This is a genomic window from Acidiphilium cryptum JF-5, from assembly GCF_000016725.1.
Taxonomy (GTDB): domain Bacteria; phylum Pseudomonadota; class Alphaproteobacteria; order Acetobacterales; family Acetobacteraceae; genus Acidiphilium; species Acidiphilium multivorum.
Genome location: NC_009484.1, coordinates 3,204,925 through 3,262,595, shown reverse-complemented (window position 1 = coordinate 3,262,595; position 57,671 = coordinate 3,204,925). Strand labels below are relative to the sequence as shown.

Genomic DNA, 57,671 nt, shown 5'->3' with positions numbered 1-57,671 from the left:
CGGATGGCGATCTACACGTTCGACATCGGGCTGAACACGATCGGCAACCTCACCTCCGACCTTTCCCAGGCCCAGACCGAGGCGGGCAACATCCAGCTGCTGGAAGTCTACTCCAACAACTGGCTGACCCAGAACGACTACAATGACGACGAGGACACCAATTACGACACCGCCCTGAACGGCATCAACGCGATCATGCCCAACCCGGGAAACGGCACCGGTGCCGCCGGCGACACGCCGCAGGAAGTGCTCTTCTTCGTGACGGACGGCGTCGAGGACGAGGACGTCAACGGCAACCGCCAGCAATCCCTCCTCAACACCGACCTCTGCACCGCCATCAAGAACCGGGGGATCAGGATCGCGGTCCTCTACACCGAGTACCTGCCGCTGCCGACCAACAGCTGGTACAACACCTACATCGCGCCGTTCCAGAACAGCATCGCGCCAACCCTTCAGCAATGCGCCTCGCCCGGCCTCTATTTCGAGGTGAAATCCGGCGGCGACATTTCGGCCGCGATGTCCGCGCTGTTCCAGACGGCCGTGCAATCCTCCTATCTATCGAGTTAGCGGAGCGATATCGTGCTCCGAAAGACGAGACGCGCCCCGAAGACCGGAAGATTCAAGCTGCCGGCCCGGCTCAGAACCCTGCTCGGCGATGGCCGGGCGGTCGCCGCCGTCGAATTCGCGCTCGTCGCGGCCCCCTATTTCGCCTTGCTGTTCGCCATCATCGAGGCCGGGCTGATCTTCTTCACCCAGGAAGTGCTGCAGAACGCGACAAACGACACGGCACGCCTGATCATGACCGGGCAGGCGCAGTCATCCGGCATGACCGCGCAGCAATTCCTTCAGGACGTCTGCACCGACGGTGTGCCCCTGATCACCTGCGCCAATCTCAACGTCAACGTACAGACCTTCCCGTCCTTCAACGCCATCACGCAGGTCAATCCGCTGACAAGCGGCAACTTCAATACGTCATCGCTGAGTTACAGCCTTGGCGGCCCCGGCGACATCGTGATGGTTCAGGTCTTCTACCAGCTGCCGGTCATGGCCAGCCTGCTGAATTTCAGCTTCGCGACGATGAACGGCAACTATCGCCTGCTGCAGGCAACAGCGGTGTTCCGAAATGAACCCTACTGACGGCAAGAGCGGCGCATGCCCATGCACATGCACATGGGCACGACGCATCCTGCGCCGTCTCGCCGCCGCGTCCCAACGCCGCCGCGCGGGTGTGGCGGCGGTCGAGTTCGCCCTCGTTCTGCCCGTGCTCCTGCTGTTCTTCTTCGCGACGACCGAGCTGGAACAGGCGGTGATCGTCAACCAGCTCGTCTCGCAAACGGGTTCGACCATCACCAACATCGTCTCGCAATACACCAGCATCAGCGCGAGCACGCAGCTTCCGGACATCTTCTCCGCCGCGTCGCAAATCCTCGCCCCCTACCCCGCATCGCCAGCCCAGATCGTCGTCAGCTGCATCTCGATCGACGATGATGGCGATGCCAGGGTCGCCTGGAGCGAGGCCTCGAACGCCACTGCGCTGCAACAGGGTCAGGTCGTCACCGTCCCGACCTCACTCGACGTGCCGAATACCAGCGTCATCCTCGGACAGGTCGATTACGCGTTCGAGCCGACGCTCGATTTTCTCAAGCTCGGCCCGTTCCATCTCCAGTCCTCCGTCTACATGCTGCCCCGCAATTCCTCGACGATCAGCTTGGTGCCGTAAACGACGCAGGGTCATCGCCTTCGGCGGGCAGATCCCGCAACTCATCAGGCCGTTCCCGGCGTCCGAAACGCCACCGCCGGCAACCGCGCTGGCATGGCACGGTCACGGCCGGAATGAGTGCCGCAGGCGGGACGACCCGCGGCACCCAGACCCACTCAGGACAGGTGATGCACCTCCTGCAGGCCATAGACGGGCGTTGGAATGCCGACCTGCCGCGCTTTCAGCTGGAGGGCGAGATACAGCGAGTAATGGCGTGACTGGTGGAGATTGCCGCCGTGGAACCAGAGGTTTTGCTGCTGCGTCGGCTTCCACATGTTGCGCTGCTCGCCTTCCCAGGGGCCGGGGTCCTTCGGCGTGTCGGAACCGAGGCCCCAGACCTTGCCGACCTTGTCGGCGACCTCCTGGCTGATCAGATCGGCGGCCCAGCCGTTCATCGAGCCATAGCCCGTGGCGTAGACGATGAGATCGGCCGGGAGTTCCTCGCCATCCGCCATCCTCACGCCGGTTTCGGTGATCTCGTCGACCCCGACGCCGCTCTTGAGCTTGATGCTGCCGTCGATGACCAGGTCACAGGCGCCGACATCGATATAATAGCCCGAGCCGCGGCGGAGATATTTCATGAACAGGCCTGAATCGTCCGCGCCGAAATCGAGCATGAAGCCGGCCTTTTCGAGGGCGGCATAGAAATCGGCGTCCTTTTCGCGGATCGCGTCATAAACCGGGATCTGGAACTCGTGCATGATCCGGTAGGGCAGCGATGCGAAGATCATGTCCGCCTTGCGGGTGGTCACGCCATTGGCGACCGCCCTCTCGGAATAGAGCTCGCCGAGGCCGATCTCCATCAGCGAATCCGAGCGGACGATATGCGTGCTGGAGCGCTGGACCATGGTGACGTCCGCACCATGCTCCCAGAGGGCGGCGCAGATGTCGTGCGCCGAGTTGTTGGCGCCGATGACCACGACCTTCTTGCCCGCATAGGCATCGGGCCCCGGGTGCCGGGAGCTGTGGTGCTGCTCGCCGCGGAAGCGGTCCATGCCCTTGAACTGCGGGATGTTCGGCTTGCCCGACATGCCGGTGGCGAGGACGAGTTGGGTCGGACGGAGCTCGATCTCCTCGCCATCGCGATCGACGACGACACGCCAGGTGCCGCTCGCTTCATCGAAGGCGGCGCTCTTCGCGGTGGTTCTGGTCCAGTAATTGATCTCCATGACCTTGGTGTACATTTCCAGCCAGTCGCCGATCTTGTCCTTCGGCGCGAAGACCGGCCAGTTGGCGGGGAAATCGATATAGGGCAGGTGGTCGTACCAGACCGGATCATGCAGGCAGAGCGACTTGTAGCGCTTGCGCCACTGGTCGCCCGGCCGGTCGTGCCTGTCGATCACGATGGCGGGCACGCCGAGCTGGCGCAGCCGCGCGCCAAGCGCGATGCCGCCCTGCCCGCCGCCGACGACGAGGACATAAGGCTGGGTTTCGTAGCCGAGCGTGCGGGCTTCCTCCTCGCGCCTTTCCTGCCAGCTCTGCCGGCCGCGGCGGACGCCGTGCTCGGCGCCCATGGGCCGGCGGATGCCCTTGGGCTCCTCGTGCCCCTTGAGTTCGGCGAGGGTGGTGAGCAGCGTCCAGGCCTTGCCGTCCTGCAGGCGGAGCAGCCCCTCCCCGCGGCCGATCTTCGTCTCGAAGGCGAGCCAGGCCTCGATGACGCCGTTGGACTCGGTCGGCGGCTCGGCGAGCGCGAAGCTGACCGGACGGACATTGTCGAGGGTCGCCGCCAGCATGTCGCGCACGCCGTCGGGCGTTTCGACGGTCCTGATGTTCCAGGTGAAGGCGATCAGGTCGCGCCAGAAGCTGACCGGCGCAAAGAGCCGGGCGGCGGCTTCGGCGTCACCGGCGTTCAATGCCTGGCTGAAACTGTCGAGCCACGCCTCGACCGCCTTCTGCGGCGCGGAGACGGTGATGGGCTTGTCGATCGTCATGTCGTTCATGGGTTGCGTTTCCCTTGCTGTTGTGACGCCGCGTCAGGCGGCGAGATCGATGAGAATCTTGATGTGCCTGCCGGAGGGATCGAGCAGCGCCTCGAACCCTTCGGCAACGGCATCGTCGAGCCGGATGCGGGCGGTGACGATCTTCGAGGCGGGCAGGATGCCGCTCGCGATCATGCGGATCACGCGCGGCCAGTAATGGGTCGGGTAGGCCCAGGCGCCCCGCAGGTCGACATCCTTGAACGTGACCTGAAACCAGTCGAGCGGATTGTCGTGCGGGTGAAGCCCGGTCTGGACCACCACGCCCTGCTTGCGCACCGCATCGAGGCAGGCTTTCAGCGCGTGCTCGTTCCCGACGCATTCGAGGGCGACGTCGCAGCCCGCCCCGCCCTCGGTCGCCGCACGGACGCGGGAGCCGACATCGTCGCGCTGCGGGTTGAGAACGACGATGTCGGGAAGGATGCTGCGGGCGAAGGCGAGCCGCGCGTCGTTGATGTCGGAGAGGAAGAGCGTCGTCGCGCCGGCGGCGCGGGCGGCGAGCAGGGTGAGCAGGCCGATCGGCCCGGCGCCCGTCACCAGCACCGCGCTGCCCGCGCCGACGCCGCCGCGGTCGCAGGAATAGACGGCGACGGCGGCGGGCTCGACCAGGGCGGCTTCCTCGTCGCTCAGCGCGTCGGGAATCCTCTGCACGTTGTATTCGTGCAGCATCGCTTCCTCGGCCATGCCGCCCCAGGCCCAGCTGAGGCCGGCCAGCGCCAGCTGCGGGCTGAGGTGAAACAGGCCACGGTCGGCATAATAGTCGCCGGCGCGCGGCATGATCAGGGGCTGGACGGAGACGCGGTCGCCCGGCTTCACGCTGGAGACGCCCTCGCCGATCGCGGTGACGACACCGCCGAATTCGTGCCCGAGGATTTGCGGCCCCTGGGCGCCGGTGAAGGGATGCGGTGTGGTGGGGATGAAGATCGGCCCGTAGGCGTATTCGTGCAGGTCGGTGCCGCAGATGCCGACGAAGCGGTTGCGCACGAGGACCTGACCGGGCGGCGGCTTGCGGTCAGGTGCGGCGACGTCCTCGATCCGCAGATCGCGGGCGGCATGGAATCGTAGTGCTTTCACGTCGTTCCTCCTTGCAATCTTGGCGTTGCGAACGAGTGAAAAGCAAACGGCATGCCAGCCCGGATTCGGCGGAAATGCGCGGCCGGCCGGGCAGGATGGCGCCACAGTGTGGCGCCCCTGTGTGGCGTTCCGTGGCGCTCAGTGCTGCGGGCGGAGGCGGCCGGAGATGCCGAGGCGGCGCATCCGGCGGTGCAAGGTGGTACGGTCGCAGCCCAGGCGGCGGGCGAGAGCGGAAACATTGCCGCCACAGCCATCGAGCGCGGCGCGGAGCGAAGCGGCCGCATCGTCCTCCGTTCGAACGGAGACCGGGCCAAGACCGCCGGGAAGATCCGCAACGCGGATTTCGCCTTCCTCGCACAAGGCGGTCGCCACCGCGAGGACGTTGTCGAGTTCGCGCAGATTGCCCGGCCACCGGTGGGCGCGAAGCATGGCGGCGGCATCCGGCGCGAGACGGACCGGCCGCCCCTCGCGCTGCCGCGTCGCCAGCAGACGGGCGAGCAGCCAGTCGAAATCGCCGCGGCTGCGCAGCGGTGGGAGGCTGAGCGCGGCGACGTTCAGCCGATAGAAGAGATCCTCGCGGAAGCTCCCCGCGGCGACCAATGCGCGAAGGTCGCGATGCGAGGCCGAGATCAACCGGAAACCGACCTTGCGCGGGCGGGCGGCGCCGAGGGGCTGGACCGTGCGTTCGGCAAGGACGCGCAGCAGGCGGGTCTGCAGGGAGAGCGGCATGTCGCCAATCTCGTCGAGGAACAGCGTGCCGCCATCCGCCTCCTCGATCAGGCCGCGGCGGCCGCGCGGGGCCGCTCCGGTGAACGCGCCGGGAGCGTGGCCGAACAGCTCTGATTCGGCCAGGGTTTCCGGAATCGCAGCGCAGTTGACCGCGACGAAGGGGCCTTTCGCGCCGCTCGCCTCGTGAATTGCGCGGGCGAGATATTCCTTGCCGGTGCCGGTTTCGCCGTGGATCAGCACCGGCAGGTCGGTGCGGGCAAAGCGCGCGGCACGGTCCTGAAGCGCCTTGATCTCGGGCGTCTCGCCGCCGAGGCGGCGGAGGGCGGGCGGCAGGGTTTGCCGTGCTGCGCGCGGACGGGGCGGCGGCTCGATCGCATGGGCGAAGAGCATGTTGCCGTCACGGGCGCGGAGCACGCGCTCATGGGTTGGCCGGCCGCGCATCAGGGCGGGCAGATCGTCGATCGAGAGATCGAGGAAGCGGGAGATCGGCTGGCCGATCAACTGCTCCGGGCGGCGCCAGTCGCGCCCCGCGGCGCGGGCGAGCATGCGCGCCGCGCCGTGGGTGAGGCCGGCGATGCGGCCGGAATCATCGATCGCGATGCCGCCTTCGGGGTCGACATCAAGAAACTCGGGAGAGAGGGCGAAACGCAGCACCCACTGGCGCCGGGTGCGTTCCATCAGGTTGGCGAGTTCGATGCGCCGCACGGTGGTGGTGACAAGGTGCCGGGCCAGGTTCTGGCTGGTCTTTTCCACGGGCGATTTGAGGAGCGAGATGTCGAGCACCGCGGAAAGCTGCCCCGCGGTATCGTAGATCGGCGCCGCCGTGCAGGAGAGCGGCGTGTGGGTCATGTCGAAATGGTCGGTCTGGTGGATCGTCAACGCCTCGCCGGTGGCGATGCAGGCACCGACGGCGCAGGTGCCGGCATGCGATTCGGCCCAGTCCGAGCCGAGATAGAGCCCTGCGCGGCGCAGATCGTCATCGTAGCGGGGATCGCCGAGATATTCGACGGTGACGCCAGCCCGGTCTGCGAGGAGCAGGACATAGGCCTGGTTCGCGACATTGCCATAAAGCCGCTCGAGGCCGGACCGGGCGATGGCGATCAGTCCCTCGGCCTGCTGGCGGTGCTCCTTCAGCCGTCCCTCGGGGAGGATGACGGCTTCGGCGTTCACCGCAGGATCAAGGCGGTAGTCATCGAGGCAGCGGCGCCAGGACTGGATGACATAGGGGTCGCGCATGCTGGCATTGCCCTGCCAGACGGATTCGATCTCACGCACATGGTCGGCGATGGTCATGCTTTCGACTTTTCAACGTTTCCCAAGGCATCATATGACAAAAACCGAATCCGCCTGCACGGAAATAGCACGAAATGTTCAACGTGCGGGGTCCGACGCGATCGGCCGCCTCCCGATCATCGGCGCCGAGGGCCCCGGAACCCGTTCGTCACCGGCGGCTTCCGTAGCCCGCGAGATGGGTCACGAAGCGCGCGCCCGCCTCATCTGCCGGGTCCACGAAATGCACATCGTCCGGCGCGCGGCGTGGCGTGTCGACGGTCAGGAATATCGCGGGGGCGGCGCCTTCGACCGGCCGGATCGCATGCACGACGTGACGCAGGAACATCACCATCTGGCCCGCGCGAAGCCGGCGCGGCGGCTCGTCGGCCAGGCTGAAATCGGCCTCGCCATCCAGGAGCAGGAGGTGCTCGTCGCAATTCATGTGAAAATGCCTCGGCAATGGCCGATACAAACGAAAGACACGGGAACTTGCCGATTCACTGTCCGACAGATAGGCATCGACAATCACGGAATCCGCAGCGTCGGGAAATCTCGCCTTGATTTCGTCAAGATCGAAGAAATTATGAATGTCTTTGCCCATGATTATGTTCCAGACCTGCATTTGCATTGAATTCGTGCACGTCCGAACGGATCGTCCCGGCCCGTTCCGCTCTGCCGTGTCCGCACCGGATCTGGCCCGTCCCCGCCATCGTTCAAATGAAATCTTTTGATCGACCCTTTCGGTTGCGCAGATGAACGGCCACGGGAGCGCCCATGCGCCACGACGGACGACAAGGTGCCGCGCCGTTCACGGCGCCGGGGACGGACGCGCGGCTGACGATACCGGAGCACGGCAGGCCAACCCAGCCCCGGTGACCGCGCCTGGCATCCTCATCACGAGCACCGCTCCCGCGCACCGGGCCGGGTTCGCGGCCAGGTCTCTCCCGGAGCGGAACGGCGGATCATTGCTTGCGCGGTCCCGAGAGAGCGGCACCGCGCCCATTCAGGACATGCGCCCGTTCAGAAAGCCGAGCGCCGGCAGCGGCCGCCACCCGCGGGGCAATTGCGCGCGGCTCATCGAGCGGATCGTATAGCGCGGCACTGGCAGCTCGCAGCGTTGCAGAAAGCCGAGATAGGCCCGCACCTGCTGCTCGCGCCAGATCTGGTCAGCCTGGGCGCGGGTGTGGCTGGCATGAATGTCGGCGATCCGTACAACACGGCCGATGGTGGCGATAACGGCCCAGAGCCGATCATCGCCGCGCCCCGGATCCTTTTCATAAGGTCTGACGTTATCGGGCATTTGCCGGAAAACTTGGCATGGAGACACGGTGCCCGCAAGCCGGTTCTGCGCATCCGGTAGCGCCATGGCGCGGCCCGCCCGTCCGGCGCCGTCGAGCGGCTCGCCCGGGGCGTGACCAGGACGATCGTGTCCGGCGCACTCGCGGCCACCTGAGCAGCGCCCTCGTCCAGACCGTATGCAGCGCCCGATCCTGTTGATGAATGAAGCAGGATCAGCAGACGGACCCGTGCGCCGTGTAGGAACGCACCACGCCGCCGACGATGGCGAAGGTCACGGTGCAGGTATTGTGATAGGTCTGGGGCGGAACGGCCGGGGGAATTCCGCCGATCGCCGGTCTCTGGTCCACGAAGAGCGGCCCGCCGACCCAGCCGGGGACCGAGTAGGTGATCGTCCGCTCGTAGCGATCATAGGTGATCCCGCCGCTTTCGGTGCGGCTGGCCGGCACGCCCAGCGCCGCCACCAGCGCCGATTCCGGCTTGCCGACATAGGCGCTCATCGTCCTGGCAAGGTGCGGCCCGGCGCATCCGGCGAGGCCGAGAGACCACAGCGCCATCAGACCCAGTCGCCAGCCATTCCTCACGCGCATCCCCTCACTCCCCGAGACGCTCCGGCCCATCCCTTCAAGATCGGCCGAAATCTTCCGCTTCCAAGGGGGGCGGCCGACATACCATCCCCGGTCGATGCGGCGCCCGCGCCGCTCGGGCCTACCGGTTCGCGGCGGCGCGGGCGATCTTGCCGAGGGCGGGGGGCGTCAGCGCGGGGCTGGCCAGCACATGGCGCAGGGCAGCAACGGTCGGCAGCCCGCCGCGCGGCGCCGTCACCACGACCACGAGTTGCGCATCCCGGGCCGCGAACAGGTCGTCCAGCATGTAGAGGCGGGTGACCAGCGAGCCGAGGGTAAGCCGGCCGTCGATCACGAGATCGCTCGCGGCCATGCGATGCCCGTTCTTGCTCACCGCGAGCTGCCAGTTCGGCGTGCCGGAACCCGTTGCCCGGATCAGCCCGAGATGCACTTCGCGCAGGTTGAACAGGCCGAGCCGGCGGCGCAGGTCGAAGATCGGCTCCGGCGCGGTGCCCGGCGGAAAGGCGACGATCGTCGCCCTGAACCCGTCGGGGTCGACGAAGTCGCGGCGGATGGCGCCGGCGGGCAGACCGCCGGAAGGGGTCGGAACCGCGCGCCATCCGGCCAGCCTGGCCGGCGGCACGACGACGGTCTGCCGCGCCTGCCGGTCCAGCGCGAAGGCGACGGCCGGCCCGGCGAGGCTGACCGCCAGCACGGCGAGGGCGGCAACCAGACTCGTGCCCCGCGCCGCCGGCGCCGGCGCGCCCGGCACCACCGCCGGCAGCGCGTGATCCTCGCGGAACGGCAGGCCCAGCAGGATGATCACGAACAGCACGATCGAGAAGAAGATGTAGCCGTACAGCACGTGATCGGTCGCGGCGGCCTTCGCACTGCCTTCGGCATAGCCGAGCCAGATGATGCCGAGCGCGCGGAACCCGTTCGCGATGACCGGCACGACGAGGCAGACGGCAATGAACGCCAGCCGCCGCCCGGTGGAGCGGAAGATCACCAGCGCATACAGCACGGCGAAGGCGATGGCGGCGATCAGGAAGCGCAGCCCGGCACAGGCCCGGGCGATGCGGAACGCGCCGGCGGCGATCTCGATCGTGGTGCCGTGCAGATAATGGGCGATCCCCAGCAGACTCAGGCCGGCGGCGGCGAATTCGGCGGTGAAACGCTGGAGCGGCGCGACCAGGAAACTGCCGAACGGCACGAGGAAGACCAGGTACCAGAACGGCGCGCGAAAATGCCAGTAGACCGACCGGCCGAGCACGCCGAGCAGCAGGCATTGCAGGATCCCCATCGCGGCGAGCTGGCGGCCCTCCATGATGCCGAGGCGCTGGGCGACGAACCATGCCAGCGCGAAGGGCACCGCCAGCAGCGCCGCGCGCGGCTCGGCCGCGGGCTCAAGCGCGGCGAACCCGGCGCGGCGTTCCCACAGCAGATACAGCGCGATCGGCAGGATCAGGAAGCAATGATTATACGCCGTCGACGCCCACCAGACGCCATAGGCGGCCTCGGCCTCATGCGCGAAGACGATGCCGAACCCGACGATGCCGAGGGCAAGCGCCAGCCCGGCCCGGCGCCATGAAGCGCTCACGCGAGCACCCGGTCGAGTGCTGCGAGCGCGGTCGACCAGCCGTGATTCGCGGTCACCGAAGCCCGCCCGGCCGCACCGAGCCCGGGCCACTCGCCCCGCAGGATCGCCCGCGCGCCGGAGAGCATCGCCGCCGCGTCATCGGCGACCAGCGCATCGCGCCCGGCGATCGCGGATATGCCGGTCAGGGCGGCGGTGGTGGTCAGCACGGGGCGGGCCATGGCCATGGCTTCGAGCACCTTGTTCTGGATGCCGCGGGCGATGCGCAGCGGCGCGACCGCCAGGGCGGCGTGACGGAGATAGGGGCGGATGTCGGGCACGTCGGGATGCACGTCGATGGATGGATGCGCCGCCAGCGCGCGGATCTGCGGCGCGGGATCGGCGCCGACGATGTGGAACACCGGCCCGGGCCGGTCCCGCGCCAGGTCGGGCATCACGCTCTGGGCGAACCACAGGCAGGCGTCGATGTTCGGCCGGTAGTCCATCGCGCCGGTGAACACGATGGCCGGCCGGTCGGGCGGATAGGGGTTGGGCCAGTCCTGCCCCGGATCGAAAAACCCGGTATCGACGCCGTTCGGCACCGCCTCGGTCCGCGCCCCGGTCTCCGGCGCCAGGGCGGTGAAGCGGTCGCGCTCGGCATCGGAAACCAGGAAGGTGCGGGTGAAGCGCGCCGTCGCGGCCCGTTCGAGGGCCAGCAGCGTGCGCGCCTCCCGCCGCCAGACCAGCGCGCGGATGCCGCCGGACTCCGCGCCATAGGCGGCGAATTTCTCCGAATCGAGATCCACCATGTCGAACAGCGTCGGCAGCGCTTCGGCATCGTCGAGATACGGCGCCATCGCGCTGGAGAACACTAATGCGCGCTCGATCGGATGGTTCCGGCGCGTCTGCCGCACCCAGGCGCGCAGCCGCCGGTCATGGAAATAGCCGACGCTGAGCGGCATCCCGGGCCGCAGCCGGGCGAGCGCGCGCAGCCGCGCCAGCCGCGGATCGAGCGGGATCGCCGCGACCGAGGCGAGGCCGGGCCGCAGCGTCTCGACATGCGCCATGTCCTCCTGCCGGTCGACGAAGCAGCCGAGATGGACGTCGTATTTCCGGCTGAGATGATCGAGCCAGCGGAAGGAGCGGATCTTGTCGCCCTTGTTCGGCGGATAGGGCAGCCGGTGGGCGAGAAACAGCAGATGCATCGCCCCTCACCCGAGGCCGCGGATGATCGCCGGGCCCAGCCGGTTCACCACCGGCCGCGGCAGGCGCTTCCAGAGCGCGATCATGGCGCGGTATTTCGGATTGAGCGGGTTGTTCTCCGGGATCGCGGCACCCGGCGCCAGCGCGAAGCAATAGGGCAGCGGCGCGGGCGCGAAGCCCCAGTTCTTCTTGAAGTCGAAGGCGCCGGTGCCGGCCTTGCTGCGGCCGAAATCGAACCCGCTCAGCCCCCGCTCCCGGGCGCGGCGCATCAGCGCCCAATACATGAAGTCGTGGCCGCCGACGCCCCGCGCCGCCGGCCCGCCGCCGGCGTAATAGGGCAGGATCTCGTCGCGGAACACGAAGGACAGCACGGCGCAGACCGGCCGGTCCTCGTGCCGCACGGTCAGGATCTCGACATCCCGGCCAAGACCTTCCAGCAGGGCGCGGACATAGCGGCGCGAGAAGACCGGCGTGCCGAGATGATGCACGCTCTCGGCATAGAGCGAAAAGAACGGCTCGACCGTGTGCTCGATCCGGCTGGTCAGCCCGCGCTCGATCGCCTTGCGCACCACGGCGCGCTGCTTGCGCGGGATCGCCTTCAGCAGGTCGTCCTCGCCCTCGGGCAGCGTCTTGCGGAAGGTGAAATAGAGCGGCTCGGGGGTGACGAAGCGCTGCGGGTCGAGGTCGAGCCCGCCGCGCGCGCGGAATTCGCACACCGGCGCGCCCAGCCGGCGTTGCAGCGCCAGCGCCGCCTCGGCGAGGCCCTGCAGCGCCTCGCCATCCGCCGCCAGCGGGCCGCCATAGACGGCGAAGGGCAGCGAGACCAGCGCATGGCCGAACAACAGCGTCTTCACCTCCATCAGCGGCAGCACGCCGCAGACCTGCCCGTCGCGCTCGGCGAGCAGGAAATGCGGCCGATGCCCGAAGCCGGTGGCGAGAATCCCGCCCCAGGCGAAGCGGTGAAAGAAGGTCGCGTCGGGATGGGTGTCGACGAACGCATCCCAGGCGGCGGCGTCGCGCGGTTCGGCGGGGCGGTAACGGAGCGTCATGTCAGCACGGGCGGGACGGGTCGAGAAGATCGGCATAGACCCGGTCCATCCGGTCCCAGGCGAAATCCTCCAGCAGGGCCGCGAAGCGCGTCTTCATCCGGCCGAGATTGACCCGGTGGCGAAACCGCGCGCTGAGCCGGGCCTGGGGGATGTGCGGCTGCCCGGGGTCGAGTTCCCAGGGATGGGTGTAGAAGATCTGCGGCCGCCCTTCCCGCCGGTGCAGGTGCCGCACCGCGCCGCGATAGGCGGCATAGGGCAGCAGGCGGAAATAGCCGCCGCCGGCACAGGGCCAGTTGCGCCCGAAGCCGTGAACGGTGGTGAGCGGAATTTCCCAGAGCGACGATCCCGCCGGCCGGAACGGCACGCGCGCGGCATCCGGCGTGCCGTAGAGGTCGTGCTTCACCGGGAACAGGCTGGAGGTGTAGCGATGCCCGGTCTCCTCGAGGATCTCCCACGCCCAGGGCACGTGCGGCCCGATCGAGAAGGTCGGCGCCCGATAGCCGATCACCGCGACGCCGCCGGCATCCTCCAGCGCGGCGCGGGCGCGGGCGAGGTCGGCGCGGAAGGCCTCCGGCCCGATGCGGTCGACCAGCTGGTGCCCGTAGCCGTGGCTGGCCAGCTCGTGCCCGGCCGCGACGATGCGGCGGACCAGACCCCTGTGCCGCTCGGCCACCCAGCCGAGGGTGAAGAAGGTCGCGTGCACGCCGCGCGCGGCCAGCGCCTCGAGCATCCATTCCGTATTGGCCTCGACGCGCCGCGGCCAGCGCTCCCAGCTCTCGCGGTCGATCACGTCGGCGAAGGCCTGCACCTGGAAATAATCCTCGACATCGATGGTCATGGCCCCGGTCAGGCTCATCGGAAGAACTCCGGAGAGGCCGGCGCATCGTCGGGATCGAAGCCGGCCGGCTCGACCAGGCCGGTGCGCGACCGCGCGCGCGGGGCCGGCTCGGGCGGGCTGCCGGCGGTGAGGTCGCGCTCGAGCTCGTCGGCGATCCGCTTCGCCGCCGCCGCGCCGATATGCTGCTCGCCCTCCAGTGCGGCGTTGAACAGCAGCCGGGCGCAGAGGCGGTTGATGCGGCGCGGCACGCCGTTGGTGGCGGCATGGATCGCGGCGACCGCGCCCTCGTCGAACAGGTCGTCGCGCTCGCAGCCGGCCGCGGCGAGCCGGTGCCGGATATAGGCGGCAACGTCGGCGGCCGGCAGCGGGTTCAGATGGTAGGAGGCGAGGACCCGCTGGCGCAGCTGTTCCATCTGCGGGCTGGCGAGCGTGCGGCGGAATTCCGGCTGGCCCAGCAGGATGACCTGCATCAGCGGGCGCGACCGGTCCGCGAGGTTGGAGAGCAGGCGCAGGATTTCCAGCGTCTGCGCCGGCAGGGCCTGCGCCTCGTCGATGACGATGACGGGGCGGCGCCCGCGGGCATGGTCGCCGCGCCAGCGCTCGCAGATCTGCCCGAGGAACTCGGCCTGGTCGGCGACGCGGGTGATGCCGAATTCCGCCCCGATCAGGCGGAGCAGCGACCAGCCGCTGACCGCCGGCGTCGTGATCACCGCGGGCCGGTAGGCGCTCGGGTTGAGGCGCGCGAGCAGGCGCTCCATCAGCGTGGTCTTGCCGGCGCCGACCTCGCCGGTGATCACCACGAAGCCATCCCCCTGGGAGAGGCCGAACAGCAGATGCGCCATCGCCCGGCCATGTTCGCCGCTCTCGAAGAAATAGCGCTCGTCCGGCGTCAGCCGGAACGGCATTTCCCGCAGGTTGAAATGGCTTCGAAGCAGATCCACGCTCAGAACACCTTCTGCACGCCGAAGGTGATGCTCGCCTGCACCCCGTTGCCGGCGATGCCGGGCGAAACGCCGTAGCCGTTGAGCGATGTGTTGGTGACCGCGAGCTGCAGGTCGAATTCGAGCCGGTTGGCGGTTTGATAAGTGCCGGTCAGGGCGCCGGTATAGACCGGGCTCTGGCCGAGCCCGGCCAGTGCTCCGCCCTGCGGCGTATCGAGCGTGCTGTAGTCGAAATAGGCGCTGACCGTCGCGCTCCGCGTGAGCTGATGCGAAAACGTGGCCGACGCCGACAGGCTGCGCTGCGAAAAGCCGGACGTGCCGGGCGCGTTGGCGACCAGGGTTTCGTCGCTGCGCACGAGGTTGAGCGAGAGACGGTCGCGCGACCAGCGGGTGATGGTCGCGATCGAGAACTGCCGCGTGCGGAACAGGCCCGACTGGACGCTGAGGCTGTTATTGGTCAGCAGCAGCGGCACCTGCGTGCCGGTGGCGACGATCTGCCCGCCGGCGCTCACCGTGCTGCCGGCAAGGTTGGCCGCGATGGCCTGGGCCTGGGTGGCCAGCGTTTCCGAATAACTGGCCGATAGTGTGGTGCGCGGCGTCAGTTGCAGGGTGGCGCGCAGATAGGGCGCATCGAACCCGTCGCGGTGGCGATAGGCGAGCCGGATATCGACGTCGCGGCGCGGATGCAGATGCAGGCCGATGCTCCAGACGGCATCGGCGATATGGGTCGGCGGGAAGCCCTGGTAGCGGAGATTTTCGTAGCCGCCGGAAACGACGAGAAATTCCTGCGGCAGGAAGGCGTAGCGGACCCGGTCCTCGGCCCGCATCTGGCTCGATCCGTCCAGCACGCCGGTGCCGGTGTCCTGCGAGGCGGTGACGAGGACGACATCGTCGAGATCGGGGAAGAGCGGCACCGTGGTGAACTGCGCGCTGCCCGTCTGCGAAAAGACGTCGTTCGGCACGAAATAGGGAAGCTGGCTGCCGGACAGCGCGGCGCTGTTGCCGGTCTGCCGCGTATACTGGGCCAGATACACCAGATCGAGCCGGCCCAGCCCGCGAAACCTGTAGCGGTAATGCGGGCTGACCAGGTAGCTCTGCGTGGTGGTGCGCGCGTTCGGCGCGATGGCGGCGGAACCACCGGGCGCCAGGCCGCCTTCCGTCGCCTGCTGGGTCAGGAAGGCGCTGGCACTGAGGTCGAGCCGGCCGGGAATCAGCTGGGTCTCGAAGCTGCCGTTCAGCGACTGGCTGATGCCGGAATCCCGGCTCTCGCGCGCGTAGAGTTCGAGCTGCGGCCGATAGTCGAGCGACACGCGCCCGATCGGCGCGGTGCCGACGACACGCAGGCCCGGCGTCAGGCTGGTGATGAATTCGTTGTCGAAGCCATAGGATTTCGGAAATCCGCCGACAAGCGCCTCCTCCGACAGGCCGATCGAGGGGGTGAATTCCAACCCCCTCGGCAGCGGCGCCGGGCCTTCGAGCCCGCCGGACGAGGCGAAGGGGCTCGGCAGCGCGCCGAGGCGCACCGCGGTGCCGAACGGCGCCGCGCTGGTCATCGACGAGTCCGTCACGCCGGCGGACGACGACGACGACGATGCTGAAGATGACGACGACGCGGCCGCGTCGCTCGTGGCCTGGGCGACCGCCCGCCCTTCCCGCGCGACCAGCGCCGGCACGAGCAGCAGGGCCATGCGCAGGGTGCGGGCGCGCGGGAACGATGGCGCCGACAACGCGTCAGCCCCTTCTGGCGAACAGGCCGCGCCGGCGCTTCGCCGCGCGGTTCAGCAGCAGGCTGAGCTGCGGGCAGGAATCGAGCAGGTCGAGCGACTGTTCGATTTCGGCGCGGCGCGTCTGCCCGGCCTGCACCACCAGGATCGCCTGCCCGGCGATCGCGGAGATTTCGGTGGCGTCGCTCCTGGTCAGGCAGGCCGGGGCGTCGACCACGACGATCGCGTCCTCGTAGCTGTCGGCCACCGCGCTGGCCAGGCTGCGGACATGCCGCTGGGCGGCCAGAGCGGTGCGGGCTTCGGCGTCGGCCGAACCGCCGACGGGAATGAACACCAGCCGGTCGATCGCGGTGCCGAGCGGGATCGATCCGGCGAGTTGCCTTGGCGAGTCGCCGAATTCGAGAAGGCCGGGCGATTCCGCAAGACCGAAATGCGCGGTCAGCGAGGCGCCGCCGAAATCGGCATCGACGAGCACGATGTCGCGATCCCCGCCCTCCGCCAGCAGGCCGGCGAGATTCAGCGCGGCGAAACTCTTGCCGTCGCCGTCGCGCGGGCTGGTGACGAGGACGATGTTGTTGCGGCGCACCGGGTCGTGCTGCCCCTGCGCCTGCTGGAAGTGTTCCAGCACATGGTGGCGGACGATCCGGAACTCCTCGCCAACATGACGGTGACGACGAAGGGCGACCATGCCGTTTTCCTCCAGCTGGGCCAGCGACACGACGGCAGGGCGGTGCTGGCGGCGCGGCGCGAGGGTCGAGGAGAATCGCGCGGCGCGCAGCGCGAGCGGTTCGGCCGCGGCGGATGCCTGGCGGGCCGGTTGCGATGCGGCCTGCGGCTCGTTCGGGTTGATCACCGGCATCCCCTCGGCGTCCAGCCCGGCGGCGAGGCGCTCGATCAGGCTGCGGACGGAATTCGGCGGACGTTCGTTCTGGCTCATCCGAGCCCCCCGATGATGAAGGTCGCAATGAAGAGCGCGCCGAACACGCCCAGGAGCAGCGAACCGCCGATGCCGATGCGCAGCGCCGGCATGATCACGCCGGATTGCGGCGAGATGTCGGAAATCTGGCCGATCACCGGGATGCCGAAGCCGCGCAGATCCGCCTCGGAGCGGACGCGGCCCTCGAGTTCGCCGAGCAACACGCCGACGCCGAGGCCCGCACCGATGCCGAGGACCAGCACGGCGACGAGGAACAGGCGCCGGTTCGGCCCGATGGGAAGCCGGGGCAGAACCGGCGGATTGATCACCTGCAGCTGCACCTGGTTGGCATCGATATTGGCGGCGGCGCCGATGCGCATCGCCTCGCGCCGGCTGATCAGGTCCTGATATTCCTTCTGCAGGACACCGTAATTCCGGTTGAGGTTGATGAACTTCGCCTCGACGCCGGGCGCCGAACGGGCGAGCGCGGTCAGCTTCGCATGCTCCACCTTGGCGCGCGCCAGCGCGCGGGTCGTCTCGAGGATCCTGGTCTGCGTCTGCAGGATCTCGAGATGCAGCGCCTTGTAGACCGGATTGGCGACCGGCACGCTGTAGCTGGACTTGCCGCCGCCGGCCGGCCCGTGTTCGAGCGCCTTGACCTGCCGTTCGGCCGCCTGCACGCCGGGATAGCTGTTGGTGTATTGCTGGCGCAGCCTGGCCAGGTTGGCGAGGGCCGCGGCGAGCGCGGGGTTGCCGCCGGCGGCCTGGGTTTCCGACAGCAGCGGCTTGGTCTTGGCGAGTTCGCTGGCCAGCAGCGCCTGCTCGGCCTTGGCGTCCTGCAGTTCGGTCTCCAGCTTGCGGACCCGCGCGCCCGATGCCCGCACGGCGGAAACGCCGTCGCTGCCCGGCAGCAGTTCGAGATATTTCGCCTGGAACGCCGCGCGGCGCGCTTCGAGCGATTTCAGCTGGTTGTGGAAATAGTCGATCTGCGATTGCAGGAACTTGCCGGCATTGTCGATGTCGCTCTGGTTGTGGTCCGACGCGCGCTCGACATAGATGTTCACCAGACCGGCGATGATGTTGTAGGCGCGCCGCGGATCGTGGCCGACATAGCGGATGGTGAACAGGTTGCGGCTCTGCGGCACCACGGTCACCCGCGCCCGCAGCCGGCGCACCAGCGCCTCGCGCGCACCCGGCCCCTGCGCGTGCAGCCCTTCGCGGTCGATCAGGTGCTGGAGATTGGGGGTGCTGAGCAGCGTCTGGCGGAGCAGGTTGAATTCCTGTTCGGAATTGCCGTTGATGGCGATGCCGCGCAGCAGCGGCGTCAGCACCGGGTCGGCCGCGACGTAGAGCTGCGCGCTGGCCTCGAAATTCGGCGGCAGCAGCATGACCGCCGTCCACCCGAGCGCGCAGACGAGCCACGCGGTGGCGAGCGCGTACCAGCGCTTGCGCCAGGCGGTGGCGAGCAGCCGCAGTGCGGTTTCGATGAGCTGTTCCATCGGCGGCTCAGAACAGGCTGCGCGGGATGACGACGATGTCACCCGGCTGCAGGGTGATATTCTGCTTCAGGTCGCCCTGGTTCAGCAGCGCGCCGAGGGCGACCGGGATCTTCACGTCATGCCCGCCGGTGCGGCGGATGATGAAGGCGCCGTTGGCCAGGCCGAAACGGGGCACGCCGCCGATCTCGGTCATCAGGTCAAGCATGGTCATGCCGTTGACGTACGGGATCGCGCGCGGCTTGCCGGCGCCGATGACCCTGATGTCGCTGCCGAGCGCGCCGTGAAAGCTTTTGACGATCACGGTGACGTTGGGATTCTTGACGTAGCTTTTCAGCCGCCTGGCGATGTCGTTCTGCAGTTGCAGGGGCGTCTTGCCGGCCGCGCGGATGTTCTGGACGAGCGGGATCGAGAACCGTCCGTCCGGCCGCACCGGCACCGCCGCCTCCGAGAGATCGGGCGAGCCATAGACGAACACGCTCAACACATCCCCCGGCCCGATCCGGTAGGTCGGGTTCGGAACCGCGACGGTCGGCACTTTCGGCGCCGGCGGCGCCGCGCAGCTGGCCAGTCCCAGGCTTAGCGCGGCCATGAACAGCAACGGCAGGGTTGTCTTGTGGCGAAAAATCCGCCGGTAACGATCTGAATTCATGGGCTTGCAATCTCCTTGCCGGTCAAAGATCCCGGGCGGCGCGTGAAACGGTCATCGGGGCGGTGATGAAAATTCCGGGCCGGGATCGTGCATCGTCCGACCACGCCGCGGCCGGCCAGGCCCGCGCACCCACCCGTCGCCGCGGGGCGCGGCGACACGCGCCCAGCCGGGTTCACGGCAGCTTGCGGCAGGAGACACGACGATGCTCATGCGGGCCGGTCAGCGACGGGGAACGCGATCGGCGTCCCCGACGCCAGACACGTCGATCGATACGTTCTTCAAAATGACCTCTCTCGCTGAAATACGCGCCTGACAATCAGTTAAGCGATCCCTCAGGGCATAGCATGGCGATCGTGGGAAAGCGACAGATTTATGCACATTTCTGGACTGGAATCCTATTACGGTATAAAAATCACGAGAGCGGCGAGTATGTTTAATTTAAGACAACCTTGCGTTACGAAGATCGTCCGCCGAAGACCATGAAGGATCGGCTGCGGTGCCCCTCATGTTGATGAGCGGAGCATCGTCATCGCGCCCCTCATGCGCAGGCCGCCTGTTCGACCGGCGCGCCCGCCGCCGCGCCGCGCCGTGCCAGAACGGTCTCGAAAATCCGGGCCTGGCCGAGGCTGATGCTCCGCCAGTCGTGCGCCGCGGCAAAACCCGCCGTCGCCGCGCGATCGGGCGGGGATGAGAGCAGCGTCAGGATCGCGTCGGCCAGGGCCTCCGGCGTGTTCGCCGCGGCCACGAGTCCCGCCGCCGGATCGCGCACGACCTCGGCATTTCCCGGCGCCGGCGACGCGACGGCCGGCGTGCCGCACGCCATCGACTCGAGCAGCACGTTGGCCCAGCCTTCCCGGCTCGACGCCAGCACGAGAAGATCCGCGCCGGAATAATAGGCGTGCAGATCTTCCTGCGGGATACTGCCCGCAAACCGCACCCGCCCGCCCAGCCCGAGCGACGCCGCGAGCCTGCGCAACCGCGGCTCCTCCGCGCCGCTGCCGGCGATCAGCAGGTCGTGCGAGCCGAGGCCGCGCCGATGCAGGATCGCCAGCGCGCGGATCACCCGGTCATGCCCCTTGCGCGGGATCAGGTGCCCGACCGAGAGCAGATACCGCCGTTGCTGACCGATCCGCTCGCGGGCCAGCGCGGGGTCGATCGCGACGAACCGCGCGAGGTCGACGCCGTTGCGCAACACCGTGACCGATCGCGGGTCCGCGCCCAGCGAGACCAGGCCCTCGGCCAGTGCCGCACTCACCGCGATCAGGTGATCCGCCTGCCGGATCGCGGCGCGGATCTGCCGGGCCGGCCCCCTGTGCGCCGGCCAGGCGGTGACATCCGAACCACGCGCCGTGATCACCAGCGGCAGGCCCAGGCGCCGCGCCAGACGCGCGGCGGCGACACCGTCCGGATACAGGTAATGGGCATCGATCAGCTGCGGATGAAATCCGGCCGCATGCAGGCGCTCCATGCCCCGGCACATCGCCCGGTAGAGCAGCGACGGCGTCGCGGCACCGCTGATGCCGGGAATCACCCCGTAGCGCGGATGCAGCACATCGAGCCCGAGGCGAACATCCTCGCGCGGCACGCGGCCCCATTGCCCGAACCGGCCGAAGAGCGGCGCGCGGAACGGAAAATAGGGCACCGGCGCGATCACCCGCGCCGCGCAGCCGGTATCGGCGACGAGATGACGCAGCCGCGTCTCCACGAAAATCCCGTGCGAGGGAAACATCGCATTGGGATAAAGCGTGGACACGGTGGCGATGCGCATCACGGCCGCGTCTTCGACTGCGCCCGCCGCTGCCGCCAGCCCGCGCCCGCGGCCGGGGTGACCGCGGTCGGCGTGGCCGGCTTCGCCTCGACGTAATCGAACGGGGTCGGGCGCGGCTTGCGGGACGGATCCGCCGTCCGGGGCTCGTCGAAAATCCAGACCCCGAGCCAGAGGACGGCGATCATGGCGAGGAGAAAAAACGCGGCGCTCATTGCGCGACCGCCCCGCGCGCCCGCCACCCCCGCGCGGCCGCAGGCGCCGCCTCGGCGGCGACCCGGGGCAATTCCGCGCGCAGCAGCACCAGGGCCGAGGACACGAGAATCAGCAGCATGTAGAAGTAGTCGTAATAGCCGAGCGACAGGAACGATCCGCCGACCATGAAGGCGATGATGGAAACCTCCGTCATGCGGCCGAAATCGACCAGCCAGGCCAGGGCCGGATTGCCTCGCGCCCGCCGCGCCACCCGCCGCGCCATGAACAGGCCGTTGAGGTTCAGCGCGATCCAGACGAACAGCGCCGGGAATCCCTGGTCGCCCAGGATCTCGAACCAGACGCTGTGGGTCGCCCGCTGATGCGCCATCGGAAAATAGCGATGGATGACGCCAGGCATGGCGGTGGCCTGGAATCCGCCGCCGGTTAGCGGATTGTGCAGCGCGATCCCGAACGCATCGCGCCAGACCGTCATTCTCTCATTGGCCGAATTGGAATGATGGAAATGCAGGATGGTGAACATGCGCGCCTTCCAGTCGGCGGGCATGAAGCTGATCGCGGTGGCCATCACGATTCCGAAGAGCAGGAAACTGGTCAGACGGTTTCTGCTGTTCCACCACAGCCGCGCGCCCATGGCGGTCAGCGCGATCAATCCGCCGCGCGAATAGGTCGCCACCACGGCGAACAGCGTCAGCACCATGCTCGCGAGCAGACCCGTCCGCACCGCGCGATGGGCGGCGTGCAGGCGCAGGTAGTTCATCAGCGGGATCGTCATCAGCAGCGCCACCGCGAGCTGGTTGTTGTCGCCGATGAACGTGTTGGGCGGGCCGTAGACGTGATCGTTGCCGCCGGTCAGGAATGCGAAGAGGCCACCGCGCACGCCGTAATAGCCGATCGAGATGACCATGATCCAGAGCACCGTGTGCAGCCGCCGGCGGTTGGTGACGAGGGCGCCGGCGAGCAGGGCAAAGCCGAGCGACTTGATCAGCTGGATGTAGCCATGGCTCTCCACGCTGGCCGGCACCAGGGCGAAGAGCGTGTTGAGCGTGATCAGGCCCATGAAGGCCAGGATCAGTACCTGCGTCGATGTCATCGGAAAGCGGCGCGGCTCATGCGCGACGAGACAGCCGATCACGGTCGCCAGCGCGGCACCCAGCGCCCAGGGCAGATGCGCCCCGGTGCCGAAGAGGTCCTGCTGGGGGTTCATCAGCGAGATCCAGTCGAACGCGATCACCCCGACCATGGGGCGCACCATGGCCATGCCGAGCAGGATCAGGAACGGAACGGCCAGCGCCAGGAGATGCAGCATCGCGGGATCTCAGCCCTGCCGCTCCAGTTTCGCCAGCAGCGCCGCCGCCGCGGCATGGTCGGCGAACGAGGCCTTCGGCGTGACGATCGGCTTGAGGATCGCGATCGCCTTGCCCCGCTCGCCGGTGCGGGCCAGCGCGGCGGCATCGTGATAGGCGATCGACGGGTCGGCGGGGTCTTCCCGGTGCGCCGCATCGAGCAGCGCCGCCGCCCGCGCGCGCCGCGCCTTGCCGGGCGTGCCGTGGAGAAGGATCCAGCCGAGTGTGTCGGCGGTTTGCGGCGTCGGCGCCCCGACATAGGCGCGCTCGGCCAAGGCCTCGGCGTCCGGCTTGCCGGATTTCGCCTCGATCCAGGCGAGATTGTTGAGCGCCACCGCGTCCTGCGGCGCCAGGCGCAGGGAGTGTGCGTACTCCGCCGCGGCCGCCTTCAGGTCGCCCCGGGACAGCGCGACCGATCCCCGCATGTCGCTCAGCGCCACGCTGTCGGGGAACCGGGCGCTCGCCGCCTTGAGCAGGGCCAGCGCCGCGTCGCGATGGCCGCCCTGGATGTCGGCGCGGATCGCGCCCGCCGCCAGCGCCGACGACGGATTGGCGTCATAGGCGGCCTTGAACGCGGCCGCCGCCTTCGCCCAATGATGCAGCGACAGGGCGAGATCGCCTTCCAGCGCGCCGGCCTCGGGCATGTGGTCGGGCGCGGCGGCGAGTCGCTTCGCCTCCTGCTCGGCCGCGCCGGCGCCGTGCCGCGCCAGGGCGAGGCCGACCCGGGCCTGCATGAGGGCGAGCTGGCGCGGATCACGCGCGAGCCCGGCCTCGATCACCGCTTCGGCCGCCTGCGGCTGCTTGCGCGCCATGTCGATATGCGCGAGCGCCAGCCGCGACGTCACGTCGTCCGGCGTCGCGGCCAGCAGGGATTGCAGGTTCAGGGCGGCCTGATCGAGGCGCCCCTGCGCGGCATCGAGCTTCGCGCGCAGGAGCAGGATCTGCGGCTGGCGCTGCATCGCGGCCGGAAGGGTCGAGACCAGGTTGCCGGCCTCGGTGAACTGCTTCGCCGCGAGCCGCTGCTGCAGGATCGCCGCCACGAACGCGACATTGTCGGGGGCACGGTCATGCGCGCGATCGAGCGTGGCCAGCGCGGCGTCGGGCTGGTTCATCGTCCGTTGCAGGGCGGCCAGCGCGAGCACGGGGCGCGGATCCGCGGGATGCGCCTTCACCACGGCGGTCAGGCGTTTCAGCGCCGCATCCGGCCGCTGCGTCAGCAGGTCGACCCGCGCGAGGCCGAGCTGCGCCGTCACCGAGCCGGGGCGGGCGGCGAGCAGCCGGGTCAGGTCGGCCCGCGCCGCGTCGAGATCGCCGCGGCGGAAGTCCAGTTTCGCCTGCAGCTGCGCGGCGGCGGGTGTGGCGCCCTGCTTGTCCAGCGCGGCGACCATCTGCGTTACCGTCGGGGCGTCGTTCGCCAGCAGCGCGGCCGATCCCAGCCGGATCTCGACCGAGGTGAGCACGGCGCTCGCCGATGCGGGAACCCCGGCGAGCACCGCGCGGTATCGCTGCTCGGCCGCCTTGAAGTCGCCGCGCTGCTGGGCGAGCTCGGCCAGATTGATCCCCGCCGCGAGATCCTTCGGATCCGCCTTGAGGGCCTGAAGCGCGTCCTGTTCGGCCTGATTCCACTTGTGGTCGTGGATCTCGATCGCCGTGCGCAGGTCGAGGGCCTGGGCATCCAGCTTCCCGGCCGCCGCCAGCTTGTCGAGGCTGCGGCTGGCGACGCCGTAATGACCGCTCCGCACCGCCAGCGTGGCCACCAGCAGCTGCGCGGCGCTGTCACCGGGCTGCTGCGCCGCGAACTTCTGGGCCGCGGTCAGCGCGGCGGCCGGCTGGCCGAGCGCCGCATCCGTCCTCGCGCGAAGATACAGGATGCCGGGCAGCTGCGTGGCGATGCCGCCGAGATGATCGAGCAGCGCGCTGGCGCGATGCCAGTGATGTTCGTCGACGTCGATCGTCGCCTGGAAATACGCGAGCCCGGCCGAATGGGGCAGCAGGGAAGCCGCGCGCTTGAGCTCGGCCTGCGCCGCGGGCAGCGCGCCGGCGGCCAGGTGAGCCTGGATGAGCAGCAGTTTGCCGCGGGTGTTGAGCGGGTCCGCGGCATTGGCGCGCTGCAGGATGGTTGCGGCGCGCGCCGGCTGGCCCTCCCCGATGTCCAGTTGCGCCTCGCGGCGCAGCAGGGCCGGCGCGGCCGGCGTCACCTTGAGCCGCGCGGCGATCATGCGCCGCGCCGCGGCGAGGTCGTGCCGGGCGATGGCGAGGTCGATCCGGGTCTCGTACAGGCCCGGCGCATCGGGCGCGAAACCGGCGGCGCGCGCGAGGTCGGCCTCGGCGCGGTCGAAGCGGGCGAGGACCAGGTTGGCGCGCGCCCGCCCCACGGCGATGACGGCGGCGTGGACCCCGGTGGCCGAGCCGATCGGGAAATCGTGCAGCAGGGCGATCGACCTGCCCTGGGCCACGTAGCTGCGCAGCAGCAGGGCCAGGCTGCGGTTCGGCTGGTAGCCGGCGGCGATGGCCTTGCGCGCCTCGCGCTCGGCCGAGACGGCATCGCCGAGCTGGAGCGAGACCTCGCCCAGCAGGGCGTGCGCGGCGCCGTCATGCGGATGCCGGCGGACGGCGTTCAGCAGGTCGAGCCGCGCATCGAGCAGCTTGCCGTGCGCCACGGCCGCCTGCGCCCGCTGGTAGGAGCGCGGTTGCCCGGCATGGGCGGCGGGGGCGAAGCCCGCCATCCCCGCCACGGCCAGTGACAGTGTCACCGACCGGACGGATCGCATGATCGACGCTGGTTTCATCATCGCGCGCCCCTTCTCGCGTTCATGTGCGGCATTGCGTTCAGGCCTGACCGTCGATGGCGCGGTCATGGCTCGTCGGGTCCGGACGGGTCGGCGGCGTCGGCGGCGCGGTCCGCCCTGACGTCATCGCTCAGGCCCAGGCTGTCGATCAGCGCGTACAGGGTGGGACGGCTGATGCCGAGCAGCTTCGCCGCGGCGACCATCGAGCCGTCGGCCCGGGCCAGCGCGAGCTGGACGGCTTCACGCTCCGCCTCGCGGCGCGCCGAGCGCAGGTCCGGCAGCGGCGCGAGCGCGCCGTCCGCCAGGTCGAGGTCGGCCGCCTCGATCTGCTGGCCTTCGGCCATGATGACGGCGCGGCGCACCCGGTTTTCCAGCTCGCGCACGTTGCCCGGCCAGCCATGCCGCATCAGCGCGGCGATCGCCGCTTCGGAGAAGGCGAGTCCCTGACGGTTCTGGTCCTGGGCGAAGCGCCGGAGAAAGAAGCGCGCCAGCAGGACCGCGTCGCCGCCGCGCTCGCGCAGCGGCGGGATCCTGACGCTGACGATATTCAGGCGGAACAGCAGATCGAGCCGGAACCGGCCGGCGGCGACCAGCCCGTCGAGATCCTGATGGGTCGCGGACACGATCCGCGCGTCGATCGGGATCGGGCGCCGCCCGCCCACCCGCTCGATCACGCCCTCCTGCAGGAAGCGCAGCAGCTTGACCTGCAGGGCGAGCGGCAGGTCGCCGATTTCATCGAGGAAGAGCGTGCCGCCCTGGGCCAGTTCGATCCGGCCCGGCGTCTGCTTGATGGCGCCGGTGAAGGCGCCCTTCTCGTGCCCGAACAGCTCGGACTCCAGCAGGGGCTCGGGGATCGCGCCGCAATTGATCGCGATGAAGGGGCCGTCCGCGCGGGGGCCGAGATCGTGCAGCGCCCGGGCGAGGATCTCCTTGCCGGTGCCGCTTTCGCCCAGCAGCAGGACCGGCGCGGTCGCCGGCGCGAGCTTCTCGATCGTCCGGCAGGTCTTGAGCATGGTCTCGGAGCCGGCGATGACGCGCGGCAGCGGGCTCGGCCCCACCATGTTGCTGAGGCGGCGGTTCTCCCGCTCCAGCGCGGCCAGCCGGAAGGCGCGGTCGACGATGATCCGCAGGATCTCGATATCGACCGGCTTTTCGAAGAAGTCGTGGGCGCCGCGCCCGATCGCCAGCAGCGCGTTCTCGCGGCGGCCGTTGCCGGTCGCCACGATCACCTTGATCGCCGGAAGCTCGCGGAACAGCGCATCGAGAATGGCCAGCCCCTCGCTGATGCCGTCGGGGTCGGGCGGCAGTCCGAGATCGATGATGGCCACCTCGGGCCGCGCCCGGCGCGCCTGGTCGATGGCCTGGTCGCGGTCGCCCGCGACGAGGACGGTGCGGCCGGGGAACGCCCAGCGATATTGCCGGCGCAGGCCCGGATCGTCCTCGACGATCAGCAGGCTCGGCTCGGGGACGGTGGGCTCACTCATGATCGATGCCGGCCGTTTCGAGGCGTTCCGCCGCCGGTTCGTGGACCGTCGGCAGGCGGATCGTCATGGTGGTGCCGGCCGCTTCCTCGCTCTCCACGTCGAGCGATCCGCCGGCCTGCAGGATCAGTTCGCGCGTCTGGAAGGCGCCGATCCCGAAGCCGGCGGCCTTGGTCGAGGCGAAGGGCCTGAACAGGCGCTCGCGCACGAAATGCGCGCTCATCCCGCGGCCCTGGTCGATGACCCGGATCGTCACCCGGCCGGGCTCGTGCGACAGGGCGACGATGACGGTCTGCGCCGCCGTGCCGGCCTCCAGGGCATTGTCCAGCAAATGGTTGACGATCATGTCGAACGTGATCGGGTCGATGGCGACGATCGAGTGACCGTCTCCCTCGTCGAGCACCACCCTGCCGCGATGGGCGAGCAGATGCCGCAGGCGGGCGCCGACGTCGAGCCGGCCGGCCCGGTCGGCGGCCGACGGATCGAGGCGGCGGATCATCGCGCGGATCTTGTCGACCGAATCGCGGACCGTGCCGATCAGGTCGGCCTGGAATTCCGGGTCGGCCATGTGGCGCTGGGAGTTGTCGAGCAGCAGCCCGAGCTGGTTGGCGATGTTCTTGATGTCGTGCGCGACGAAGGCGAAGCGCTTGCCGGCTTCCTCGAAGCGGCGGGCGACGGCCAGGGCTTCCGCGGCCTGCCGCTCCGCCATCACCAGCGAGATCTCGCCGGCGACCACGGTGAGCAGCGCCGCCATCTCGCGGTGCAACGGCTGCGCGACGCGCGGCCGGCCGAGCAGCACCACGCCGAGCGGGCCGCTCGCGCGCGGATCGGGCAGGGCGACGGCGAGCCAGAACGGCGCGGTCACGCCCTCGGGGTCGAGTTCGACGACCGTGCGTTCGCAGCATCGGCGGAACAGGTCGGTCCCCGCCGGAATGGCCGGGATTTCGAGCGCGGTGTTCCACCCCTCGCTGTAGCGGAGCCTGGCGGCCTGCCGGTCGTGCGTGAGCAGGATGCCGCTGGGGGAATCCGCCGTGTCGGCCAGCGCCTTGATCGCCCGCTGGGCGACGCTGACCCCGCCATCGGCGGACAGCGTCGCGATGCTGCGCAGCCATTCCTGGCGGTAGTCGTACGGCGCCGCCGCGAAATGGCGGCTGAGCGCGACCATGAGGCGGGAGCGCGCCGAGCCGGAACTCGCCACGATCGCGAGCACCAGCAGGCCGGCGAACATGATGGCCCATTCGATGACCCCGGCGAGGCCGGTGCCGTAATCGCGCACGAGTTCGGCGACGATGCCGAGCACGATCATGAACGAGCCGCCGAGGATCAGGCTGGCGGAGTAGAACGCCGCCTCCCGCGAGAGGTGCAGCCGGCGCGGCCGCCAGCGGATCGCGCGCATCGCGCCGGCGGCGAAGAGCGGCAGGACCATGACCAGCAGGGCGAGCCTCGCGCCGATCAGCGGCGGGCTGAAGCGGTGCTGCAGGATCACCGCCGCGTAGAGAAGCAGGCTGACCAGCGCGAGGCCGCCGGTGGCGACGCCGGGCAGGCTGACATGCCAGAGGATCTCGCGCTCGGCGTTGCGCATGACGTTTTCCAGCAGCACCAGCATGGCGATGGCGAAGACGACCTGGGCCTCGATGGCGATGGCCGCGCCCAGCGCCGGTGCGAGCGCCCGCGTCAGCGTCACCGCGGCGAAGACGACGACGAGCGCGGTCAGCAGGCCGCGCTGGAGGGCCGGCAGCTCGCGCAGCCTCTTGCCGCGGGAGACCGCATCGAGGATGACGACCGCGCCGGTCCAGCCGAGCAGCGCCGCCATCCAGGTGCCGGAGGCCACGGCCGAGCCGGGCGGAAGCAGGCTCGAGGCGACGGCGAAGGCGCCGGTCGCCACGGCGGCGAGCGTCATCGGCAGGCGGGTGCGGCGCCAGAGCGGCCAGGCGACCGGCGGCAGGTTCAGCCGGTCCTGCCGCGGCAGCCGGGCGAGAATCACGAAGACCGAGAGAGCGAGATAGGCCAGGCCGACGGCGATGCCGGCGGCGCCGAGTCCGGATTCGTTCACATGCCCACGCAGGCCGTCACCGTGCGCCCTTGCCAAACAATACGACCGAAACGGTTTCGATCAGAATTTTTCCATCGAGCAGGAACGACCTCTTCCTGAGGTACTCGGTGTCATAGATGTGCTTGATCCGCGCATCCTCGACCGAGGCGCCGTAAGCATAGCGCACTTGAGCGAGACCGGTAATGCCCGGTTTCACCGCGTGGCGCAAATCGTAGTCCGGGATCGACTCGCGCAGGATCGCGACGAACTCGGGGCGCTCGGGGCGCGGGCCGATGATGCTCATGTCGCCGCGCAGGACGTCGAAGAACTGGGGCAGCTCGTCGATCCGGTATTTGCGCAGGATGCGGCCGACCGCGGTGATGCGCGGATCCTCGGTCGCGGCCCAGACGGCGACGCCCGCTCCCTCGGCGTCGCGGCGCATGCTGCGGAACTTGGTGATGCGGAACGGCCGGCCGTTCAGGCCGACGCGGGTCTGGCGGTAGAAGACCGGGCCGGGACTGTCGATGGCGATGGCGAGGGCGGCGAGAAGCATGACGGGGGCGAGAAAGACCGCCATGACGAGGCTCATCGTGACGTCGAAGACCCGGCGGGAGGCGCGGGCCAGGCGCCCCTCCCGCCGGATCTGCAGGTCGGGCGCGGCAGGGGCGCGGGTGACCGGCGAGGCGAAATGCGGCAGTTCTGCAAGCTGATCGCCATAAGGCATGAAGCGGACCAGCGGAAACCGATGCTTCGGATCGACGATCATCATGCAACCTCTCAAATATGCGATAAATCTAAAAGGCGGATCGAAACGCCTAATGTGAAGCAATGTTATCCAGTGGCGCTTTATTAACTCAATTTTATCTAATAGGCAAACGAAGTTCTCAAAACGGAGATATCGACCGCGCTTGACATTATGCCACAAAAACAGTTTGTTATGTCGATTCGCATGCAAAATGTCTACAAAATATGATGGAATCCAATTAATAATTTTTCATGATTTGCATCAATTTACGCAAATAATCTTAAATTTATCTTGTTGTATCTTTTAGTTCAACGATTCGCATTTTTTAGATGACGTAAACGTAAGGCTGCCCGAATCGCGGCAGAATAGCCTCTCCCAACCCGTTTCCGGATCATCCGCCGGTCGCGACGCGGCGTGCCGCCGCGCCGGATCAGCCGGTGTCGAGGCGGAGGTCCGGGTGGAGCGGACAGGCGCGGTTGCCGGGCGGCCGCGCGAGGCGGCGGCGCGGGAGGAGCGGCGAAGGCGCGGGCGGCGGCGCGGGCCGGGCGCGGGGCCGGGGCGACAACGGGGCGCGGAGCGCAACCTTGCGGCGCAGGGCGGGTGGCGGGCGGATGCCGAGCAGATGGCAGAGCGGGCGCAGGGCGCGGCCGGTGGCCGGGCGCGATTCGATCAAGGCGGTCATGTCCGGATCGTCGAGCAGGTGGCGCAGCTGCGAGGCGGCGGCGCCGGTGCCGGGCAGGACGCGCAGCAGCCAGGCGAAGCGGCGGGGCAGTGGCGAGGGGACATGCGCGCGCGCCGGGCGCGGTTTCGCGCCGCGGCGCGGCTTTACCGCCGCCTGCGCGGACGCGGCGAAGCGGGCGACGAGGCGGTTGAGGCGGGTCGCGATCAGGATGATGAACGGGCCGCCGAGGCCGCGCGCGAGGCCCTTCGCGGCGACGAGGTCGACGAGCCCGGCGACGATGCGGGCGAGGCGCGCGGCGATGTCGTCAGTTGTGCTCATCACCCCGTTTGAAACACGAACGGGCGGGGGTGGGCAAGGCGCCTCGCGCCGGGGCGGGATAGGGCGCGGTGGGACGGGGGCGCGGCCGGGCACCCTCACGCGCCGGGCAGCACGGCGCGGGGCCTTTCGCGGAAGCGGCCGGCGGTGGCGAAGGCGAGCAGCGCCGCGGCGAGGGCGGGGATGGCGATGGCCCGGGACAGGGATTCGGCGAGGAAGCCGGACAGGGCGGCGCCGGCGAGGTAGACGCCCAGCATGCCGGACTGGCGGAGGGTGATGGGCGTGAAGGGCGAGAGGTCCGGCCGGCGGTGGCGGAGGCTGCGGCGCAGGGCGGCGCCGACGGCGCTCATCACCAGGGTCAGGGTGTTGGTGACGACGACGGTGTTGATGCCGGGGAGGTTGATTTCCTTGGCGGCGATGCTCTGCATGCCCATGGCGAAGGCGCCGGCGACGATGAGGACATAGAGGTGCGGGCCGAAGACGGGATGCCGCGCCACCGCCCAGAGGACGAGGACCGCGGCGAGGAAGGCGGCTTCGGCGCCGATGAGCAGGCGCAGCCGGAGGGCGCGGCGGAACCGGGCGGCGGCATCGTTCAGGATGGTGCCGGCGACGCTGCCGGAGCAGTAGCCGAGCAGCGCGGCGAGCGAGCGCTGGGCGGCGAGGACGTGCCCCTGCCCCAGCGCGAGGCCGAGCAGCGCGGTGTTGCCGGTCATCGCCGAGGTGAAGACGTCGTGGAATTTCAGGAAGGCGAAGATGTCCGCGCTGCCCGAGGCGAAGGCGAGGGCGGCGAGGGTGAGATCGGCCGCGGTGAGGAAGGTGGCGTTGGCGTGGTCCATGACGGGATTATCCTGGGGAGGACCCGTCATGGACCATTGCCGCGAGGGACGCGACGCTATTCCGCCGGCGCCGTCGCGGCGCTGCGGGTGACCGCGCTGACGGCGAAGAGGACGACGATGTTGGCGATCAGCGCGATGATGCCGACATTGAAGTCCTTCAGCGGGCCGGGCAGGAAGGGCAGCAGCTTGCCGACCGAGGCGTGGCTGAAGGTCAGCCAGGCGGCGACCGCCACACCGACGACGATGCCGGCCATCGCCCCCTGCCGGGTGACGCCGGAGCGGGGGAAGAGGCTCGCGATCAGGGCGGGGAACATCTGGGTGACGAAGCTGTAGCCGACCAGCAGCAGGGTCACGATGGTGGAGTTGCCGGTCAGGGTGAAATAGACCGCCACCGCCATCACCACCGGGACCAGGCATTTGGCGAGGAAGACGACCTGGTCGTCCGAGGCGTCGCGGTTGAAGGCGCCGTAGATGTTGCGCGAGAGCAGGGTGGCGGCCGTCATCGTGATCATCGAGCCGGGGACGAGGGCGGTGAGGACGCCGGCGGCGCCGACCACGCCGACCACCCAGGGCGGCAGCGTCGCGGTGACGATCTTGAAGAGGGCGAGGTTGGTCGCCGCGCCCTTGAGGCCGGGAACCTTCAGCACCGCCGCGAAGCCGACGAAATACACGAAGAGCAGGATCAGCTGGTAGAGCGGCAGCACCATCGCGTTCTTGCGGAACACCTTCTCCTCGCGCGCGGTGTAGCAGCTGGCGAAGGAATGCGGCCACATGAAGAAGCCGAGCGCGGTCAGCAGCACGGTGGAGACGAACCACCAGACCGAGGTGCCGTGCGCGGCGAAGACGAGGAAGCCGGGCTTGGCCTTGGCGATTTGCGTGAACATCGGGCCGATGCCGCCATAGAGATGCGCCGGCAGCCAGAGGCCGAGGAAGAGGACGACGGCGAGGATCATCAGGTCCTTGGCGACGGCTGTCCAGGCGGAGCCGCGCACGCCGGAGATGATGACATAGACGGTGACGACGACGGCGCCGATGAGGACCGAGATCCAGTCCGGGATCGCGCCGTAGCTGGCGGCGGTGACGATGATGCCGAGGCCGGTGAGCTGGAGGACGAGATAGGGGATCAGCGCGACGATATCGACCAGGGAGACGACGACGCCGAGCGAGGGGCTGTCGTATTTGTGGGCGAAGAAGTCGGGCTGGGAGACGAGGTGGTGCTGCTTCGCGTAGCGCCAGACCGGCGGGAGCATGAAATAGCCAATCACGTAGGCGATGGTGCCGTAGGCGAGGATGTAATAGGCCGGCGCGCCCTGGCCGTAGGCGAAGCCGGAGGCGCCGAGGAAGGTGAAGGTGGTGTAGATTTCGCCGGCGAGCAGCAGGAAGACGAGGATGGCGCCGAAGCCGCGGTTGCCGACCGTCCATTGCTCGAGGCCCATCTCGTGGCCGGTGCGGGCGACGACGCCGAGCACGAGGGCGAAGACGGCGGACAGGGCGAGAAGAACGAGGGCGATGCTCATCGGCCGGCCCCCGCGCCGTCGCGGTTGGCGGGATCGAGCGCGTAGACGAGGGCCATGACCACCGCGGTGATCAGGATCCAGACGGTGATCCAGCCGAGGGGAAAGGGCATGCCGAGGATGAGGGGATCGACCTCGTTGTGCAGCACGGGGCCGAGCAGCATCACGATGCACGGCAATGCCGCGATCCAGTGGATGGGTTTCATGGTTGCTCCCTTGTTTATTGTGCGACGGCGTCTCCGCGCGCAGTCTGGCGCAGGCGGAGGGCGCGCCGCAAGCTTTTTATCGCGAAGGCGCAGGGAGCGGCGGCGCGGGCGCGCGGGGCGCCGCGGCGGTCAGGCCTCGACGGCGTCGAGGTCGAGCGCGTAGCCGGCGGCGCGGACGGTGCGGACGAGATCGATGTCGGTCTCGGCGTTGATGGACTTGCGCAGGCGGCGGATGTGGACGTCCACCGTGCGGGGCTCGACATGGATGTCCCGCCCCCAGACGGCGTTCAGCACGTCCTCGCGCGAGAAGACGCGGCGGGGGTGGCGCATGAAGAATTCGAGCAGGCGGAATTCGGTGGGGCCGAGATGCAGGACGCGGCCGCCGCGGGTGACGCGGTGGGTGGTGGGGTCGAGCTCGAGATCGTGGAAGACCAGCGGCGCCCTGGCCGGGGCGGTGCCGCTGCGGCGCAGCAGGGCGCGGATGCGGGCGATCAGCGCCTCGGGCGAGAAGGGCTTGGTGATGTAGTCGTCGGCCCCGGTTTCGAGGCCGCGGACGGTGTCCTGGTCCTCGGCGCGGGCGGTGAGCATGATCACCGGCAGATGGCGGGTGGAGGGCTTGCGGCGGAGCTGGCGGCAGACCTCGATGCCGGACATGGTGGGCAGCATCCAGTCCAGCAGGACGAGATCGGGCATCGCCTCGTTGATGCGGCCGAGCGCCTCGCCGCCATCGCCGGCCTCGTCGACGCGGAAGCCGGACTTCTCGAGATTGTAGCGCAGCAGGGTGACCAGCGGGGCCTCGTCCTCGACCACCAGCACAAACGGCTTCGCCGCCTCGTTCATCGCGTTGTCTCTCCTCAGGAAGCGGCGCCCGCCCCGGGGCTGGCCGAAAGGTCGCCCTTGGGCCGCGCATCGGGCAGGGTCTGGCCGGTGGCGGCGTAGTAGGTCAGCTCGGCGATGTTGGTCGCGTGGTCGCCGATGCGCTCGAGATTCTTGGCGATGAAGAGAAGATGCGTGCAGGCGGTGATGTTGCGCGGATCTTCCATCATGTAGGTGATCAGCTCGCGGAAGATCGTGGTGTAGAGATCGTCGATCATCTGGTCGGCGCGCCAGACCGAGATCGCCTTCACCGGATCGGCCTCGCCGATCGCGTCGATCGTGGATTTGAGGCTTTCCTGCACGAGGCGGGCCATCTGCGAGAGGCTGGCGAGCGGCCAGGTGGAGCCGGCCTGGTTGAGCACCAGGGTGCGCTTGGCGACGTTCGCCGCATAGTCGCCGATGCGCTCGATGTCGGTGGTGACCTTCAGCGCGGCGACGACCTGGCGGAGATCGTCGGCGACGGGCTGGCGCAGGGCGAGGACGCGGACGGCGAACTGCTCGATCGCGCGTTCGTCGGCATCGACCTTCGCGTCCATCTCGACGACGCGGGCGGCGATCGCGCTGTCATGGGTGAGAAGGGCGGTGACGGCATCGGCGAGCTCGGTCTCGACCAGGCCGCCCATCGCCGCGATCATGTCGCGCAGGCGGGCGAGATCGGCCTCGAAACTGCTCAGGATGTGCTTGCTGTCTTCGGGCATGGCCGTGCTCCTCAGCCGAACCGGCCGGTGATGTATTCCTGGGTGCGCCGCTCGCGCGGGGCGGTGAACATCTGCGTCGCGTCGGAGACCTCGATGAGCTCGCCGAGATAGAAGAAGGCGACGCGGTCGGCGCAGCGGCCGGCCTGCTGCATGTTGTGGGTGACGATGACGATGGTGAAGTCGCGCTTCAGCTCGTCGATCAGCTCCTCGATGCGCAGCGTCGAGATCGGGTCGAGGGCGGAGGTCGGCTCGTCGAGCAGGAGGACCTGCGGGCTGACCGCGATGCTGCGGGCGATGCACAGGCGCTGCTGCTGGCCGCCGGAGAGCGCGTTGGCCGAGGCGTGCAGCTTGTCCTTCACCTCGTTCCACAGCGCCGCCTTGTGCAGGGCGGATTCCACCCGCTCGTCCATCGCGCTGCGCGAGAGGCGCTCGTGCAGGCGGACGCCGAAGGCGATGTTCTCGTAGATCGATTTCGGGAAGGGCGTGGGTTTCTGGAACACCATGCCGACGCGGCGGCGCAGGCGGTTGATGTCGGTCCTCGGGTCGAGGATGTTCTCGCCGTCGAGGATCACCTCGCCCTCGGCGCGCTGGCCGGGATAGAGGTCGTACATCCGGTTGAGCACGCGCAGCAGGGTGGACTTGCCGCAGCCGGAGGGGCCGATCATCGCCGTGGTCTGGCGGTCGGGGAAGTCGATCGAGACCGATTTCAGGGCCTGGGTCGCGCCGTAATAGAAGTCGAGATTGCGGATCGAGACGCGGGGTTCCATCGCCGGCTCCACGACTTCGGACTTCATGCGGGCAGCTGCGTCGGGCATCACCAAATGACCTGTTCCTCAAAACGCCGCCCGCGGCCCTTGCGGACCGCGGGACGCGCCGGCGGCATCGCCGGATGGCAGTAGCGGACTATCATGCAACCATTGTGACAGTCTCATGAAGCTTTCATGACAGCGGCCGCGGCTCAGCTCGCCGAGGGGAGCTTCGGCTGCTTCACCATCCGCAGATAGGGCTTGAGCGTGCGGAAACCCTCGGGGAAGCGCTGCTTCGCCTCCTCGTCGGAGAGCGAGGGGACGATGATCACGTCCTTGCCGTCGGTCCAGTTGACCGGGGTGGCGACCTTGTAGCCGTCGGTCAGCTGGAGGGCGTCGATCACGCGGAGGATTTCCGCGAAGTTGCGGCCCGTCGCCGGCGGGTAGGTCATGATCAGGCGGATCTTCTTCTGCGGGTCGATGATGAAGACCGAGCGGACCGTCACCGTCGGGTCGGCCGCGGGGTGGATCATGTCGTAGAGGGTGGAGACCTTGCGGTCATGATCGGCGATGACCGGGAAATTGAGCGTCTGGCCCTGGGTTTCCTCGATGTCGGCGGCCCAGCCCTTGTGGTTCTCGCCAGTGTCGACCGAGAGGCCGACGGGCTTGACGTTGCGCTTCTTCCACTCCGGCATCAGGCGCGCGGCCTCGGCCAGCTCGGTGGTGCAGACCGGGGTGAAATCCTTCGGGTGGCTGAACAGGATGCCCCAGGACGAGCCGAGATACTCGTGGAACTTCAGGCGCCCCTCGGAGCTGTCCTGTTCGAAATCCGGCGCGATCTGGCCGAGTTGAAGAGCCATGCTGGTGATCCTCCATCGCTGATGGCAAAGGGCGACGCCGCGCGGCCCGGACGGCCGGCGGCGTGCCCGACACATAGGACCGGACGCGGCGGAGCGCAAAACGCGCGGCCCTCGCCCTTTGGGGGGATGGCCAACCGCGGCGGTCAGCCGCCGGCGAGGACGCGGCCGGCGACGGCGTCGAGCCGTGCCACCAGATCGGGGTCGCGCGCGGCGGGGGCGGTGATCAGCGCGTGGTCGAGCGCGTGGTCGCAGCCGGCGGTGCAGGCGGGGCGGGCGGCGCCGAGGCCGGGGACGACGGCGCGGACCAGGGCGCGGGCGCGGTCGGCATTGCCGAGCAGCACCTTGACCACCTGCTCGACCGTGACCGCCTCGTGATCCTCGTGCCAGCAGTCGTAGTCGGTGACCATCGCGACGGTCGCGTAGCAGAGCTCGGCCTCGCGGGCGAGCTTGGCCTCGGGCATGTTGGTCATGCCGATCACCGAGCAGCCCCAGGCGCGGTAGAGATGGCTTTCCGCCTTCGTCGAGAATTGCGGGCCTTCCATCGCGAGATAGGTGCCGCCGCGGGTCACCGGCAGGTCGAGCGCGCGGGCGGAGCGTTCCAGCGCGTCGCCCAGCCGGGCGCAGACCGGCTCGGCCATCGAGACATGGGCGACGCAGCCGGCGCCGAAGAAGCTTTTCGCGCGGGCGAAGGTGCGGTCGATGAACTGGTCGACGATGACGAAATGGCCGGGCGGCAGATCCTCGCGCAGGCTGCCGACGGCGGACATCGACAGGATGTCGGTCACGCCGGCACGTTTCAGCGCGTCGATATTGGCGCGGTAGTTGAGGTCGGTCGGCGAGAGCTTGTGGCCGCGGCCGTGGCGCGGCAGGAACACCACCGACACGCCTTCGAGCGTGCCGAACATCAGCTCGTCCGACGCCTCGCCCCACGGCGTGGCGACGCGCTCCCAGCGTTTGTCCTCGATCCCCTCGATGTCATAGAGGCCGGAGCCGCCGATGACGCCGATGACCGGGCGGCGGGGTTCGGCCGCGCTCATGCGCGCCGCCGGCGGAAGACGACGGCGCCGAGCCCGCCGAGGACGAGCAGGAAGAGGATGGCGCCGAGGCCGCTGACCTTGCGGTCCTCCAGCTTGGGATCGGCGGTCCAGGCGAGGAATTCGGCGACGTCGTGCGCCATCTGCGCCGCGTCGGGCTGCTTGCCGTCGGCCAGCGTGACGGAGCCGGGCTTCAGCGCCGGGGGCATCGCGATCTGCCCGCCGGGGAAGGCGACGTTGTAATAGTGGTTCGGCAGCAGGGTCAGGTTCGGCGGGGCCTTGCGGTAGCCGAGCAGCAGCGACTGGACATAGGCGGCGCCGCGCGGATGGCCGGCCTCGAACAGCGAGAGGTCCGGCGGCAGGGCGCCGTGATTGGCGGCGATCGCGGCCTTCGCATCGGGGTAGGACCAGGTGATGGCGTCGTCCGGCGTGGCCTTGACCATATGCGGCTTGCCGTGGGCGTCGGTGCCGTCCGGCTGGCTGATCTGCGCGGTGATCGCCGCGATGTCCTTCTCGGAAAGGCCGATGCCGCCGAGATCGCGGTAGTGCACGAGGCTGAGCCCGTGGCAGCTCGCGCAGTCGGCGCGGTAGACGGCGAAGCCGGTCTGCAGCGCGGCCTGGCTGTAGCCGCCGAACAGCGAGTCGAAGCCGAAGCCGTTGCCGCTGGCGAGGGCCGGGCCGGCGGCGAGAAGCGCCCCGGCGGTGAGGCAGGTGGCAAGCAGGCGCCGCATCAGGCGGTCCTCCGCGAAAGCCGCGCCGGCACCTCGTGCGGGGTTTCCAGCATGGTGACCAGCGGCGTGATGATGAGGAAATGGGCGAAGGCGTAGATCGCGGTGATGTCGGTCACCGCGGGCCAGAGGCCGCGCGCGGGCTCGCTGGCGGCGATGCCGAGGAGGACGAGATCGACCGCGAGCAGGATCAGGAAGCCGGCATAGACCGGGCGGTAGCGGCCGCTCGCCACCGTGCCGCGATCGAGCCAGGGCAGCGCGCCGAGCAGCAGGAAGGCCGCGACGGTGAGCAGCAGGCCGCCGCCGGGCGAGCCGCCCATGCGGGCGAAGCCGTGGAAGACCAGCAGGTACCAGGGCGGGGTGACCCGCACCGGGATGGCCAGCGCCGCCGGCAGGAGCGGGGTTTTCGGCGTGCCGAGGCCGGGGGCGAAGGCGAGGATGGCGGCGAAGATCAGCGCGAAGATCAGGAAGGCGGTGAAATACTGGCCGGCCAGGGCGGAACGGGGCAGCAGGTCGCGCGGGTCGGGGGTGGCGATGCCGTCGGGGTTGGCGGGCGGCGCGGCGCGCGAGGCGACCACGGTGAGGGCGGCGATCAGCAGGACGAGGAAGCCGATCGCCTCATGCGCCATCGCGATGCGCGGGCCGGTGGCGGCATTGAGCCCGGCGCCGCCGAGAAAGGCGGGGCCGACGAGATGGCCGACCAGCGGAAGTGCCGCGAGATGCGCCTGCATGATCAGCAGCGCGCCCTGGGCGGCGGGGCTGCCGGTCATCGCGAAGCCGAGGAAGCCGACCGCCATGCAGGCGAAGAGGCGGACGATCCCGATGACCCAGGCGAGTTCGCGGCCGTTGCGGTAGGTGCCGTAGAAGGCGCCGCGGAACAGCTCGACGAACAGCACGCCGAACAGCATGGTGGTGCCGACGCGGTGCAGGTCGCGGATCAGCCAGCCATAGGGGACGTTGCGGGTGTAGTCGGCGATCGACAGCGCGGCGCCGGACAGGCTCGGCTGGTAGGCGAGGCCGAGCCAGATGCCCGAGAGCGTCAGCACCGCGAGGGCGACGCCGACCAGCGGGCCGACCGACCAGGAGAGCGGCTGGCTGGCGGGGACCAGACCATCGCTCCAGTGGCGGCGATAGACGGCGCAGAGCGGCAGGCGGGCCTCGAACCAGCCGGGTTTCGTGTCGGTGCTCATGTCAGCGCAACTGGTTCATCATGGCCGGGGCGAGCGGCGCGGGGGCTGGCCCGGAGCGGGAGGGCGCGAGGGCGGCGGCGAAGCACCAGAGCAGGACGACGAGCCCCATCACCGAAATCGTGGCAAAAATGATCCGCAGGGAATCGAGCTGCCCGCCGTCTCCCTGTCCGCCGCCATGCGCGCCGGCATCCGCTTGCGTTGCCATGAGCTGTCTCCGTGACCAACCTGTTGCCTCTGGATGACCGCAAACCGCATAAAATTCAATCCCGTCCGGCCGGCGGGAGGGGTTGCGCGCGCTGGAAGGGGGGCGGCGATGCTGTATAAGTTGGGCATGAATGATCGTTCCGCACCGAATCCGCCCGCCCCCGCCCACGAGGCGCTGAAACCGGCGGCGAGCGAGTGGTTCCGCACGCTGCGCGACCGCATCTGCGCCGCCTTCGAGGCGATCGAGGACGCGCATGGGGGAATGCTGGCGGACCGCGCGCCGGGCCGCTTCGCCCGCACGCCCTGGACGCGCGCGCCGGACGGGCAGAACCGGCTGGAGGGCGGCGGCGAGATGAGCCTGATGCGCGGCCGGGTGTTCGAGAAGGTGGGGGTGAACATCTCGGTGGTGGGCGGCGCGTTCAGCCCGGACTTCGCGAAGAACATTCCCGGCGCGGCGGAGGACCCGCGCTTCTGGGCGGCGGGGATCAGCCTGGTGGCGCACATGCACTCGCCGCGCGTGCCGGCGGCGCACATGAACACGCGGATGATCGTGACGACGAAGGGATGGTTCGGCGGCGGCGGCGATCTCACCCCGTTGCAGCCGGGGACGGCGGCGGCGAAGGAGGACGCGGCGCTGTTCCACGACGCGTTCCGGGCGGCGTGCGACAGATACGATCCCGACTACTACCCGCGCTTCAGCAAATGGTGCGACGAGTATTTCTACCTGCCGCATCGCGGCGAGACGCGGGGTGCGGGGGGAATTTTCTACGATTACCTGGAGACCGAGCCGGAGCGGCATTTTGCTTTCACCCGCGATGTCGGCCTTGCGTTCCTCGAATCCTATCCCGCGATCGTGCGGCGGCGGATGGACGAGGCGTGGACGCCGGAGGAGCGCGAGGCGCAGCTGGTGCGGCGGGGGCGGTATGTCGAGTTCAACCTGCTCTATGACCGCGGCACCACGTTCGGGCTGAAGACCGGCGGCAATACCGAGGCGATCCTGATGAGCATGCCGCCCGAGGTCAAATGGCCGTGATGGCGGCGTGAGGGCGTGGTGGTCCGGCACGGCGGGGGAGCTCGCCGCGGCGGCGCCGGAGGCGGTGATCGGCGCCCTCGCCCGCCGGCTGGTCGAGACCCATGCGCTCAACCATGAGGAGCAGATCCGCGCCTGGCGGGCGCAGCTGCCGATCCTGACCGCGGCGCTGGCCGGGTGCCCGGGCTGGCGGGTGTTGCTGGAATATCCGCTGATCCGGCTGGGGCGGCGGATCGATGCGGTTGTGCTGGGGGAGCGCGGGATTTTCGTGCTCGAATTCAAGATCGGGGCGGCGCGGTTCGCCAATGCCGACCGGTTGCAGGTGGAGGATTACGCGCTCGACCTGTTCGATTTTCACGCCGAGAGCCGGCGCCATCCGATCGTGCCGGTGCTGGTCGCCCCGGACGCGCCGGCGCGCGCGGCGACCCCGCCGCTGCTGGCCCAGCCGATCATGCCGGTGATGGAGGCGAATGCCGCATCGCTCGGCGGGCTGATCGCGGCGACCGAGGCGATGCTGCCGGCGCCGGCGGCGGCGATCGACGCGGCGGCCTGGGAGGCGGGGGCGTATCGGCCGGTGCCGACCATCGTCGAGGCGGCGACCATGCTCTATCGCCGGCACGGGGTGGAGGAGATCGCCGCGGCGCGGGCGGATGTGAGCAACCTGACGCGGACGACCGAGGCGATCGGCCGCGCGGTGGACCGGGCGCTGGCGGCGGGCGAACGGGTTGTGGTGTTCGTCACCGGGATTCCGGGCGCGGGCAAGACGCTGTGCGGGCTGAACACGGTGTTCCGCAGCGCCGCACCTGCGGCGTTCCTGACCGGCAACCTGCCGCTCGTGCATGTGCTGCGCGAGGCGCTGGCGCGGGATGCGAAGGGCCCCGGCATGTCGCTGCGGGCGGCGAACCACCGGCTGGACAGCGCGATCCAGCCGCTGCTCGGCTTTCTGCGCGACAACGTGCCGCGCGCGGCGGCGCCGCATGAGCGGGTGATCGTGTTCGACGAGGCGCAGCGGGCATGGGACGCGGCCTTCGGGCAGCGCAAGTTCCAGCTCGATGACAGCGAGGCCGGGCTGTTTCTCGACATCATGGCGCGGCACGAGGGCGGGGCGGCGATCGTGGCGCTGGTGGGCAACGGACAGGAGATCAATACCGGCGAGGCGGGGCTGGCCTCGTGGGGCGAGGCGCTGGCGCGGCGGCCGGGCTGGCGGATCGTCGGGCCGGAGGGGGTGATCGGCCATCCCGATCCGGCGCGGCGGCTGGCCGATGCGGCGCCGGCGGGGATGGAGATCGATCCGGCGCTGCATCTCGATGTCAGCGTGCGGCAGGTGCGCTCGGCCGCCGCCGCGGCGTGGATCGACGCGGTGCTGGACGGGCGGGCGGAGATGGCGGCGGGGATCGCTTCTGCCGCGGGCGGGGTGCCGTTCCGGATCACACGGTCGCTCGACGCGATGCGGGCGGCGCTGCGGGGGGCCTCGCGCGGGACGCGGCGGGCCGGGCTCGTGTGCAGCGCCGGGGCGAAGCGGCTGCGGGCGGAGGGGCTGTCGGCCGATTTTCCGCATATGGACCGGCAGGCGGTGGCGAGCTGGTTCCTCAATGCCTGGCCGGACGTGCGCGCCTCGGACGCGCTGGAGGCGCCGGCGACGCAATATGCCTGCCAGGGGCTGGAGATCGACAATGTCGGCCTGTGCTGGGGCGGCGACCTGATCCGCCCGCGCGCCGGGGATGGATGGCTGGCGCGGCGCTTTCGCGGCACGCGGTGGGAGGAGATCCGCCATAAGGAGGCAGCCTCCTGGCAGGTGAATACCTATCGGGTGCTGCTCTCCCGCGCGCGCTATGAAACGGTGATTTTTGTTCCGCCCGGCGATGCGGGGGATGCGACGCGGCCGCCGGCGGAGTTCGACCGGATCGCGGCGTTTCTGGCGGCGGCGGGCGCGGCGCCGCTGGCGGTGGATGCGCGGGCGGAGTCCCCTGCCCCGCTGCTTTTCGGCTGACGCGCCGGGGCGGGATCCGCAACCCGGTGGATGGCCGGGCGACCAGCCGGATGCGGGTGCCCGGAAACGCCCGCGTCGATCATGCCGACCCGTCATCGGGCGCGGGGACCAGCACCACGGCAGCGAGATTCACGCGGCGTTTGCCACCAGAGGTGGCGCTCGCCAAAAATTAGTTTCACATATTATTTTTATGTAACATATTCATATAATTAACTTTTTTATACTCCTTGTAAATTGTCTAATTCTTTTATACCTCTGCCCTCCAGAGAAGAGACTGAGGAGGTCATGGCAACCGGGACGCGAGGCCTCAGGCTTTCACGGGAGCATCATCCGACCGGATGGAGTCGTCCGATCGGGTGAGGATGCTGTGTTTTTCGACATGATCGAGCACGGCCTTCGATCCGGGAGGATCGGGACGTGCTCTGGACAGTCTATCGCCGGCAGTTTTCGCCCTGAAGAAATGAAATAGGCCCAAAGCTGTTCGAACAATGGATATTCCTGCAATAAATCGCGATGCTTTTGTATCGTATGCTCAGAATTTTGAGGATGTCATACTTTGGCGCGCTCTGAGACATGTGTCGCCGGGCCGCTATATCGATATCGGCGCGCAGGATCCGATCGTCGATTCGGTGAGCCTCGCCTTCTACGAGCGTGGCTGGCGCGGCGTTCATGTCGAGCCGGATCCGGCCTATGCCGAGCAGCTTCGCAAGGCGCGCCCTGACGAGACCGTCATGCAGGCTGCCGTCAATACGGCGGGCGGGACGATACCGCTGTTCGAAATTCCCGGCACCGGCCTGAGCACCGGCGTCTCCTCGATCGCCGAGACGCATCGGGAGCAAGGCTTCGACGTCCGCCGCATCGATGTGCCGGCTATCCCCTTGTCGCAGGTGCTCGGCACATTCGCGGGCGAGGAGGTGCACTGGCTCAAGATCGATGTCGAGGGCATGGAAAGCGAGGTCATCGAGAGCTGGGCGCCGTCGGACGTGCGGCCGTGGATCGTCGTCGTCGAAAGCACGTATCCGAACACCTCCACCCCGTCCTTCTCCGCCTGGGAGGATACGCTGACCGGGCTGGGATATGACCTGGTCTATCGTGACGGGCTCAATAACTTCTACCTCAGTCACGGCCACCCGGAACTTCGGGTTCACTTCGAGGTTCCCCCCAACGTGTTCGACAATTTCACACTGGGCGGGCGTGCCTCGTCGACGATATGCCATCACGTGCTTGGCGAGGCCGCTGCCGAACGCAAGGCGCTGCAGGACAGACTCGACGCGGAGGAAAGCGGCAGCGCGGCGCTTCGGCTGCGGATCACCTCGCTCCAGCAGCAGATCACCTCCCTGCATGAACAAGTCGCCTCGCTTCAGCAGCAGGTCAGCGCGGGCGAGGATGAATTGGCAAAGGCGCGGAGGAGGGCCGACCTGATCGAGACGCATCTGCGCCAGACGCTGGAGCGGGCCAGCCAGGCCGAAACGCGATCGGCCGAAATCCAGCAGGCGGCCGCGCAGATACATGCGAAATTGAACGACGCGTTGCGGCAGATCGACCATAGGGACCAGTTGCTGCTCGAGGCGCGAAGCGAGATCCGGCAGATTTATGCGAGCCGTTCGTGGCGCGTCACGAACGGCCCCCGGGTGGCCGCGGCAAGGCTGCGCTGGGTCAGGGACGGAAGCTATGCCTGGGTCACGTTGACCCCGGGCAGCCGGCCGAGACGCATCGCGCGGGGGCTCGTGCATTCCCTCTCCCACTGGGTTCGGCAGGATCCGCGGCGGCGGGCACTGGCCGTCCGGGTCCTCGGCCATATGCCGGGTGTACAGCGGAAACTTTCCGCAGCCCTCCGCTCGTCCCAAAGATCCGCGGCCTTTCCGGAAGCGGCCGAGATGTCGGCGCGGGCGCAGAAGATTCATCTCTGGATTCATTCCTGACGGCATTCACGCGAACGAAAGATTTGCATCATGCGGATTGTCCTGGACCTGCAGGGCGCACAGAGCGCCAGTCGCCTTCGCGGGATCGGCCGGTATTCGCTCAGCCTCGCGCAAGCGCTCGTGCGCAACAATGCAGGCCATGACATCATCATTGCCCTGAGCGCGCTGTTTCCCGAAACGATCCAGCCGATCCGTCGCGCCTTCGACAACCTGCTGCCGGCCGGAAATATCGTTGTCTGGGATGCGCCCGGCCCGGTCGCCGCCATTGATCCCTCGAATGCCGAACGGCGGGATCTTGCCGAACTGGTCCGCGAGGCCTTCCTGGCGTCGCTCAACCCGGACATCGTGCATGTCACCAGCCTGTTCGAAGGTTACATCGATGACGCGGTGACCAGCATCGCACGCCACGGCGCGGGCTGTCCGGTCAGCGTCACGCTCTACGACCTCATTCCGCTGCTGAACGCCGACCGCTTCCTCGACCCCGATCCCCGCTATGCGGAATACTACAGACAGAAAATCGGGTATCTGAAAAAGGCGTCGCTGCTACTGGCGATTTCCCGATCGGCCGCATCGGAGGCGGTTGATCATCTTGGGCGGGACGAGGCACAGGTCATCCCCGTCGGAACCGGCAGCGATGGCCACTTCCGCAAGACCGAGCTTCGGCCGGTCGAACGCGATGCCGTGCTGGCCAGCATGGGCCTTGATCATCCCTTTTTCCTGTATGTCAGCTCACCGGACGTTCACAAGAATCACAAGCGCCTGATCGAGGCGTTTGCCCGCCTTCCCGCAGCGGTGCGCGACACGCACCAGCTGGCTTTCATCGGTGATTTTTCGATCTTCGGCCGGCAGGACTTCGAGACCCATGCCGCGCGCAGCGGCCTCCGGCCGGGACGTCTGGTGCTTCTCGATTCGGTGTCCGACAGCGATCTCAATACGCTTTACAACCTGTCGCAGGGGTTCATCATGCCTTCATGGCATGAAGGCTTCGGCCTGCCGGCGGTCGAGGCCATGTTGTGCGGGCGCGCGACGATCGGCAGCCGGGCATCGAGCCTGCCCGAGGTGATCGGGCGCGACGACGCGCTCTTCGATCCGTTCGACGTCGATGACATGTGCCGGGTGATCCATCGGCTGGCCACGGATGATGAATGGCGCCGTGAACTCGAAGCGCACGCCAGCGTCCAGTCCCGGCTGTTCACCTGGGACAATGTGGCCCGGAAGACGTTTCAGGCGTTCGAAAGCCTGCGCCCGGCTGCCGGATCCGGCGTTGCGCCCGATCCATTGCCGCAACGCAAGCGCCGCCTTGCCTTCGTGTCCCCGCTTCCGCCGGAGCGCAGCGGCATCAGCGACTACAGCGCCGACCTGCTGCCGGCGCTTGCGCGACATTACGACATCGATCTGATTTCCAGCCAGGCGCTCGTCGGCACCGAGATAGCCGGCGGGGCTATGCCGGTGAGATCCGTCGACTGGTTTCACGATCATGCGGGCGAATTCGATCGTATCGTGTACCAGTTCGGCAACTCGCCATTGCACGCGCACATGGTTGATCTGCTCGAACAATTTCCGGGCGTCGTTGTCTTGCATGATTTCTATCTCTCGTCGCTTCAGGCCTATCGAGCCGGTCACGATCAACGAAAGCTGTTCGATGCGCTGCGGCGCGATCATGGCATTGCCGCCGCCGGCGACTGGATCGCCGGCGGGGACGGCGCGGCCGTCGAGACCTATCCGCTGAACCTGCAAATCCTGCAGGACGCGCTTGGCATCATCGTGCATAGCGAACACTCGAAGGCCCTGGCGGATCATTGGTACGGGGACTCCAGTTCTGCTGGCTGGAATGTCATCCCGCTCGTGCGGACGCCCGTTGTTGATGCGTCACGGGACAAGGCCAGAACGCAACTCGGTCTCGGGGAGGATGATCTTCTGGTATGCTCGTTCGGATTTCTGGATCCGACGAAGCTCAATCATCGCCTTCTCGACGCGTGGCTCGACAGTCCTGTCGCGTCCAGGCCGGGAGCGAGACTGGTGTTCGTGGGGGAGAATCACGGCGCGGCCTATGGCAGGGCGCTGCTCGATCGCATCGCGCAGGCCGGCGCGTGGGAGGCCGTGCAGATCACCGGCTGGGGCGATCGCCCGCTGTTTCAGACCTACCTCGCCGCCGCCGATATTGCGGTCCAGTTGCGGGCGAATACGCCTGGCGAGACCTCGGCCTCCGTGCTCGATTGCATGAATCACGGCATTCCGACCATCGTGAATGCCCGTGGCGCGATGGGGGAGCTCGACCGCTCGGCCGTCTGGATGCTCCAGGATGAGTTCGACCAGGCGGACCTAGTCGACGCCCTGAACACGCTGGCCAACGACGCCGATCGCAGGCGCGTTCTGGGAGACCGGGCAAGATCCGTCATTCGCGAGCGGCACGCGCCCGCGATCTGCGCCGCACTTTATGAACGGGCCATCGAGGACGCTTACGGACGCGCCGATCGGGGCCTTTACGGCTTGATCCGGTCATTGAAGACGCAGCCGATACCATCCGGCGAGGGCTCCCGCCTCGCGACCTCGCTGGCCAGAAACTTCCCGGCACATCCTCGTCATCCGCAATTACTGGTCGATGTATCGATTCTGGTGCATACCGATCTGCGAACCGGAATTCAGCGTGTCGTCCGGGCAATATTGCTGGAGTGGCTTACCAATCCTCCTCTTGGTTGGAAAATCGAGCCAGTTTATGCAACCGTGGATATGCTCGGCTATCGGTATGCCAGACAATTCACCAGCCGCCTTCTAGGAATCGAAAAGGTCGACTTAGAAGATGATGCTGTAGAAGCCTGGCCCGGAGACGTACTTTTTACTCTTGATTTTGCTTGGCATATTGTTGTTTTTCAACAGAAATATTTGCAGACATGGCACAATAGAGGCGTAAAAATCTGGTTCATGGTTTACGATTTGCTTCCGGTACTCATGCCACACGTTTTCCCCGACGGCAGTGGTGAAGGTCACGAACAATGGCTAACTGCCATCAGCCAATTTGACGGTATTGTCTGTATCTCGGAAGCTGTTGCGGAAGAGATGAAGACGTGGGCTAAATCGGCACTGACGCTGGACAAACTCCCGCGGATCGAGTGGATTCATCTCGGCGCCGATATTGAACGCTCGGCCCCGACGACCGGGTTTCCGGATGGCGCCGAGCGGATCCTGTCCACGATTCGCGGCCGCCCGACATTCCTGATGGTGGGCACGATCGAGCCGCGCAAGGGTCATCTCCAGACGATCGCCGCCTTCGAGCTGCTCTGGGCGAAGGGCGTCGATGTCAACCTGGTCATTGTGGGACACGAGGGCTGGAAGCTGGTACCCGATATTCAGCGGCGGACGATCCCCCGCATCGTGAGCACGCTGCGCCAGCATCCCGAGCGCGGCGAGAGGCTCTTCTGGCTCGATGGAATCAGCGACGAATATCTCGAGGCGATCTATGAAGCGAGTTCGTGCCTGATCGCCGCCAGCGAGGGTGAGGGGTTTGGCCTGCCGTTGATCGAAGCGGCGCAGCACGGACTGCCGGTGCTGGCGCGCGACATTCCGGTATTCCGCGAGGTGGCGGGCGAGCATGCCACCTATTTCTCGGGTCTCGATGCCGCAGATCTGGCGGAAGCCGTTCAGGGCTGGCTGGAGGACGCTCAGCGAGAGCGCATTCCGGACCCCACCTCGATCACCTGGCACACATGGCAGGAGGCCGCACGCAGGATTGCCCGGCATCTCGGCGTCATCACGGAAGAGTGACGGCCGCCGGACAACCGCGCCGCAGGCGCGTCAACCGCCGGCCCCGGTTGCTGTCCTGATTTCGGCTGAATTCGCCTCGGCCACGGCGGAACGACAGCGCGGCCGATGGCATCGTTCAATCGAAAGCCGCTCAAAATATTCCATTAGATCATGATATTGGAACCATTCGTGCAATTTGCATGATTTCGCACTGAATGATACGGCCGATGTGGACCCCCGAACCGAGGTTTCGATGAAGGCTGACGAACCACGCGTTGCCGTTCTGATTCCCTGTTTCAACGAGGAAGTGGCCATTTCCAGCGTGATACATGCCTTTCAGAGCGCCTTGCCCGATGCCACGATCTACGTTTTCGACAACAACTCGACCGACGATACGGCGACGATCGCCCGACAGGCCGGCGCGGTGGTGCGGCACGAGCCGCTTCAGGGCAAAGGTTACGTCGTCCGCCGCATGTTCCGCGACATCGAGGCCGATCTCTATGTGATGGCGGATGGCGACGATACCTATGATGCGGCGCTGGCGCCGGCGATGATCCGCCGCGCCCGGACCGGCCCGTTCGATCTGGTGAACTGCATACGGCGCCAGACGGACGATGCCGCCTACCGGGACGGGCACCGCTTCGGCAATCTTTTGCTCACGGGGGCGGTGCGGATGATCTTCGGCGACCGTGTCGAAGACATGCTGTCGGGATACAAGGTTCTGTCCCGGCGGTTCGTGAAGTCGTTTCCGGTGCTGTCCACGGGCTTCGACATCGAGACGGAATTGACGGTTCACGCCCTGGAACTGGCTCTCCCGATCGCGCATGTCGAAGGGGCGTATCGGCCGCGGCCCCCCGGATCGGTGAGCAAGCTCCGCACCTGGAGCGATGGCTGGCGCATCCTGCGCCTGATCGTCAGGCTGCTGCGCCATGAGAGGCCGCTGGCGTTTTTCGGCGCGCTTGCCGTGTTCGCGTTCGCGCTGGCGCTCCGGCTCGCCGCACCGCTGATCGCCACCTATCTGCACACGGGCCTGGTTCCGCGGCTACCGACCGCCGTTCTGGCGACGGGCATCGTGATTGCCGGCGCCCTGAGCCTGACGACCGGACTGATCCTGGACACCGTGACGCGAGGCCGCCGCGAGACGAGGCTGCTTGCCTATCTCCATCATGCCCCGCCGGGTGATTTGCAGACAGACGCGCCCAGGGCCTGAGCCGTCAAACAAGAGAGCACGATACATGCAAGCCCCTGCAAGCACGGCGCCAAATTCGCAGAAGAGCCGATATCTTTTTCTCGCGCCTGCCGTCATTTTCATTAACGCCGCCCTGCTATGCGGCATCTCTCTTCGGCTTGGCGCTGATCTGAACTGGGATTTGCTGAATTATCATTTTCTCAATGGCTATCTCTGGCTGAACGGCAAGATTTTTTCAGATTCGATCTGCACGGTGCAGTCTTACCTGGATCCACTATTGAATTCGTTTTACTATATCCTGATAGATCATTTTTCTCCCCTCGCGGCGAATTTGATCATTGCCAGTCTGCAATCCCTGTCCCTGTCGGCGGTATGGTTGCTCTGCTTTCGCATGACCGAACACGGTTTCGGCATGTTCCAGCGGATCATGCTTTCATCGATCGCAACACTGGCCGCATTGATCAGCCCTGTCTTCTGGTCCGAAATCGGCGGCACGATGGGCGACACGCTTCTGGATACGCCCATCATCATCGCACTCTGGTGTATCCTCGAAGGTCTCAGGGACAGAAGGCTGTTGTTTTTTGGAATTGCCGGCGCGCTCGTCGGCTTTGCCTGCGGCTTGAAATTCACCAATATGGTGTACGCCCTGGCGGTCGCCGGCGCCTTGATCCTGACGGGCATATTCGAGTCGCCATCAAAAATCCGGGGCATTCTTCTGAATGCATTTGTATTCTCGGCGTATTCGGCTGTCGCGTTTCTGGCGACCTATGGATATTTCGGCTGGCAGATGTGGTCGCACTTCCGCAATCCGATTTTTCCCTATTTCAACAACATCTTTCACTCACCCTTCATGGCGCCACGTGCAATCCATGATGGCCGTTGGTTCCCGGTGGATTTCGCGGGCTACCTGGCCCTGCCGTTCAGGCTTGCCTTTGTTCATCATCATACGACGGACAATCATCTGGTCGGGATGGAAATTCCCTTTCGTACGCTCTTCCCTGCCCTCGTCCTGATTCTGGTTCCAGCCGTTTATTTTTGGGCTTACGCAAAAAGATCATCGACGTGCCGGTTCAAACCATCCGTTATTGAGATGTATTTTTTGGCTACTTTTGTATTGCTTTCTTTTATTGTATGGGAAAAGATGTTTAGTTATTATCGATATTTTTCAGCAATTGAAACAATCGCCCCCGCTTTTTCCTTGGTTTCACTTGCCAGACTTTTGTCGTGGAGGCGCATGCGGTCCGCCTCCATTGCGGGGGCGGCTCTGTTTGTCGCCTTGATCGCCGGCGGCAGCCTATATGGGACCCACGCATTGGCCGACACCAATTGGGGCCGCGAACAATTTGGCAGAACCTATTTCGGGATCAACAAGGGAGAATTCAGGAAATATGAAAATTCGCTGCTGGTCCTTGGTACTGCACCTCTTGGATTTATGGTTCCGTATTTTCCAGATACCGATCAGGTCATCGGAATACCCGAACGGATACCATACTTGACGACTCGTTTTCAAAAAAACTATCTGAAAAAACTTTCGAAAGCAAAAGACATTTATTATTTGTCTTCGTCGCCGAATATAGAGCGACACAAATTGTTGTTGGCTGAAATGTATGGAATTCATGTCGATTTTCAGCGTTGTGAAAAATACCACACAGCGGCGCTTGCTGTTGTAATTTGTCCGGCAAGGCGTCGTACTTCCGGATTGCCTCCATTGGCTGAGGGGGCGGATTTGAAGTGAGTGGCGAAAATCTGGCAGATGCAAAAATCTACCTTGGTGGCGGCGTGTTTTTTCGCGCGCGGGCAAGCCGTGACAGCCGGGCGGTGACCTCGGGCGGGTCGAGCATGCGGCTGGCCGGTTGCGGCATTCGCCGTCGCCAGTTCGGATGTTCGGTGGTCGTGCCGGGGAGATTGGGCTGGTCCGGCAGTCCGAGCGCATCCTCCAGGGGAAGAAGCGCAAGCTCGGATGAGGCCGTGCCGATATGGGCCACCGTGGCGTCGATGACCGCTTCGGGCTCCCGATCCTGCGGCCGCGGCCCGCGGGCGCAACCGGATTGCCGGAGGGCGGACCACAGGTGACGGCGGTCCTCCGCCCGATCTGCGGCGCTTTCGCCGGCGATGCCGAGCCGCTCCCGCCAGCCGAGGTCGGTGCCGCGCCACCAGCCGGCGACGGTCGGCAGGTCGTGCGTCGTGGTCATCGCCACCGAATTGGGGCGCCAGTCGGCCGGGGGCAGGAAGCGGCGGCCCTCGCGTTCGAACCACATCACCGCCATCCCTGAAATTCCGGAGGCGGCGAGCTCGGCGCGGAAGCCTGGCGGAACGGTGCCGAGATCCTCGGCCACGATGATGCCGCGGTGGCGGACCGATTCCAGCGCCACGATCCGGCGCATGTCCGCGAACGGATAGTGAAGGTAGCACCCTTCGGCGGGGCTGGCGCCGTCGGGGACGAGCCACAGCCGGGCGAGGCCCATCGCATGGTCGATCCGCACGCCGCCGGTGAAGCGCAGCGCCGATGCCATCATGTCCCGCAGGGCGGCGAAGCCCGACCGACGCAGGCCGCGCGGCGAGACGGTGGTCAGGCCCCAGTTCTGTCCCGCACGGTTGAACGCATCCGGCGGCGCGCCGACCGAGACGCCGCGCAGCATCTCGCCCGGCCGCGCCCAGGCATCGCAGCCGGCGGGATCGGCGCCGACCGCAAGGTCGGCGATGAGGCCGATCGCCATGCCGGCGCCGCGCGCGGAGCGCTGGGCCATCTCCAGGCCCTGGCGGGCGCGGAACTGGGCGTAAAGGTGGAACGACACCTCATCGTCGAGGCGTTGGGCCGCCGCGGCGACATCGGCGCTGGCCGGATCGCGCCACGAGGCGGGCCAGCCGCGCCAGTCCCGCCCGTCGCCGCGGGCGACGCGTTCGGCGACGAGGGCTTCGAACAGTGCGTAATGCCTGATTCCCGCCGGCGCATCGTCGCGGAAGGCGCGGAATGCCGGATCCGCGCGCCCGGCGGCGAACGCCGCGCGCAGCAGCGCCTCGCGGCGGGAGAGCGCCTTGCGCCAGTCGATCAGCCCGGCCTCCGCCAGCGGCGCGCAATCGAGGGGCGCATAGGCCGGGTTCAGGGCGAAGCGGCTCGATGGCGCATAGGGGCTGTAATGATCGGGCTCGGCGGCGTGCAGGGCGTGAATGGGGCTGATCGCCAGGGCATCGGCGCCGAGGCGGCCGGCCGGCCCGGCAAGATCGGCCAGGGCGGCGAAATCGCCGTTGCCGCAATCGCCCTCGCGTCTCAGGCCGTAGAGCTGGACGGCAAGTCCCCACGCCTTGCCCTCCCGTCCGGCGGCGGCGAGCGCGTCGGCCACGGTGTGGGCGCGCCGCGGCGCGATGGCGAGCGTGCGGACGCCTGAGGCCGTCTCCAGACGGTGATAGCCCGGCGGCAGGGTGGCGGGCAGCGTGGCGTTCCCGCCGGCAGCCGTGCCGGGCGTGACATCGAGCCGACGCCCGTCCTCGAGATGGATGACCGCCGGGCCGCGGAGTGCCGGAAGCGTCAGCGCTTCGCCCGCGGTCGCGGCGAGCAGGGGCGCGGCCGCGCGGTCCTCGTCGTCGAGCCGGCGCATGGTGTCGCGGCACGCCGCGTCGGTGCTCGCTTCGAGGCCGAGGCAGCCGAGGATCGCGCGAAGCGTGGCCGGCGAGACCGTGCGCCGGACGCCCGACGCGTCCTGCCAGACCACCTGCAGGCCCGCCCGCTCGGCGAGCGCGTGCAATGCCGATCCGCTCATGCCGTTGGCGGCGCGAGCTCGGCGCCGAGGATCATCATCGACCGCGCGGCGACGGTGAGATCGGGGCCGTCCACCGGGCGGCGGGACTGCTCCGCCCGGGCGGAATCGATTTCGACGATCCAGGCGAAGGCGGGTGCGGGCAGGGTGAAGACCCTGTCATCCTCGGAGGCGTTCAGCAGCAGCAGGGTTGCCTCGCGCCGCCGTTCGCTCGCGGTGGCGCGCCGCAGCACCAGCAGGCGCGCCGCGGCATCGGACCAGGCGTGACTGTCGAGCGGGTTTCCGGCCTCGTCGAACCAGGCGGTGTCCGGCAGGTCATCCGCGATCATGCCGATACCGTGGAGAAAGACGGCGCTGCGCAGACTGGGATAGCGGCGACGCACGGCGGCCAGCGCGGTGACGAAGCCGAGCATGCCGGTGCCGGACTCGTCGTCGAGCGCGGTCCAGTCGAGCCAGGAAAGCTCGTTGTCCTGGCAATAGGCGTTGTTGTTCCCGCGCTGGGTGCGGTTGATCTCGTCTCCCGCGAGCAGCATCGGCGTGCCGTATGATGAAAACAACGTCGCCAGCAGCGCCCGGCGCACGCGATCGCGCAGGGCATTGATCGCGCCGTCCGCGGTCTCGCCCTCGACGCCCCAGTTCGAGGAGACGTTGTCTTCGGCGCCGTCTCGGTTGTCCTCGCCGTTGGCGAAATTATGCCGTTCCGAATACGAGACGAGATCGCGCAGGGTGAAGCCGTCATGCGCGGTGACGAAATTGACCGAGGCCGAGGGACGCCGGCGGCGGCGATCGAACAATTCGGGCGAGCCCATCAGCCGGCGCGCGATTTCCGGCCGCTGCCCGGGATCGCCACGCCAGAACCGCCGCGCGCCGTCCCTGAATGCCGCGTTCCATTCGGCGAAGCCGGGCGGATAATTGCCCAGCTGATAGCCGCCGGGCCCGAGGTCCCACGGCTCGGCGATCAGCTTGAGGCGGGAGAGCACGGGATCCTGCCGGATGGCATCGAAGAAGCCGGCGGAGGGATCGAAATCATCCGCTTCGCGGCCGAGCGTCGTTGCGAGATCGAATCTGAAACCGTCGATCCGGAAGCGCGTTGCCCAATGGCGCAGACTGTCGGTCACCATCTGCAGCACGCGCGGGTGGGCGATGTTGACCGTGTTTCCGCACCCCGTGTGGTTGACGCAGCGGCGTTGGTGGCCGGGCATAAGCCGGTAATAGCTGGCATTGTCGAGCCCGCGCCAGGAAAGCGTGGGGCCGGTCTCGTCCCCCTCGCAGGTATGATTGTAGACGACATCGAGGATGATCTCGATTCCGGCTTCGTGCAGGCGCCGGACGGTGGCGCGCAACTCGTCATCCGGGTTGTCGGGCTCGGCGAAATAGCGCCGCTCCGGCGCGAAGAAGGAAAGCGTCGAGTAGCCCCAGTAATTCGAGAGTCGCCGCTCGACGAGGAACCGGTCCTGCAGGATCGCGTGAACCGGGAGAAGCTCGATCGCGGTGATCCCGAGCCTGACGAGATGATCGATCATGCGCGGATCGCGCAGCGCGGCGAAGGTGCCGCGCCTGTCCTCGGGAAGGTCGGCGCGTTGCCGCGTCAGGCCGCGTATGTGCGCCTCGTAGATGACCGTCTCCGCCCAGCCCAGAAGCGGCTTGCGGTCATCGCCCCAGGTTGCGTCGTCGGTGAGGACGACGGCCTTGGGCATCGCCTGGGCCGAGTCACGGCGATCGAACGAGAGGTCGGCGCGGGTGGCACCAGGCCGGTAGCCGAACAACGTGTCGGACCAGCGGACCTCGCCGATCAGGGCGCGGGCGTAAGGATCGAGCAGCAGCTTGTTCGGGTTGAAGCGGTGGCCCAGTTCGGGCTGATAGGGACCATGGGCGCGGTATCCGTAGACGAGGCCGGGCAGGGCATCGGGCAGATAGCCGTGAAAGACCTCGTCCGTGCAGTCCGGCAGGTCGTAGCGCGCGATCTCGCGGCGGCCGCTCCTGTCGAACACGCATAGTTCGATCCGGTCGGCATTGGCCGAGAACACCGCGAAATTGACCCCGAACCCGTCCCAGGTCGCGCCCAGCGGATCGCACCGCCCCGCGGTCATGCATTTCGGCAGGCTCGCCATCAGCTCTCCGCACGCAGGATCAGCGCTGCCAGCGGCGGCAATGTCAGCGACAGCGACTGCGCGAATCCGTGGGCGGGGCGATCGTCACTGTCGATCCCGCCGAGATTGCCGAGGCCGCTGCCGCCATACTCGACGGCGTCGGTGTTCAGCACCTCGCGCCAGCGCCCCGGCAGCGGCACGCCCACACGGTATCGCTCACGCGGCACCGGCGTGAAGTTGCAGAGGACCAGGAGGGCGTTTGGGTCATTTCCCACATGCCGCAGCCAGGCAAAGACGCTTTGATCCGCGTCATCCTCGACCACCCAGCGGAAGCCATCCGGATCGAAATCCGTGCACGACAGCGAGGGCGTGTCGCGATAGAGATGGTTCAGGTCGCGCAACAGCAGGCGCAGGGCCGCGTGTTCCGGCGTTGCCGCCTCCGGCCAGTTCAATTCGGCATCGTGATTCCATTCCGCACTCTGGCCGAATTCCTGCCCCATGAACAACAGCTTCTTGCCAGGCTGGGTCCACATGAAGGCGAGGTAGAGCCGGAGGTTGGCCAGACGCTGCCAGGCGTCGCCGGGCATCTTGCCGAGCAGCGACCGCTTTCCGTGCACGACCTCGTCGTGCGAGATCGGCAGCACGAAGCGCTCGGAAAACGCGTAAACGAGGCCAAAGGTCATGTCGTGGTGGGAGAATTTCCGATGCACCGGATCATGTCCGACATACCGCAACGTGTCGTGCATCCAGCCCATGTTCCACTTGTGGGTGAAGCCGAGACCGCCCTGTTCGACCGGATGGCTCACCCCCGGCCACGCCGTCGATTCCTCGGCGATCAGCATGGCGCCGGGAACATTTTCAGCGATGGCGGCAGAAAGCTCCCGGAGGAAGGCGACGGCTTCGAGGTTCTCCCGCCCGCCATGGCGGTTCGGGATCCACTCGCCGGGCTGGCGCGAATAGTCGCGATACAGCATCGACGCGACCGCATCGACGCGGAGTCCATCGATGTGAAATGTCTCGAGCCAGAACACCGCGCTGGCAATCAGGAAATTCCTGACTTCGGTCCGGCCGAGATTGTAGATCAGCGTATTCCAGTCCTGATGGAATCCCTCTCTGGGATCTTCGTGTTCATAGAGCGCGGTTCCGTCGAACCGGACGAGCCCGTGGGCATCGGTCGGAAAATGTCCGGGCACCCAGTCGAGAATGACTCCGAGACCTGCCGCATGACAGCGATCGACGAAGTCCGCCAGCTCTTCCGGCGTGCCGAGGGCGGGGAGCGGCGCGAATTGCGACAGCGGCTGGTACCCCCACGACCCGCCGAAAGGGTGCGCCGTGAGCGGCAGGAATTCGATATGGGTAAAGCCGAGATCGCGCACATAGGGGATCAGCGTGTCGGCCAGTTCGCGCCAGAGCAAGGGGCGGCCATCCGGGTGACGGCGCCACGAGGGGGCGTGGACTTCGTAGATGGATAACGGCTTGTCAGAACGGGCTTCGCGCGCGGCACACCAGGCGCCATCCCGCCAGCGAAACGCCGGGACCGGCGCGACGATGGAGGCGGTTGCCGGCGGGCCCTCGACCTGCCGCGCGACGGGGTCCGATTTCTGCTGGACTTCGCCCGAGTGCTGGAGAATTTCATACTTGTAGAGAGTTCCGGCGGAAAGTTCCGGAATGAAGATCTCCCAGACGCCGGCATCGTGCCGGAACCGCATCGGGTGCCGGCGGCCATCCCAGCCGTTGAACGACCCGATAACGGAAACCCGCCGCGCGTTCGGCGCCCAGACCGCGAAGCGGACGCCCTCGACGCCCCCGATCGCGACGGGGATGGCGCCGAGGCATTCGGCGAGCCGCAGTTTCCGCCCCTCGGCGAGATCGCGGATTTCGTCGCGGCCGAGCAGCGGGCCGTAGCGGTAGGGATCGTCGATCTCCTGGCTGGAACCACCCCAATCGATCCTGAGCCGGTACGACGTGGCCTCGACCGGCGCGCTTTCGAAAATGCCGCCCGCATGCACGCGGGTCATCGGCAGTTCCAGACCCGTGCCGCACAGGAGCGTGACGCCGCTCGCGCCGGGCTGGAGGGTCCGGACGAACGTTCCGAGCGGCCCATGGCAGGGACCAAGCACGCTGAACGGGTCGGCATGGGTTCCGGCCGCAAGCGCGTCCAGCGTTTCGTCAGCCGATGCCGGCATCCCCGCCTCCCTCGTGCCGCTCATGAATCCGGACCAGACCGCTCAGCGGGATGTCGATCCAGCCGGGCCGGTTCGCCGCCTCGTAACAGATTTCATACGCGGCCTTCTCGATCATGAACAATGCCAGGACATCGCGCCACGCGACTTCCGTGATCCATGGCCGCGGGGCCGTCATCGCGACCGCGCGATAGGCCTCGATGAAGGCCGCGGCGGCATCGGTGCGAAAGCGCGCGATCATGGCCTGCTGACGGTCTTCGCCGCGTTCGCTGGCCGCGAAAGCCGCGCGCTCCACCGTGGCGGCCGCGTAATCGAGGGATCGCAACAGACCGGCGACATCACGCAGGGGAGAGGATTTCTTCCGCCGCTCGGCAATCGGCTTGATGGGCTCGCCTTCGAAATCGATGATGAACGCATCGCCCTGCGCCACCAGAACCTGGCCGA

47 protein-coding genes (2 of these 47 only partly in view) are annotated in these 57,671 nt (G+C 67.9%); 9 read left to right on the top strand and 38 right to left on the bottom strand.

Annotated features, from left to right (window positions below):
• The 3 genes in view from ACRY_RS17415 to ACRY_RS17405 are tightly spaced (at most 12 nt apart) and all read left to right on the top strand, a layout consistent with a single transcriptional unit that may run on beyond the window.
• On the top strand, positions 1–567 hold the final stretch of the coding sequence (locus ACRY_RS17415; RefSeq protein ID WP_012040456.1) for a pilus assembly protein TadG-related protein. Its footprint begins 729 nt before the window's first position; the window shows 567 of its 1,296 coding nt (coding positions 730–1,296); its start codon lies off the left edge, out of view; its stop codon occupies positions 565–567.
• Positions 568–579: 12 nt separating this feature from the next.
• Positions 580–1,137: a TadE/TadG family type IV pilus assembly protein gene (locus ACRY_RS17410; RefSeq protein ID WP_007423486.1), complete on the top strand. Its 558-nt coding sequence runs from the start codon at positions 580–582 to the stop codon at positions 1,135–1,137.
• Positions 1,124–1,720 (top strand): TadE/TadG family type IV pilus assembly protein, encoded by a 597-nt coding sequence (locus ACRY_RS17405; protein WP_012040455.1) that lies wholly within the window; start codon positions 1,124–1,126, stop codon positions 1,718–1,720. Before ACRY_RS17410 ends, ACRY_RS17405 begins: the two co-directional genes overlap by 14 nt.
• A 155-nt stretch (positions 1,721–1,875) precedes the next feature.
• On the opposite strand, the gene ACRY_RS17400 is transcribed toward ACRY_RS17405, so the two are convergent.
• The 34 genes from ACRY_RS17400 to ACRY_RS17235 all read right to left on the bottom strand — a co-directional run bounded on the left by ACRY_RS17400 (position 1,876) and on the right by ACRY_RS17235 (position 39,328).
• Positions 1,876–3,699 (bottom strand): NAD(P)/FAD-dependent oxidoreductase, encoded by a 1,824-nt coding sequence (locus ACRY_RS17400; protein WP_012040454.1) that lies wholly within the window; start codon positions 3,697–3,699, stop codon positions 1,876–1,878.
• 33 nt (positions 3,700–3,732) lie between these two features.
• A complete protein-coding gene (locus tag ACRY_RS17395) occupies positions 3,733–4,809 on the bottom strand; it encodes a 2,3-butanediol dehydrogenase (protein WP_012040453.1) in 1,077 nt (358 codons plus the stop codon).
• 138 nt (positions 4,810–4,947) lie between these two features.
• Positions 4,948–6,831 (bottom strand): sigma-54-dependent Fis family transcriptional regulator, encoded by a 1,884-nt coding sequence (locus ACRY_RS17390; protein WP_007422168.1) that lies wholly within the window; start codon positions 6,829–6,831, stop codon positions 4,948–4,950.
• Between the two features lie 148 nt (positions 6,832–6,979).
• Positions 6,980–7,411 (bottom strand): cupin domain-containing protein, encoded by a 432-nt coding sequence (locus ACRY_RS17385; protein ID WP_231295305.1) that lies wholly within the window; start codon positions 7,409–7,411, stop codon positions 6,980–6,982.
• A gap of 402 nt (positions 7,412–7,813) precedes the next feature.
• Positions 7,814–8,176 carry a hypothetical protein gene (locus ACRY_RS17380; RefSeq protein WP_012040451.1) on the bottom strand — a complete coding sequence of 121 codons (363 nt, stop codon included), beginning with the start codon at positions 8,174–8,176 and terminating at the stop codon, positions 7,814–7,816.
• Positions 8,177–8,321: 145 nt separating this feature from the next.
• The gene (locus tag ACRY_RS17375; protein ID WP_012040450.1) at positions 8,322–8,696 is read right to left on the bottom strand and encodes a hypothetical protein; all 375 of its coding nucleotides are present in this window, start codon (positions 8,694–8,696) and stop codon (positions 8,322–8,324) included.
• A gap of 118 nt (positions 8,697–8,814) precedes the next feature.
• Positions 8,815–10,272: an exosortase A gene (gene xrtA / locus ACRY_RS17370; RefSeq protein ID WP_012040449.1), complete on the bottom strand. Its 1,458-nt coding sequence runs from the start codon at positions 10,270–10,272 to the stop codon at positions 8,815–8,817.
• A complete protein-coding gene (locus ACRY_RS17365) occupies positions 10,269–11,453 on the bottom strand; it encodes a TIGR03087 family PEP-CTERM/XrtA system glycosyltransferase (protein ID WP_012040448.1) in 1,185 nt (394 codons plus the stop codon). Before ACRY_RS17365 ends, xrtA begins: the two co-directional genes overlap by 4 nt.
• A gap of 6 nt (positions 11,454–11,459) precedes the next feature.
• A complete protein-coding gene (locus ACRY_RS17360; RefSeq protein ID WP_419465247.1) occupies positions 11,460–12,536 on the bottom strand; it encodes a FemAB family XrtA/PEP-CTERM system-associated protein in 1,077 nt (358 codons plus the stop codon).
• A complete protein-coding gene (locus tag ACRY_RS17355) occupies positions 12,502–13,356 on the bottom strand; it encodes an XrtA system polysaccharide deacetylase (protein ID WP_012040446.1) in 855 nt (284 codons plus the stop codon). Before ACRY_RS17355 ends, ACRY_RS17360 begins: the two co-directional genes overlap by 35 nt.
• The gene (locus tag ACRY_RS17350; RefSeq protein WP_007423884.1) at positions 13,353–14,279 is read right to left on the bottom strand and encodes an ExeA family protein; all 927 of its coding nucleotides are present in this window, start codon (positions 14,277–14,279) and stop codon (positions 13,353–13,355) included. Before ACRY_RS17350 ends, ACRY_RS17355 begins: the two co-directional genes overlap by 4 nt.
• Positions 14,280–14,281: 2 nt before the next feature.
• A complete protein-coding gene (locus ACRY_RS17345) occupies positions 14,282–16,006 on the bottom strand; it encodes a hypothetical protein (RefSeq protein ID WP_043509264.1) in 1,725 nt (574 codons plus the stop codon).
• A 4-nt stretch (positions 16,007–16,010) separates the two neighbouring features.
• The gene (locus ACRY_RS17340; RefSeq protein WP_012040444.1) at positions 16,011–16,940 is read right to left on the bottom strand and encodes a chromosome partitioning protein; all 930 of its coding nucleotides are present in this window, start codon (positions 16,938–16,940) and stop codon (positions 16,011–16,013) included.
• The gene (locus ACRY_RS17335) at positions 16,937–18,418 is read right to left on the bottom strand and encodes an XrtA system polysaccharide chain length determinant (protein ID WP_012040443.1); all 1,482 of its coding nucleotides are present in this window, start codon (positions 18,416–18,418) and stop codon (positions 16,937–16,939) included. Before ACRY_RS17335 ends, ACRY_RS17340 begins: the two co-directional genes overlap by 4 nt.
• 7 nt (positions 18,419–18,425) lie before the next feature.
• Positions 18,426–19,067, bottom strand: a complete 642-nt coding sequence (locus ACRY_RS17330) for an XrtA/PEP-CTERM system exopolysaccharide export protein (protein WP_012040442.1) — start codon at positions 19,065–19,067, stop codon at positions 18,426–18,428.
• A gap of 538 nt (positions 19,068–19,605) precedes the next feature.
• Positions 19,606–20,835, bottom strand: coding sequence for a glycosyltransferase (locus ACRY_RS17325; protein WP_012040441.1), 1,230 nt, complete (start codon positions 20,833–20,835; stop codon positions 19,606–19,608).
• A complete protein-coding gene (locus ACRY_RS17320) occupies positions 20,835–21,047 on the bottom strand; it encodes a hypothetical protein (protein WP_012040440.1) in 213 nt (70 codons plus the stop codon). Before ACRY_RS17320 ends, ACRY_RS17325 begins: the two co-directional genes overlap by 1 nt.
• Positions 21,044–22,354 (bottom strand): putative O-glycosylation ligase, exosortase A system-associated, encoded by a 1,311-nt coding sequence (locus tag ACRY_RS17315; RefSeq protein WP_012040439.1) that lies wholly within the window; start codon positions 22,352–22,354, stop codon positions 21,044–21,046. The genes ACRY_RS17320 and ACRY_RS17315 overlap by 4 nt, the downstream gene beginning before the upstream one ends.
• A gap of 9 nt (positions 22,355–22,363) precedes the next feature.
• Entirely contained in the window at positions 22,364–25,144 is a 2,781-nt protein-coding gene (locus tag ACRY_RS17310; protein WP_231295304.1) for a tetratricopeptide repeat protein, read from the bottom strand.
• Between the two features lie 101 nt (positions 25,145–25,245).
• Positions 25,246–26,664, bottom strand: a complete 1,419-nt coding sequence (prsR, locus tag ACRY_RS17305) for a PEP-CTERM-box response regulator transcription factor (protein ID WP_007423615.1) — start codon at positions 26,662–26,664, stop codon at positions 25,246–25,248.
• The gene (gene prsK / locus ACRY_RS17300; protein WP_043509261.1) at positions 26,657–28,714 is read right to left on the bottom strand and encodes an XrtA/PEP-CTERM system histidine kinase PrsK; all 2,058 of its coding nucleotides are present in this window, start codon (positions 28,712–28,714) and stop codon (positions 26,657–26,659) included. The genes prsR and prsK overlap by 8 nt, the downstream gene beginning before the upstream one ends.
• 16 nt (positions 28,715–28,730) lie before the next feature.
• Positions 28,731–29,462: a sugar transferase gene (locus ACRY_RS17295; protein WP_035185091.1), complete on the bottom strand. Its 732-nt coding sequence runs from the start codon at positions 29,460–29,462 to the stop codon at positions 28,731–28,733.
• A 406-nt stretch (positions 29,463–29,868) separates the two neighbouring features.
• Positions 29,869–30,438, bottom strand: a complete 570-nt coding sequence (locus ACRY_RS17290) for a hypothetical protein (protein WP_012040435.1) — start codon at positions 30,436–30,438, stop codon at positions 29,869–29,871.
• 95 nt (positions 30,439–30,533) lie between these two features.
• Entirely contained in the window at positions 30,534–31,271 is a 738-nt protein-coding gene (locus tag ACRY_RS17285) for a YoaK family protein (protein WP_012040434.1), read from the bottom strand.
• Between the two features lie 56 nt (positions 31,272–31,327).
• The gene (locus ACRY_RS17280) at positions 31,328–32,788 is read right to left on the bottom strand and encodes a sodium:solute symporter family protein (protein ID WP_007424679.1); all 1,461 of its coding nucleotides are present in this window, start codon (positions 32,786–32,788) and stop codon (positions 31,328–31,330) included.
• Positions 32,785–32,991 (bottom strand): DUF3311 domain-containing protein, encoded by a 207-nt coding sequence (locus ACRY_RS17275; protein WP_007424678.1) that lies wholly within the window; start codon positions 32,989–32,991, stop codon positions 32,785–32,787. Before ACRY_RS17275 ends, ACRY_RS17280 begins: the two co-directional genes overlap by 4 nt.
• Before the next feature lie 129 nt (positions 32,992–33,120).
• Positions 33,121–33,831 carry a phosphate regulon transcriptional regulator PhoB gene (phoB, locus tag ACRY_RS17270; protein WP_007424677.1) on the bottom strand — a complete coding sequence of 237 codons (711 nt, stop codon included), beginning with the start codon at positions 33,829–33,831 and terminating at the stop codon, positions 33,121–33,123.
• Between the two features lie 14 nt (positions 33,832–33,845).
• On the bottom strand, positions 33,846–34,565 hold the full coding sequence (phoU, locus tag ACRY_RS17265) for a phosphate signaling complex protein PhoU (protein ID WP_007424676.1): 720 nt from the start codon (positions 34,563–34,565) through the stop codon (positions 33,846–33,848).
• A gap of 11 nt (positions 34,566–34,576) precedes the next feature.
• Positions 34,577–35,359, bottom strand: a complete 783-nt coding sequence (pstB, locus tag ACRY_RS17260) for a phosphate ABC transporter ATP-binding protein PstB (protein WP_035188080.1) — start codon at positions 35,357–35,359, stop codon at positions 34,577–34,579.
• Between the two features lie 164 nt (positions 35,360–35,523).
• Complete coding sequence (locus tag ACRY_RS17255; RefSeq protein ID WP_012040432.1) at positions 35,524–36,171, bottom strand: peroxiredoxin; 648 nt, start codon at positions 36,169–36,171, stop codon at positions 35,524–35,526.
• Between the two features lie 143 nt (positions 36,172–36,314).
• On the bottom strand, positions 36,315–37,208 hold the full coding sequence (locus ACRY_RS17250) for an S-methyl-5'-thioadenosine phosphorylase (protein ID WP_007424673.1): 894 nt from the start codon (positions 37,206–37,208) through the stop codon (positions 36,315–36,317).
• Positions 37,205–37,936 carry a cytochrome c1 gene (locus ACRY_RS17245; RefSeq protein WP_007424672.1) on the bottom strand — a complete coding sequence of 244 codons (732 nt, stop codon included), beginning with the start codon at positions 37,934–37,936 and terminating at the stop codon, positions 37,205–37,207. The genes ACRY_RS17250 and ACRY_RS17245 overlap by 4 nt, the downstream gene beginning before the upstream one ends.
• A complete protein-coding gene (locus tag ACRY_RS17240) occupies positions 37,936–39,123 on the bottom strand; it encodes a cytochrome b (protein ID WP_012040431.1) in 1,188 nt (395 codons plus the stop codon). Before ACRY_RS17240 ends, ACRY_RS17245 begins: the two co-directional genes overlap by 1 nt.
• Position 39,124: 1 nt before the next feature.
• Positions 39,125–39,328, bottom strand: coding sequence for a hypothetical protein (locus tag ACRY_RS17235; protein ID WP_013641123.1), 204 nt, complete (start codon positions 39,326–39,328; stop codon positions 39,125–39,127).
• A gap of 108 nt (positions 39,329–39,436) precedes the next feature.
• Here ACRY_RS17235 and hemF point away from each other — a divergent pair, with 108 nt between their 5' ends.
• From hemF to ACRY_RS17205, 6 genes are all read left to right on the top strand, one after another.
• Positions 39,437–40,360: an oxygen-dependent coproporphyrinogen oxidase gene (gene hemF, locus ACRY_RS17230; RefSeq protein WP_012040430.1), complete on the top strand. Its 924-nt coding sequence runs from the start codon at positions 39,437–39,439 to the stop codon at positions 40,358–40,360.
• Positions 40,361–40,367: 7 nt separating this feature from the next.
• Positions 40,368–42,347, top strand: a complete 1,980-nt coding sequence (locus tag ACRY_RS17225; protein ID WP_012040429.1) for a DUF2075 domain-containing protein — start codon at positions 40,368–40,370, stop codon at positions 42,345–42,347.
• Between the two features lie 575 nt (positions 42,348–42,922).
• The gene (locus tag ACRY_RS17220; protein WP_231295303.1) at positions 42,923–44,269 is read left to right on the top strand and encodes an FkbM family methyltransferase; all 1,347 of its coding nucleotides are present in this window, start codon (positions 42,923–42,925) and stop codon (positions 44,267–44,269) included.
• A 30-nt stretch (positions 44,270–44,299) separates the two neighbouring features.
• Entirely contained in the window at positions 44,300–48,031 is a 3,732-nt protein-coding gene (locus ACRY_RS17215) for a glycosyltransferase (protein WP_012040427.1), read from the top strand.
• A gap of 232 nt (positions 48,032–48,263) precedes the next feature.
• Positions 48,264–49,220: a glycosyltransferase family 2 protein gene (locus tag ACRY_RS17210; protein WP_012040426.1), complete on the top strand. Its 957-nt coding sequence runs from the start codon at positions 48,264–48,266 to the stop codon at positions 49,218–49,220.
• Positions 49,221–49,245: 25 nt separating this feature from the next.
• On the top strand, positions 49,246–50,934 hold the full coding sequence (locus ACRY_RS17205) for a hypothetical protein (protein WP_012040425.1): 1,689 nt from the start codon (positions 49,246–49,248) through the stop codon (positions 50,932–50,934).
• A gap of 28 nt (positions 50,935–50,962) precedes the next feature.
• Here the strand turns inward: ACRY_RS17205 and malQ are convergent, their stop codons facing one another.
• The 4 genes in view from malQ to treS are tightly spaced (each overlapping or abutting the next) and all read right to left on the bottom strand, a layout consistent with a single transcriptional unit that may run on beyond the window.
• Positions 50,963–52,957, bottom strand: a complete 1,995-nt coding sequence (gene malQ, locus ACRY_RS17200) for a 4-alpha-glucanotransferase (RefSeq protein ID WP_012040424.1) — start codon at positions 52,955–52,957, stop codon at positions 50,963–50,965.
• On the bottom strand, positions 52,954–55,065 hold the full coding sequence (glgX, locus tag ACRY_RS17195) for a glycogen debranching protein GlgX (protein ID WP_012040423.1): 2,112 nt from the start codon (positions 55,063–55,065) through the stop codon (positions 52,954–52,956). Before glgX ends, malQ begins: the two co-directional genes overlap by 4 nt.
• Positions 55,065–57,230 carry a 1,4-alpha-glucan branching protein GlgB gene (gene glgB, locus ACRY_RS17190; protein ID WP_012040422.1) on the bottom strand — a complete coding sequence of 722 codons (2,166 nt, stop codon included), beginning with the start codon at positions 57,228–57,230 and terminating at the stop codon, positions 55,065–55,067. Before glgB ends, glgX begins: the two co-directional genes overlap by 1 nt.
• A protein-coding gene (gene treS, locus ACRY_RS17185) for a maltose alpha-D-glucosyltransferase (protein WP_012040421.1) crosses the window boundary here: on the bottom strand, positions 57,214–57,671 show its final stretch. It continues 2,875 nt past the right edge of the window; the window shows 458 of its 3,333 coding nt (coding positions 2,876–3,333); the start codon falls outside the window, past its right edge — the gene reads right to left on this strand; its stop codon occupies positions 57,214–57,216. Before treS ends, glgB begins: the two co-directional genes overlap by 17 nt.

What these genes read in the sequence shown, in the direction of transcription:
- ACRY_RS17290 (WP_012040435.1), bottom strand. Translation starts at nt 30,438, where the DNA reads ATGAGCACAACTGACGACATCGCCGCGCGCCTCGCCCGCATCGTCGCC.
- ACRY_RS17325 (WP_012040441.1), bottom strand. Translation starts at nt 20,835, where the DNA reads ATGCGCATCGCCACCGTGTCCACGCTTTATCCCAATGCGATGTTTCCC.
- ACRY_RS17375 (WP_012040450.1), bottom strand. Translation starts at nt 8,696, where the DNA reads ATGCGCGTGAGGAATGGCTGGCGACTGGGTCTGATGGCGCTGTGGTCT.
- ACRY_RS17400 (WP_012040454.1), bottom strand. Translation starts at nt 3,699, where the DNA reads ATGAACGACATGACGATCGACAAGCCCATCACCGTCTCCGCGCCGCAG.
- glgB (WP_012040422.1), bottom strand. Translation starts at nt 57,230, where the DNA reads ATGCCGGCATCGGCTGACGAAACGCTGGACGCGCTTGCGGCCGGAACC.
- ACRY_RS17340 (WP_012040444.1), bottom strand. Translation starts at nt 16,940, where the DNA reads ATGAGCCAGAACGAACGTCCGCCGAATTCCGTCCGCAGCCTGATCGAG.
- pstB (WP_035188080.1), bottom strand. Translation starts at nt 35,359, where the DNA reads ATGAAGTCCGAAGTCGTGGAGCCGGCGATGGAACCCCGCGTCTCGATC.
- ACRY_RS17315 (WP_012040439.1), bottom strand. Translation starts at nt 22,354, where the DNA reads ATGCTGCATCTCCTGGCGCTGGCCGTTCCGTTCCTGATCCTGCTCGGC.
- ACRY_RS17240 (WP_012040431.1), bottom strand. Translation starts at nt 39,123, where the DNA reads ATGAGCACCGACACGAAACCCGGCTGGTTCGAGGCCCGCCTGCCGCTC.
- ACRY_RS17320 (WP_012040440.1), bottom strand. Translation starts at nt 21,047, where the DNA reads ATGAGCGCCGCGTTTTTTCTCCTCGCCATGATCGCCGTCCTCTGGCTC.
- ACRY_RS17385 (WP_231295305.1), bottom strand. Translation starts at nt 7,411, where the DNA reads ATGGGCAAAGACATTCATAATTTCTTCGATCTTGACGAAATCAAGGCG.
- ACRY_RS17210 (WP_012040426.1), top strand. Translation starts at nt 48,264, where the DNA reads ATGAAGGCTGACGAACCACGCGTTGCCGTTCTGATTCCCTGTTTCAAC.
- ACRY_RS17285 (WP_012040434.1), bottom strand. Translation starts at nt 31,271, where the DNA reads ATGGACCACGCCAACGCCACCTTCCTCACCGCGGCCGATCTCACCCTC.
- ACRY_RS17365 (WP_012040448.1), bottom strand. Translation starts at nt 11,453, where the DNA reads ATGCATCTGCTGTTTCTCGCCCACCGGCTGCCCTATCCGCCGAACAAG.
- ACRY_RS17275 (WP_007424678.1), bottom strand. Translation starts at nt 32,991, where the DNA reads ATGAAACCCATCCACTGGATCGCGGCATTGCCGTGCATCGTGATGCTG.
- phoU (WP_007424676.1), bottom strand. Translation starts at nt 34,565, where the DNA reads ATGCCCGAAGACAGCAAGCACATCCTGAGCAGTTTCGAGGCCGATCTC.
- ACRY_RS17250 (WP_007424673.1), bottom strand. Translation starts at nt 37,208, where the DNA reads ATGAGCGCGGCCGAACCCCGCCGCCCGGTCATCGGCGTCATCGGCGGC.
- ACRY_RS17255 (WP_012040432.1), bottom strand. Translation starts at nt 36,171, where the DNA reads ATGGCTCTTCAACTCGGCCAGATCGCGCCGGATTTCGAACAGGACAGC.
- malQ (WP_012040424.1), bottom strand. Translation starts at nt 52,957, where the DNA reads ATGAGCGGATCGGCATTGCACGCGCTCGCCGAGCGGGCGGGCCTGCAG.
- prsR (WP_007423615.1), bottom strand. Translation starts at nt 26,664, where the DNA reads ATGAGTGAGCCCACCGTCCCCGAGCCGAGCCTGCTGATCGTCGAGGAC.
- hemF (WP_012040430.1), top strand. Translation starts at nt 39,437, where the DNA reads ATGCTGTATAAGTTGGGCATGAATGATCGTTCCGCACCGAATCCGCCC.
- ACRY_RS17330 (WP_012040442.1), bottom strand. Translation starts at nt 19,067, where the DNA reads ATGAATTCAGATCGTTACCGGCGGATTTTTCGCCACAAGACAACCCTG.
- ACRY_RS17215 (WP_012040427.1), top strand. Translation starts at nt 44,300, where the DNA reads ATGCGGATTGTCCTGGACCTGCAGGGCGCACAGAGCGCCAGTCGCCTT.
- ACRY_RS17390 (WP_007422168.1), bottom strand. Translation starts at nt 6,831, where the DNA reads ATGACCATCGCCGACCATGTGCGTGAGATCGAATCCGTCTGGCAGGGC.
- glgX (WP_012040423.1), bottom strand. Translation starts at nt 55,065, where the DNA reads ATGGCGAGCCTGCCGAAATGCATGACCGCGGGGCGGTGCGATCCGCTG.
- ACRY_RS17380 (WP_012040451.1), bottom strand. Translation starts at nt 8,176, where the DNA reads ATGGCGCTACCGGATGCGCAGAACCGGCTTGCGGGCACCGTGTCTCCA.
- ACRY_RS17405 (WP_012040455.1), top strand. Translation starts at nt 1,124, where the DNA reads ATGAACCCTACTGACGGCAAGAGCGGCGCATGCCCATGCACATGCACA.
- ACRY_RS17295 (WP_035185091.1), bottom strand. Translation starts at nt 29,462, where the DNA reads ATGATGATCGTCGATCCGAAGCATCGGTTTCCGCTGGTCCGCTTCATG.
- ACRY_RS17335 (WP_012040443.1), bottom strand. Translation starts at nt 18,418, where the DNA reads ATGGAACAGCTCATCGAAACCGCACTGCGGCTGCTCGCCACCGCCTGG.
- phoB (WP_007424677.1), bottom strand. Translation starts at nt 33,831, where the DNA reads ATGAACGAGGCGGCGAAGCCGTTTGTGCTGGTGGTCGAGGACGAGGCC.
- ACRY_RS17205 (WP_012040425.1), top strand. Translation starts at nt 49,246, where the DNA reads ATGCAAGCCCCTGCAAGCACGGCGCCAAATTCGCAGAAGAGCCGATAT.
- ACRY_RS17355 (WP_012040446.1), bottom strand. Translation starts at nt 13,356, where the DNA reads ATGAGCCTGACCGGGGCCATGACCATCGATGTCGAGGATTATTTCCAG.
- ACRY_RS17235 (WP_013641123.1), bottom strand. Translation starts at nt 39,328, where the DNA reads ATGGCAACGCAAGCGGATGCCGGCGCGCATGGCGGCGGACAGGGAGAC.
- ACRY_RS17245 (WP_007424672.1), bottom strand. Translation starts at nt 37,936, where the DNA reads ATGCGGCGCCTGCTTGCCACCTGCCTCACCGCCGGGGCGCTTCTCGCC.
- ACRY_RS17280 (WP_007424679.1), bottom strand. Translation starts at nt 32,788, where the DNA reads ATGAGCATCGCCCTCGTTCTTCTCGCCCTGTCCGCCGTCTTCGCCCTC.
- ACRY_RS17360 (WP_419465247.1), bottom strand. Translation starts at nt 12,536, where the DNA reads ATGCCGATCTTCTCGACCCGTCCCGCCCGTGCTGACATGACGCTCCGT.